Below are 42192 nucleotides of genomic sequence, written 5' to 3' on the forward strand. Positions count from 1 at the left end.
CGACGAGTCGCGGCCGGGGTCCTCAGTGCAGGGCACGCACGAGCTCTGCTCGGGCTCACCGATGGTGCGGAGATCGAGAGACTGGCTCAGCGCATCGTCTCCGAAGGATTGTCGGTCCGTGCGACCGAGGAGCTCGTCATGATGTCCGACGGCGTGGACAAGGCGGCCAAGACACGGAAGGCGCCCCGTGCCGGAGCTCGGACGGAAGCGATGGACGAACTTGCGACCCGCCTCTCCGACCGCTTCGAGACACGCGTGAAGGTGGCCCTAGGAAAGAACAAGGGGCGGATGACGATCGAGTTCTCGGACGTGGGTGACTTGAACCGCATCCTCGGAGTGCTGTCTCCCGGTGACCCGGGGCTCCTGAGGAGCACCGACACCGAGTAGGTAGCTCCGAGGCGCGCACCGGAGCCGGTCTCGGGAGGTCGTCGTATCCACCGACTGGACTCTCCGGCAGCCAAAAGGCCCGGTTTCCGACCCCATCGGATCGGAAACCGGGCCTTCGCCGTTGCGCCGGCTGACTTCCCGTCAGGCGGAGCCGCTGGACGCGAGGACGCTCTCGATCTCCTCGGTCAGCGCGCGCTTGGGGCGAGCCCCCACGATCGACTTCACCACCTTGCCGCCCTGGTACACGTTCAGCGTCGGGATGGAGACGACGTTGTAGGCCATCGCCGTGGCCTGGTTCTCGTCGGTGTCGAGCTTCGCGATCTTGATCTTCCCGTCGTACTCCTCGGAAAGCTCCTCCAGGATCGGCGCGACCATACGACACGGTCCGCACCACGTGGCCCAGAAGTCCACGAGGACAGGGACGTCGGACTCGAGGACCTCGTTCTTGAAGGTGTCGTCGGTGACCTTGACGGTGCTCATGGTCTTCTCCTCAGGTGGTCGGGTCTTGCGGTTCGGAAGTGGTTCAGGGGACTGGAACGGCGACGTCGTTCAGCGTGTCGAGGTACGCCTGCGCGTCCAGTGCGGCCGCACAGCCGGAGCCGGCCGCCGTGATCGCCTGCCGATAGGTGTGGTCGACGGCGTCGCCGCTCGCGAACACGCCGGAGACGTTCGTAAGGGTGGAACGCCCCTCCACGACGACGTAGCCGTTCTCGTCGAGCTCGATCTGCCCCTTGACCAGGTCGGTCCGCGGCTCGTGGCCGATTGCGACGAACAGGCCGGTGGCGTCCAGTTCGCGCAGCTCCCCGCTGACGGTGTCACGGAGGGTGATCGACTCGACCTTGTCCTCACCGGTGATTCCGACGACTTCGCTGTTCCATGCGAACTCGATCTTCGGATCGTTGAGGGCACGATCGGCCATGATCTTCGAGGCGCGCAGTTCGTCTCGCCGGTGCACCACGGTGACCTTCGACGCGAAGCGGGTGAGGAAGGTGGCTTCTTCCATCGCCGAGTCCCCTCCGCCGACGACGACGATGTGCTGGTCGCGGAAGAAGAAGCCGTCGCAGGTGGCGCACCAGGAAACACCCCGCCCAGACAGCCGCTTCTCGTCGGGGAGGCCGAGCTCACGGTATGCCGAGCCGGTCGCCAGGATCACCGCGCGTGCCCGGTACACGTCACCGAGGCCCGTGGTCAGCACCTTGACCTCGCCCGACAGTTCGGCCTGTTCGACGTCGTCCCAGATCACCTGAGCGCCGAAGCGCTCGGCCTGCGCACGCATCTTGTCCATGAGGTCCGGGCCCATGACCGCTTCGGGGAAGCCGGGGAAGTTCTCGACCTCGGTGGTGTTCATGAGTGCGCCGCCGGCCGTCACGGAGCCGGCGAGCACGACGGGCGTGAGGCCCGCGCGCGCGGCATAGACGGCGGCGGTGTACCCGGCAGGGCCGGACCCGATGATCACCACGTCGTGGATGGTCTGCTCTTCGGTCAACGTCTTCTCCTCGAGTCTCGCCCGGATCAACACAGATGGGGCTTCCAGTGTTCCAGCCGGCGGCGGGTTGCGGGCTTCTGGGCGCGTGAAGCGCGGCACACCCACTATATCGAAATCTGTCAATACAGACAGCCCTGCGGCGATGAGGCCGGAGTGCCGGCGAACTGCCCGGGCCCCTTCGGCGACTGCGCGCACGACGAAGGGCCGCCCTGAACAAGGACGGCCCTTCGCGGCGGAATGTGACAGGTCAGCTCAGCGTGACCTCGTTCAACTCGACCCGGTACTTGAGGTCAGGAAGGTCGGGCAGAGGCGTCGACTCGGGAAGCGACGTGAACCAGACGACGAACGAGTCGCCCACGACCGGCTCGTCAAGAGTGAAGGTCGTGTTCGACGAGACCGGGCCCTCGGCCACGACCTGGCCGCCCGCCGGATCATCTGCCGTGGTCGCGCGAATCTGGACGTTCCCACCTTCGCTGTTCGTGGACAGCTCGATGGTCGAGACCTCCGCGGCCTCCTGAAGAGTGAGGGCGATGCCACTCCCGCTCTTGAATCCGCCGAAGTCCGGGGACGCAAAGGTACGGGTGTACCAGAACGTCGTGGGGTCGCCGTCGGACACCAGCGCTGCCGTCTCCGGGTAATCGGCATCCTCTCCGGTCACCGGCGCACCGCCCGTGGCGACCAGCGTGGAACCGGTGATGACCGGACGCGCTTCCGTCTCGGGTGCCTCGGACTCCTCGCCCTCACCCGCCGTCTCGCCTCCACTCTGGCCTTGGTCCTCTTCGCCCGTACCCTCAGCGGTCTCGGTCCCGTCCGCGCCGACCACCGGCGTGGTGTCGGACGGCGCGAGGAACGACATGACGGCCCAGACCAGCCCTGCGATCACCGCGACACCGACCACCCCGAGCACGATCGGCGTCGGGTTCACGCCGCCGCGCTTCGGTGCAGGCTGTGTCTGGAAGCCCTGGTTCTGGTCGTAGTACTGCCTTTCGTACCCGGGCGGCGGAGCCGAGTACGCCTGCTGGTGGGCGTCATCGGCTTGCGGCGCGAACTGCTGGTCGTAACCCTGCTGCGGTGCGAACTGCTGGGGGGCGTACTGCGGAGGCTGCTGGTACCCCGTCTGCGGAACTGTCTGTTGCCGAGGCTGGAAACCCGGGGGAGGCGGGGGCACCGGAGCGTGTGACGGCGGATATCCCTGGGGAACTCCCTCGGGCGGGACGGATGACATTGCTGAGGCCTCCTCGGCTCGGGCGATCCGGCCGGTCACGACCGGCCTCCGGACCGGCGGCGCCGGAGGCGCCTGCCGCTCGGTTGATTCAGGTACTTGCTGGACGAACGCGGGCAGCGACGCCAGCACCGACACGTCCCCCCACGGGGTGAGTGCCGTGACGACGTCGTCCGGTGTCCCGGGGGCCTCCGCGTCCGCGGAGGGACCGAACGCTCTACGGAGCAGGGCGTCGATCGTCGGGTCGACATGGGGAACGAGCGTTGACAGCGGTACCACGGCGCCGTCGTCGTCCCGTCGTGCGGGGAGCGGGATCACGGTGTCCTTCGTGATCCAGTCCGCTTCGAGTTCGATACCGGGCCAGCGTGCCGTCATCGCATAGTAGAGCAGCGCGAGAGCGCCCCGCGCGTCCCCGGTTGCCGGCGCCCGGTTGAGGGTTTCTCCACTGGCCAGACCACCATCCAGGCCCAGGCCCGTCACCACGACCCGATCCCGCTCGATGCGGATCGCCTCAGGCCGCAGCACGGTGTGGTGGACGCCCCGCGCGCCGGCGAAGGCGAGCGCGGACGCTACCTCTCCGGCGATCGCGCGAGCGTGCTGCTCGTCGACCAGTCCACGGGAGACGATCGTCGTGAGCGTCTCTCCTCGATAGGGCTCTGTCACCACGTACGAGCCGGCCTCGCCCGTCCCGGCGTCCAGCACGCGGCTGATGCGCGACTCCGTCACGAGAGCGGCACGGCGAGCCGCGTCGAGGGCATCGGCCGCCCAAGGCCCGCTCAGGAGGTGCAGCCGCACCTCGCGACCCAGAACCTGGTCGTACGCCTCCCAGGCGACGGCGGCCGCGAGGTCGGTCCGGAGCTCCGAGCCCAGGCGGTAGCGGTCGACGAGAACGTCGCCGGGTCCGGGCGTGCCCACTCGTGCCTCCCTCGCTGCTCGGACGGCCGTCGTCGACCGCAGGATCGTTGCCCGCCATGCTACGCGGCCATGCCCATAATCCGTCGATCCGGCAAGATTCGTCCACAGCCTGTGCACGATGACGTAGGGCCCGCCACCGGGCGGCGGACGGTCAGCGACCGAGCCGGCGGCGAAGGGGCACGAGGAGGGTGTCCAGCTCCCGCACCCGGAAGAGCCTCAGGAGCGCGACATAGACCACCACCATGGCGAGGCCGCAGACCGCACTGATCCACAAGCCGCTGAGGAACGTGCCTCCGACGCCGCTCTCGAAGCGGATGGCCTCGAAACCGCCGATCCACTGGTACACGGACCAGCCCGCGCCGGCGGCGAGAAGGCCGGACACGAGCGCCGAGGAGTGCAGCAGCAGGACGCGGCGGCCGTCCATACGGCCCTCCAGCATCTTGCGCAGGCCGCGCGTACGGAGGATGCAGGTCACCCAGTTGGCCAGGGCGAACGAAGCGCCGGCGGCGGTCACCCAGTTCTCGCGCGGCAGCCAGACCTGAGCCGCGACCAGGCCGAGCACCAGCGCGACGGTGGCGGGGACGGTGATCCAGAAGACGCCCCGGCCGTCCTCGTAGGCGAAATAGACCCACTTCATGAGGACCATCGCGCCCAGCGGGATCAGTCCGAGCGACAGTGCCACGAGGACGGGCGCGATCGCTCCCGTGCCCTCCGATCCGGCGGTGGGCACGATCAGCGCTGTCAGGGGCGCGGCGAGCACGCTGAACACCGCGGTGGCGAAGACCGTGAAGACCCCGACCGTGCGCAGCCCGAGGGAGAGGTCCGAGCGCACCTTGTCCGTCTCGCCGTTGGCGGCTGCCCTGCTCAGCCCGGTGAACAAGGCCGTCGCGATGGACACGGTCACGAGCGAGTGAGGAAGCAGATAGATCATCAGCGCCTGGGTGTAGGCGGCGTTACCGGCGGTCGCGGTCGCGAGCTCGCCCGCCACCGCGTTCTGGGCACCACTCTGGGACGCGACGCGCGTCAGGTACAGGACCCCCAGCTGCTCGAGCACCACGGCAGCGAAGGTCCAGCCCACGACCGATCCGGCGGACCGCAGCCCGATCCCGCGGAACCCGAGACGGAACCGCCAGACGAACCCCGAGCGCATCAGCGGTACGAGCAGCACCAGCGCCTGCGACGCGATACCGAGGGTGGCCGTTCCCGCGAGCAGCATGGTGCGGGGTGTGTCCCACGAGTCCAGCTCGTTGATGCCGCCGTCCGGCGCGCTGCCGTAGATGATCCAGAACAGCCCGAAGCCGATGACCGAGATGATGTTGTTCGCGACGGGCGCCCACATGTACGGGCCGAACTGCTCACGCGCGTTCAGCACCTGCCCGAGCAGGGTGTACAGCCCGTAGAAGAACAGCTGAGGGATGCACCAGAACGCGAAGATCGTGCCCAGCGCGAGCTGCTCCTCGGTCCAGCCGTCCGTGTAGAGCCACACGATGATCGACGATGCCCCGGTGAGCACCGCCGTCAGCGCGAGGATGCCCACTCCTGAGAGGGTGAGCAGCTTGTCGAGGCGCTCCTGGGCGTTCCGGGCCTGGAACGCCCGGACGATCTGGGGCACCAGGATGGCGTTCAGCATGCCGCCCGCGAGGATCGCGAACAGGACGTTGGGCAGCTTGTTCGCGACGTCGAAGGCATCGGCGACCAGGCCGGTGCTGCCGATGATCGCGACCATCAACATGTTGCGGACGAGCCCGCCCAGGCGGGACACCGCTGTTCCGGCAGCCATGACCAGCGAGCTACGTCCCAGCCCGCGACTGCCGGTGGCCTGTGAGGTCATCTGGGGTCTCTCCCGTCCGTCCGGGGTTGTCCCCGGGGTCTATTCCGTCCGCTGCGCAGCGTTCGCCGTCGTCGGCGCGGCCGGCTCCGTGGATCTGGCCGCGGCTTCGAACTCACCGGTCGCCGCCTCGACGTCCTCGACCGTGGCCCGGTTCGGGGAACGCCCGCGCCGTACGGTACGCCAGATTCCTGCCAGGAACAGCAGCCCGACCAGCCCGGCGGCGACCCAGGTGCCGACTTCCTCCCATCCCGCGCGAACCCGTACCTCGAAGGAGGTGTCCGAGCCGAGCTGCACACCCGACGGCGCGAGGAGTTCGGCCGTCACCGTGACGTCGCCGGACCCGATCGCCTCGACAGGAATCGGCAGGTCCATCTCCTTGCCCGAGGGAACCGTCCCGCTCACGGGATGCGCCACCGTGAGACGAGGATTGTCGGGTCGGAGAACGACCGTCACGGTCACCGCGGTGTCGAGCCCGTTGCGCACCCGGATCGGCAGGTTGCCGCGATCGGAGATCAAGTTGATCCCCTCACGCGGGATGACCGCGACAGCCTGCCGCAGGGTCTCGGCGTAGCCGATGCCCTCGTCGACCGCCGCGCGTCGCTGCTCGGGATCGGCGCGGGAGGCCACCGACAACGGGGCGACCAACCGCCACAGCGAATTGCGGCGAAGCTCGTCCGGGTCGTCCGCGATGGAGGAGAAGTCGATCATCATCGTGCGGCTCTTGTCGATGCGAGCCACCTCACGGGCGTCGAGCTCGCGTTCGGCGGGGGCGTCGTACTCCAGCGGCGTGCGATCCACCGAGGACGCCCCGGAGCCGACGAGCTGGTCGAGCGGAGCGACCTTCACCCAGTCGGCGGCCGCCAGCCCGGCGAGAATCGTGCCGACGGAGTCCGCGTCCGGGTACCACGACCGGTCGAGCGCGATCAGGGCGTGCGGAAGGTCCGCCGGCGTCTGGGCGACGATCGCCGAGGTCTCGGCGAGCAGGCGCTGGGCTGCTGCGGCGCCGGTCCGTTCCGGGGTTGTGGGTCCACGCGTGCCGTCCCCGCCGGAGTCGTCGATGTCCGCGGACTCCGCCGCCCGGAGCGCCGGCGCGAGGTCCGTTCCCCTGGTGAAGACGTTGCTGAGCACCTTGTCCGCGACAACCGTCCGCGCGGTCCCGTCCTTGAGGCCCAGGTCCGCGCGACTGTCCGCGACACCGGGCGTCGTCGGGGCGAAGGTGCCGCCGGCGAGCACCACGTTCGGCCGGTCCGCATAGGCAGCGGCGGCGACCGTGACGCGATCCGCGACCCCGCCGGCCGGCCACGCGAGTCCCTCACCCCACGACTTCGGGACCTTCCACCCGTCGATCACCGGCGTGTTGAGGAAACCGCGCATGCGCCCCCTCGAAACCTCGGCATGGGCGAGCGCCGCGACGTCGGGGTCCCAGGCAGGAAGCGCGAACGTGCTGGTCGATCGAGTGGCGTCGAGGAACTCGGAGCCCCAGAGTCGTAGCTCGTCGTCCTCGGCGGACCGGGCGAGGCCCATCACGTTCGGATCCACGGCCAGCGAGACCTTGCCTGTTCGCGCCACGTCGAGCATCTGGTCGAGGCGCCCCTCGTCGGCGGCTTCCTGCGCCAGCCGGAGCTGGGCACCCTGGAGGTCCGCGGGATCGACGACGCCGGTGGTCACCGGGGCCGCGATGGTGAGCCGCATGGGCGCCTGTCCCGCCCGCGCCACGCCGTCGTCGTACATGAGGAATGTACGCAGCACGCCCACCCGGCCGGACGGGTCACGCACCTCGACCGACATCTCACGCGGGCCCCAGCCCTGCAGCGTGTAGGTGGCGATCGGGAGGCGGAGCTCGAGGCTGGTGGACTGCCCCGGGCCGAGCCGACCCAGATCCCGGGTGTCCGGTCCGCTTGCCGCCACCCTGTCCATGAGCGACAGGGACTCCCACGCGGAGAGCGTCGACCGTTGCGTGAGCGCGACGGCGTTGACGGCAAGCCGGGCGGTGAGACCGTCGAGGGCACGATCGGTCGTGTTCGTGAACCGGACGGCGACCGTCACCTCGTCGCCCGGACCTGCCACGGTGGGGGAGACGGACCGCAGGTCCACGGTGACCGGAGCGGCGTCCTCGCTCTCACGATGGCTGACGACGGCGGGCGTCCCACCTCGGGAAGCCGGTGCGGCGCGCTCCGTCGAAGCCACCGGAGTACCGGCGGCGGAACCGGCCGCCGAACTGGCGCCGATGCTGCCCGAGGCGGCGCCCGTGGGCAGGAGCCCACCCAGGAGCGTGAGGCTTGCGGTCAGAATTCCTGCGGTGGTGCGGGCGCGACGCCGTCGGGCACCGTGATGCTGCGTCATGGGTGGTCTGGTGTCTCCAAATGGGACCTGCCGGACCGCAGCGCCGCGAGCAGTTCGGGCGATGAACCCACGCGCTCGGCGGCGACGGCGGCCAGCCGCTGCTCGTTCGGGTAGGAAAGCTTGGCGGGAAGGTCGTGCAGGCCGACCCAGACGACGTCTTCCGCCTCGCCGTCAGGGTCGTTCTCCACGGTGAGCGAGCCACCGTCCGCGCGCAGCAGGAAGTGGTGCACCACCTTGTGCACCCGGCGGTCCTCCCCGGTGAACCAGTAGTCGATGACGCCGAGGTCGACCTGGATCGAGCCGTGGATGCCGGTCTCCTCGCGGATCTCGCGGATCGCCGCTTCCTCCGGGGTCTCGAGGCCCTCGAGGTGTCCCTTCGGCAGACACCATTCGATCCGTCCGCTCCGGTTGCGGCGTAGGAGGACGGCGGCGTCGAAACCTGTGGGCGTGGATGGGAATCCGGGGGTCGGGCGGAGAACGAGCCCGCCGGCCGAGGTCTCGTCCACCACGGGGAGGTGCGCGGCCGCCGCCGCGGGCGCCGTTGCGACACGTGATGGATCCACCCGCAGCGGCGCTCCACCCGGAGGCGTGGGCACGTCGGGACGACCGATGGGTCGGTCGCCGGCCGGCGCTGGGGTGGACATGCCCCAACACTACCGACTGCGCGGACCGTTACCGATCACACGCACCGAGCGGCGACGCCTCCGCATTCCCGCGGGAGACGTGCCGACGCGCCGGGTCTGGGAGAATCGGTGATCGTGTCAACCCCTTCTGGTGCCAAGCCCGAGCTGGAACTCCTGCGCCGTGCACTCGGCGTGCTGACCGAGATGGCTCCGGCAGCGACCGATCTCGGGGAGGTCTTCCGCGCCGCGGGACACGAGCTCGCCCTGGTCGGTGGGCCGGTGCGGGACGCGTTCCTCGGGCGCGCGAGCAACGACCTCGACTTCGCGACCTCGGCGATGCCCGACGAGACGCAGCGACTCCTCGCGGCCTGGGGAGACGCGCACTGGGACATCGGTAAGGAGTTCGGCACGATCGGCGCGCGCAAGGGCGACGTCGTCGTCGAGGTCACCACGTACCGCACCGACAGGTACGATCCCGAATCGCGCAAACCACTCGTCGAGTTCGGTTCGTCTCTCGACGGTGATCTCTCACGACGGGACTTCACCGTCAACGCGATGGCGGTGCGGCTGCCGGAGCTGACGTTCGTCGATCCGTACGACGGTCTCACCGACCTCGCGCGGAAGGTGCTCCGCACGCCGATCGCGCCGGAGCGATCGTTCGACGACGACCCGCTGCGGATGATGCGCGCGGCGCGGTTCGCGGCGCAGCTGTCGTTTCACGTGGAACATGGCACGCTCGCGGCGCTGGTCGCGATGGCCGCGCGGATCGAGATCGTCTCCGCCGAGCGGGTGCAGGCGGAGCTGAGCAAGTTGGTCACGGCGCCGAACCCGCGCGCCGGGCTCGAGGTGCTTGTTGACACCGGCCTCGCCGACCACGTGCTACCCGAACTGCCGGCGCTGCAGCTCGAGATCGACGAGCATCATCGCCACAAGGACGTGTACGAGCACTCACTGATCGTGCTGGATCAGGCGATCGCGCAGGAGACCGGGCCGGACGGGCCGGTACCGGCACCGGACCTCGTGCTCCGGCTCGCCGCGCTGCTGCATGACGTGGGCAAGCCCGCGACCCGGAGGTTCGAACCGGGCGGGGGAGTGTCGTTCCACCACCACGAGGTGGTGGGCGCCAAGATGGTGTCGAAGCGACTGCGGGCCCTGAAGTACGAGAAGCAGGTGGTCAAGGACGTCGCGCGCCTCGTGGAACTGCACCTGCGGTTCCACGGCTACGGGGACGGGGAGTGGACGGACTCGGCGGTGCGTCGGTACGTGACCGACGCCGGCCCACTGCTGGAACGCCTGCACAGGCTCACCCGTGCCGACTGCACCACGCGAAACCGTCGTAAGGCGAAGCGGCTGTCCGACGCATACACACACCTCGAGAAGCGCATCCACGCGCTCCGTCAGCAGGAGGAGATCGACGCGATCCGGCCCGATCTCGACGGGAACCAGATCATGGAGATCCTCGGGATCGGTCCCGGCCGCGAGGTCGGGCAGGCGTACAAGCACCTGCTGGGGCTGCGGATGGAGCGAGGGCCGCTCGGTGAGGACACCGCCACCGAGGAACTCAGGAAGTGGTGGGCCGACCGGGACGCCTGATTCCCTCGGCGGGGCCGTCGCCACGCTACCCGGCGGGCGTGGAGCGCGCGGGTCGAGACATGCGTGGGTCAGACGTGCGTGGGATCGAAGAGCGCGCTGACCGACTCGCCGGAGTGGATGCGGCGCACTGCCTCGGCGAAGGCCGACGCGACACTGATGACCGTCAGCTTGTCGTGAGCGACGAGCTCGGTGGACGGAACCGTGTCCGTGGTGACGATCTCGACGACGTCCCGGTCGGCCGCGATCCGATAGAGCGAGTCTCCGGCGAAGATGCCGTGCGTGCACGCGATACGCACCGAGCGGGCACCGTGCTCACGGAGCAGGTCGAGGAGTGCGGAAATGGTGGTGCCTCCCGCGACCTCGTCGTCGAGCACGATGATGTCGCGGCCGCCCACGTCGCCGATCAGCGAGGTGATCTCGACGCGGTTGTCGTTGAAGCGCTCCTTCGCCGCCGCCGCGACCGGCACGCCGAGCATCTTCGCGAACGCGCTCGCCGGCTTCGCGTTGCCGAGATCCGGTGAGACGACGGTCGTCTTCGACAGGTCGTTCGACGAGAAGTGCGAGGCGAGCTCTCGCAGCGCGTTGAGCTGATCGGTGGGGACACGGAAGAACGCGTGTACCTGCGGCGCGTGCAGCGTCATGGTGAGGATGCGCCCGGCGCCCGCCGTCTCCAGCAGATCGGCGACGAGCCGGCCACCGATGGAGATGCGCGGCGCGTCCTTCTTGTCGGACCGTGCGTAGGCGAAGTGCGGCATGACCGCCGTGATGCGCTGCGCCGAGGCTCCCTTCGCGGCGTCGATCATCAGCAGCAGCTCCATCAGGTTCTCCTGGGTCGGAGTGATGATGGGCTGCACGAGATAGACGTCTCGCTCGCGGCAGTTCTCCATGAGCTGCGCCTGGAGGCAGTCGTTGGCGAAGCGGCTGATCTCCACAGGGCTCAAGGGCACGCCGAGGTCAGCACACATCTTCTGAGCGAAGCGCTGACCCGCGGTGCCGGCAAACACCCGAACCTCGGCCATGGGGGAAGTGTAGGCGCGACGACGATCTCCCGCCTAGCCTGCCGTGCCAGGTGCTCGAACCTCCGGTAGCAGGTGCGCGAAGAAGTGCGGCGCGGCGCCTGCGGAAGGCAGGCACCGCGCCGCACTGGTCGCGTCAGCAGGAAGGGATGGCAGACCGAGGCCACCGCCCGGAGACGGCAACTCGGTCCCTACATCAGTGAACCGGGCCGCCCTCGACCCGCTTGATGCGAGCCGCCAGGAGGATGGCCGTGGCAACGACGATGGCGCCCACCATGAATGCCAGCCGCGCCCCTCCGGTGAGCGCCTCGGCCTCGGAAGCCCCGCTTTCCTCGAGTCTGGTCGAGCGGATCGTCATGAGCGCGACGAAGAGCGCGGTACCCGCGGCACCGGCGACCTGCTGCACGGTGTTGATGGTCGCGGACCCGTGCGAGTACAGGTGCATCTCCAGATCCCCCATCGCGGAGCTGAAGAGCGGCGTGAACGTGAAGCTGAGGCCCACCATGAGCACGAACTGCGCCAGGACGACCTGCCACAGCGGTGTTCCCGTGTTGATGGTCGCGAGCAGAACCACCGCGAGAGTCACCCCTGCGAGTCCCGGGATCATGAGGGGACGCGGACCGCGCTTGTCGTACAGGCGGCCCACGACCGGGCCGAGGAGCCCCATCGCCAGACCACCCGGGAGGACGACGAACCCCGCCAGCGTGGGTGAGTAGCCCATCGCGTTCTGCAGGATCAGCGGCAGAAGGATCATGGAACCGAACATCGCGATCATGGCGATCGCCATGATCCCCACCGCGAGCCGGAAGTTCCCCGAGCGGAACGTGCGCAGATCGAGCAAGGCCGAGTCGGTGCGCTGACGGGCCAGCTGACGCCAGACGAACGCGCCCAGCGCCACCACGCCGACGCCCAGAGGCACGTAGGGGCTCATGACCGACGCCTCGTCCGCCGACTCGCCGAGCTGCGAGAGACCCCAGACGACACCGCCGAAGGCGAGCAGCGAGAGCAGGATCGACAGCGGGTCGATCGGCTGGCGCTCCTTCTCCCCGACATCACGCACCCACAGGATCCCGGCGGTCAGCGCGAGAGCGCTGACAGGTGTGACGACGGCGAACACCGCGCGCCATCCGGCGAGATCGACGACCACACCCGACATGAACGGGCCCAGGGCGGGAGCCAGAGCGATGACGAGCGTGATGTTGCCCATGACCTTGCCGCGGATCTGCGGTGGCACGATCGTCATGATCGTGGTCATGAGCAGGGGCATCATGATTCCGGTGCCCATTGCCTGCACCACCCGCGCGCTCACGAGGACCGCGAAGGTGGGCGCCAACGCGCCCAGCAGGGTTCCCGCGGTGAAGATCGACATCGCCAGCATGTAGGCGTTGCGTGTGCCGAGTCGGTTGATCAGATAACCGGTGGTCGGGATCACCACAGCCATGGTCAGCATGAATGCCGTGGTGAGCCATTGGCCGGTGGTCTCGGTGATGGTCAGATCCGTCATGATCGCGGGGAGCGCGATCGTCATCGTGGTCTCGTTGAGGATGACGGTGAAGGCGGACACCATGAGCAGTGCGATGACGCGGAAGTGCTCCGGTGTCAGCCTGATCGGGGCGTCGGCCTCGGCCGGTGCGATGTGGTCAGGTCTGTCCAAGGTCCCCACGCCCTCGGGTACAGCGGATGGACTGTCGTCGATCGTATCGGTTCGTGCACTCATGTCGGGGTCCCTCTCCGGAGCAGTGTGGGGGCCGAGACCGCGAGCACCTTTGCGCACGACCTACGCCAGTACGACGCACGTCCATGGTCGGGTATTCCCTCCCACGAAAGCGACCTGTTTATGGAGACGTCTGCCAGGAGCAGAACTCATCGGTTCCTGCGGGAGGGGGAGTCCGCGCCGTCGACGGACGGTCGCGCGATCCGGCGGCGTGGCCGGCCTGGGACGGTGCTGCCGTCAGGGGGCCGCCTGGGCCGGGTCGGCAGCCTCTTCGCCGGGATCCATCGGTTCCGGCACCTGCGCCGGCGCGGCCGTTCCCAGAGTCACGCCCTGCTGGGCCATGAACGGCTCGGGGTCCACGGCACGCGCGTTCATCCGCACCTCGAAGTGGAGATGGCAACCGGACGACGTCCCTGCACCGGCCGGGTCGACACGCGAGTCCCCGCCCATCGACGCGATCTGCTGGCCCGCCTCGACGACGTCCCCCACCGACACGATGTTCGTCCCCGTCAGAAGGTGCCCGTACGTGGTGTCCAGGCCCAGGCCGTGCTCGATCCGGATCGTGTTTCCCGTTCCCCAGCCGGTCCCTCCGGAGATCACCACCCGGCCTGCAGCAGCGGCGTACACCGGCGTACCGCAGGCTGCCGCGATGTCCTGTCCCTGGTGAAACCGCGAGGCACCCGCGATGCCGGTACTGCGGGGCCCGTAACCGGACGCCTTGACACCGACCGCCGGGTTCGCCCACCCACCGGCGCTGACCGCCGCCTGACCGATCGACCCGCTCAGGCAGGGAGCCGCGGGCGACGCACCCTGGATCGACGCGGACAACGCCTCCAGGTCCTGCTCCTCCGCCCCGCTGACGAGGCGCATCACCTGCAGCGCGCGGTCCCAGTAGCTCGCGTAGTGGTAGGGGTCGGCGTTCCGTTGTGCCTTGTGGGCGGCGATCGTCGGCTCCATCGCCTGCCAGCCCTCCACCGCGAGCAACCGGTCGTAGAAGCGCCCTGACGACGCCACCGGGTCGAGCCTCTCCTCGACCGTGCCGAACCACTTCTGCTCCTGGAACATCCCGATCGACGAGGTCAGCGTCCCGTCGGGGTTGCGGACGCCGAAGCGGTCGTCACCGTAGGTCAGATTCCGCATCCCCGATTCGCCGAGAGCCGTCATCACGGCGATCGCCTGTGCCTTCGCGGGGACGCCACGCTCTGCGCCCACCTGGAGAATCACCGTCGCGTTCTGGAGCTGCTCCGCGGTGAACCCGTTGGCGGCGCGCTGAGCCCCCTCACCCGCGGCCACCACGACCGAACCGGTCATCCCGCAACCGGCGGCGCCGCCCATGCTCTGCTGCCCCCCGACCATCCCCGCCACCAGGACCACCATGCCGACCAGCGCGGCCGGCAGCGCGAGGGTCGCGACCCCCAGGACGGCGAGCACGAGCAACGCCCGCTTCGTGTGGTCGTCCTTCCTCGGGTCACGTCCCCTGGCGGTCGCTCGCCGCGCCGCCCTGCCCAGTGCCTTCGCCGCGATCCTGCCGCCCTGCCTCGCCAGCTGCGACCCGCTCACGACGGCGGCCTGATCTGCTCGGCCAGCCAGGGTGAGGCGCCGTCGGCCCGGACGAGCATGACGGTGTAGTCCCCGACATCGGTCGGGACCGTGACCTCGGTGAGAAGCGTCGAGGACTCGTCGACGACCGACGCGGGGCCGGTCACCTGACGCACCGGGACGTTCCGCGGGTCGACGTCCTCGTAGACGACTCGCGCCTGCGGCGTGAGAAGCGGTGACAGCTTCTTCCACCACGCGGCGGTGGGCTGGTCGACGTCGGAGAACGCCGTCACAGCGGCGGACGCGGCGGCGCGAGCTGCAGCCCGGACGCCGTCGTCCCAGGTTGCCGCGACCTGCTCCGCCGGCTTGCTCTCGCTGTCGAACTCCGGCTCCTCGACGACCTCGAGCGCGGGGTCACCGGGATCGACCTCGTCGGTCACCGTGTCGGGTGCCGCGCCGGTGTCGTCGGTCGTCGTCCCGTCGTCGCGGGCAGGGCCGTCCTGCCCGGCGGCGGATCCGGCCTGGACCGCGCCGTTCCCACCGGGACCGTCCTCCCTGGGCCAGCCGATCCATGCCGCCACCACGAGAACGACGACGGTCGCCACGACGATGATCACGCGGCGCATCAGCGGCCCAGATCTCTCAGATCACGCGAGCTCGGGTAGGACACGACACCGGGCGGAGCTGACCGAGCCTGCCGCGCACCGCGCCCGCCCAGTCGCCGCTCGAGATCTGCCCGGCGCTGGTAGTAGTTGGACATGGCACGCGCGCCGCCGCGGACCGCGCTGCTCACCTTCCTGGCACGCCGGACGAAGCCGAGCGCACGTGACCCGCCGACCGCGGCGGCGGACGAGCCCCCGGTCGCGGCGGCCGCGCCCATCTGCAGGCCGGTGCGCGTCACCGCACGCGACGCGTTCGCCATGCGGTCCCGCAGTTTCTCGGACTCGGTACGTGGTGGCGTCTGGTCCGTGCGCTTGTCGTGCGCGTTGGCGTCGGAACCAGGTTCCTGTGCGCCGACGACGGCCGGCACCTGGTCGCGATCCTGCTCGCGCAGGGTGTTCGCGGCCTCCGACCATTCGCCCGCGGCGCGACCGCCCGTCGGTGCGGGCTCGCGGGCGTCGTCCCCGCCGGCGGGTGCGTCGTCGCCGCCCCGGGTCGCCGAGGCCCCGGCGGCTGCCCCCGCCGCGGCTCCTGCCGCCGCAGCACCGGCTCCCTTGGCGGTCAGGTCCATTCCCGCGGGACCTGCCGCGGCGGGCGCTGCGCCGTCAGCCCCCGCGGCCCCGGACCCGCCGCTCGAACCCGCGGCATCGGAGCCGGCCGCCGGGGCGGGACCGAGGCCGACGCCGGCCCAGTCCTTCGCCTTGTTGTAGCGCTCGGTCCACTTGGCGTGATTGGCCCAGGGCATCGCCTGTGGCTCACCCACTTGTGAGGGCACGCCCGCTGCGGCGAGCTTGTCCGCGAGGTTCCTCAGCCCGGCGCGCACGCTCGTACCCATGAGCACGTAGAACACCGCACCCGCCACGACAAGGGTGTTGAACAGGTACAGCCGGACCAGGAACGGCATGCCGTCGGTGGCGTCGTAGAAGCCGAGAAGCATCTGCATCCATGCGACGAGGAACATCGTCGCCATCGCCACGAGGATGCACCCCAGCCCGATGCTCGCAAACGTCCGGAACAACTGCGCCCGGGTACCGCTCGACACCACACCGACCGGCAGCTGCCACAGCAGCTTGATCGCGGACCAGCCCAGCAGGACGACGGCGAAGAGCGTTCCCCCCACGATCACCACGCTCAGGAGCAGGAACACGAATCCGGTGCTCAACAGGCTCAGGGTGGAGACCACCTTCGGGGCGTCGATCTGCTTCGCGGCCTCGGCGTAGCTGTCGTCGCAGTCACCGATGCGTTCGACCGCGTCGTCCGTCCCGACCGCGTCGGTGTAGGTGCCTTCGCAGCGGGTGTCGTCGATCATCGAGCCGTAGTTGATGATCTGGTGCGGTGTCCGGATGAGGGTGTCGACGAGCTGGCCCTTGAGACCGTCCCGGATCACGGTGGCGTCGCGCTCGAAGGAGGCGCCCTCGGTCGCGAACCCGGTGGCGATGTCCATACCGGCGTCGCGAGACTGCATGATGATGCCGCTCTCGCTCCCGATGGTGCCCATCGGGTTCGCGAGGAAGCCGGTCGCGAGGGCCGCGATGACGCAACCGATGATCAACTCCATGAAGCCGCCTGCGTACCGGCCCTTGAGCAGCCAGAACCCCACCACGAACGCCAGAATGATGAGGGTCAGGCTGAGCAGCCCGATCTGCGAGATCATCGACTGCACGATGAGACTCAGACCGGCCAGCGGCGACAGCACGTAGCCCAGCCAGTCCATGCCGAGCACCCAGTCGAGCACCCAGATCTGGACGGCGACGATGTCGCGGTACCACGACCAGAACATGCCGGCGAGGGTGGAGAAAATCTCGGAGTCCACGTTCATCGGATTCCATGCGGATCCGGTGTCCCACTGCAGGACGAAGCGATCGGTGGAGACGCCGCTCGTGTCCTCGAGCCGGAGGCCGGCGATACCGGCCGATCCGGCGTCGTCGGCCTCCTCGGCGGCGCGAAGGGCGGAACCGACGCCGCCCGTCGTGGGCGGGCCGAACCCGTGGAGGGCGGCAGCGGGCGCAAGAGTCATGAGTGGATCACCGACCCGGTGGAACTGGTGGGTGTCGTCTTGACGGTCGCGGCGCGGTTCGCCACGAGCGGCGCCATCACCTTGGCGCGGCCGTAGCGTGCCTGGAAGTCGCGCACGAGGCACTCACCCCGGCGCTCCTCGGGCACGCCGACCGCCGCGTCCATGACAGGGGCGGTGCCCTCGGTGACCAACTTGACCAGCTGAGGGTCCACCGGGGCGTCAGAGGGAAGCCCGTGCAACCACCGCAGGCCGCGGCGCGCGAGGTTCTCGTCGCGATGGCGGAGCAGCACCCGGAACGGGATGAGGCCCCGCACCACCTCGTTGCCGAAGTCCTCCTCGGCGTCGTGGCTGCCCAGCAGCAGGGCCGCCTTGTGCTTGCGCCCGTCGCGGATGAACATCCCGATCTCCTCGGCAGCCTCCGGGGACGACATCGTCTTGTGCGCCTCGTCCGCGGCGAAGATGTCGAGCCGCGTGCGGTCCTTGAAGCAGCGGTGCCGGGCGAGCGCCGCGATCAGAGCGAACACGGCGCGTCCGAAGACCTTCTCCGCCTTCAGCTCCGCGAACAGGTGGCTGTGCTCCATGTCCGCCTTGGAGGGCAGCTGCAGGCGATTGGTGTGCATCACGATGGCGGGGGAGTCGAGATCGATGGCGGGCAGGCGGTCGTCGAAGACCGCCCTCCCGAAGTCGAGTTCGGAGAAGATCCGCATCTCGTCGGCCAGCGTCCGCGCACCTGCGAGATCGCACTCGCTCTCGAGGTGCCGCGCGAGCGAGCCGAGCGAACTGATCCGGTGACGTTCCATGTAGCTCGGCTGCAGCACCTTCGACAGCAGGACGTTCTGCTCGGACTTGGTCTGCACGCTGAGCAGGACGGTGAGGAACGAACGCGTGACCCGGGGCGCGGTCGCCGAGGGCAGACAGCGCAGGGGGTCGATGGACAGGGTGGCGTCGTCCGCGATCTCCACGACCTGCGACCCGGCGACCTCCGAGACGGCGACCCCCCATTCACCCATGTCCGTGTGGTCCACGGCGATCAGGGTGGCTCCCCGGTCGATGTTGTCGAGCGCCACCGTCTTGAGCCCGACGGACTTGCCGCTGCCGAGCTCGCCGACGAACCCCATCGCCAGGGCGACATCCAACTTGTCCGAGGCGTCGCCCAGATTGACGAAGACAGGGTTCGGCCGTGAGGCGCCGTTGCTGATCTCCAGCGCGAACAATGAGCCGGAACTGTCGCCGAGATCCGTGGTCGCGAACGGAACCGCCGCCGCGAACGAGCGCGCGGTGGTGATCTGCGAGTACTCGCGCACGGCGCGCGGTGTGGGCATCCCGGGCAGGGTGGCGTCGAACAGGGCCGGCTGCACGGTGGGATCGTTGCGGAGCTTGAACTGCATGGCCGCGAAGTACTTGGTCAGGTCGCGGGCGTCGTCGAGCACCTGCTCCGGGTCCGGGCCCGAGACGGTGAACATGGTGGTGGCGTCGACCTCGACCTCGAGTTCGTCGGCATCCATCACCGCCTGGTACTCACCGAGCGCGCGGGCCGTGCTGTCCAGCGACGAACCGGCGCGTTCCTCCTCGGACCGCTGGTCGAACTGGTCGTTCAGCGTCCGGACGGCGCGCCGGTTGCGGCCCGTCACCTCCTCGCGGGACCGCACGGTCATCCGGATCGCCCAGTCGCACGGAACGCTCGACTCGTCCACGCGCCCGATCCACTCGCAGCCCGGGTACACGATGCCGCCGGACGGCGTGTCGCTCACCACCAATGTCGACTGGTACGACGCACGGCCCGCGTTCTCCGGATCGATGACCTTGATGTACGGGCGCTTGAGAATCTGCATGGGGCTCAGCCGCTTGCCGGCATCCGTCTGACCGGCAGGATCGATCAGCGCCCCGGGCAGCACCGAGGCCCCCGTCAGGTGCAGCTCCGCGTCCAGCGACCCGTGCACCGGCACGTCCATGTCCAGCCCCAGGCCGCGCTGCATGGCATGACCGAACATCCACGCCATCTCCGCCACCGACGCCGGCCGCGGATCGAACGCGGACGGCATCTCCTTGCGGAGGATCTCCGCCTGTGCCGCGCGCTCCCCGATCGCGTGCCGGGACGGCACCGCGCGCGGCAGCATCAGCTGGTCCTTCAGCGCGGACCAGCTCGCCTGCAGCGGCTCGAGAACCGCCTTGGCACCTGGATTCGGCAACGGCGCGGCGATCCAGTAGACCCGCCGACCGATCTCGATGTGCTCCAGGAAGTCGAGCGTCGCGTTGCACTCCGCGGCCCAGGCGTCGTGCTCCGCCACGTCCACGCCGTCGACCATCGCCTCCACCACGGAGACCGGGTCGGTCGACGCGACCAGCCCCAGGTGCAGCGACTCCCCACGTAGCGCGCGGTAGAGCGCGGTGTGGTGCCGCCGTGCGGCGTGCTTCTTGTCGTCCGGTTGGTAGGCGTAAGGAATGGGCGAGACCCGCCAGATGGCCCACACGGTCCCGGAGCGGGTCCACATGAGACCGTCGGTCAGGGCGGAGATGTGGCTGAGCATCAGCCGTCCTTCCTGCGGAGCTTGCCGGCGAGGAGCTCGCCGACGCCGGTCAGCGACGCGGTGTCCCGGTCGTCACCATGCACGAGGTCGGTCGGGGTGAGCGGTGGCAGCGGCATCTCACCGGTGCCGGTGGCGACCTCACGCCGGTCGACATCGTCCACCGGCACCAGGTCCGCGCCTGTCCAGCCCCGAGTGCGGGCAAGCATCGCCGCACGGTCACCCTCGGGCAGCAGCACCATGACCCGGTGGTTGATCGTGCGCGGCCGTGGGACGGCAAGGCGTCCACCCGACAGCCGCCCCGGGCTCGTGGTGAGGTTCAGTGCGTCCATCAACCAGGTGGCGGGATTCCGGCCCGTGCTGGGGATCTTGCCGGTGGCCCACACCGTGCCGACCACGATTCCCGCCGCGAGGAGAACGTTCATGAACCCACCGAGATGAGCCCACAAGGGTGCGGTCTTCCACAGCGCGAACCCCACCAGGGCACCCGCGCCGATCTGCGTGATCGTGTAGGGACCGCCCCAGATCCGTCCCCCGCTCGGCATCTTCCCCACCAGCATGGGGATACGCCGAGCCCGGGTGTAGAACTTCGCGGTCTCCAGCTCCGGTTCGTCCACCACGTCCGTCCCCCTCCTGCGCGAGTTCTACCTAGACCGTCGTCGTACTGACGACCGCCGGCATGCTGAACTCGTCGTCCGTCAGCTCCTTCGTGACGTTGATACCACCGTTGACCAGCCAGAGGACGATGCCACCAACGATCGCCGACATGAGGATCGCCGCGATCGACATCTTCGTCTTCACCGCGGTGATGACGACCATGAGGATGACGATCACAAAGGTGACGGACTCGATCGCGACCTTGACCTCCTCGGACTTGACGGTGATCAGGTCGAGGAAGCCCTCCGCACGAACCGTCTGGGCGCTCGCGGCCAGTTCGGGGGCAGCGGTCATGAGCTCTGTGAACATGGTTCCCTCTCCTCTTACTCGGTACCGGACTCGCCGGAACCGGCGACCGGGGTCTCGGTGCGAACGGCCTGGTCCAGGCCGGAAACCTCCCAGCGGCCATCCCGCGCGACGAGCGTCAGGACGTACTGGGCGGTGGTCTTCTCGCCGTCGGGGCGGGTCAGTTCGGCCGTGACGAGGGCGTGCGTGCCCTCGCCGTCGGACGGATCGTCGGAGATCTCGTGCGACCCGCCGATCGACATCACCGACACGGCGGTGTACGGGGGCGGAGTCACCGGCTGGATCGCCGTGCCGGGCCGCAGATAACGGGTGATCTCGCCCTCGCCCGCCACCAGTGCCCCGAGGAACGCGGCGACCGACTCCCCGGCGTCCGACGTGATGGCGATCGTGCGGGGATAGTCGAGTCCTGGGGCGTCGGCCGTCGACGGCCCCGGTACGGGAGCCGGTAGTGCGAGCGCGGCCACCGCGAGTGGCTCGTCCTCGTCCGCCGGTCGCTGCACCGTGACGGGAACCTGGAAGTATCGCCGCACCCACACCAGGACGGGCTCGGGGTTGTCGCCGCCCTCCGCCGAACGCTCTCCGCCGCCGGAGGAGTCGGCCTCGCCCGACTCGTCGTCGGCGACCGGGACGGCCGTACCGGGGGCCGGTTCCGCGACGTCCACGCCGACCGTGACCATCCAGGTCGTGCCACCGGGGGCCGGGTCACCCGCGGTCACGGCCGCCACCGAGCTGTCGCGGATCGTCAGCCCTGTCGCCGGCAGGGTGCCCACCGAAGCCTCGGTCAACGAGGCCACCAGGGCCTGATCGTCCCGATCCGCTCGTAGCCACGTCTCCGTCAGTTCCACGGCGCGCTCGGCGGCGGCCGCGGCGGCGGTCTGATCCGCGCCGGACGTGCCCGAGACAACGGGGGCGGAGTCCGGGCGGAGCGCCGTCCACACGAGCGCGACAGGGCCGGCGGCCAGCGCCAGCACGAGCAGGGCGGTCCATGCCTTCGAGGCGAGCGCGGGTCCTTGCGACCACTCCACCACCTGTGGCGGCGCGGTGGCCCCGGACGGCGGTACCTCGTCAGCACCTGAGGTGATCGGGCCGTTCACCTGCCATGGATTGCCCGACGGCGATGTGCCCGTGTCCTCCACGGCGCGCTGGGGATGCGCCGGGAGGGCCGAAGGGGAGGCCGCGCGCTTCTTGCCTCGCCGCCCGGTCAGGAGCGAACTCATCGCGTGCGCACCTCGTCGGGCAGACCGTTCGAGAGGTCCCGGGACAGCCGGGCCCGGGCGGCCCGGGCGCTGCGGGTACGCGGGTTCTCCAGGGCGTCGGCGATCCTGTGAGCCGTGTCGTCGTTGCCGAGCGGGTCCTGCTTGAGGGCGGCCACCAAGGCGTCGATGACCGGCTTGACCTCCCCGCGGACGGCGTGCACCTCGGCCGTGTCACGCAGGAGCTCCAGGGTCACGTCGTCGTGGTGGAGCTCGGGGGCGGGTTCTTTGCTCATCTCGCTTCTCCCAGTCACCGGTGCGGGTTCGTGCTCTTCGTGCTGTGGGTTCGTCACCTCGAACAAATGGGTCACCAGGTGTTCGTGTGACCAGGAGATTGCCGATCAAGAGGCAAATGTGACCCAGATCACACCAAGTGTAAATCTGCGGGCAACAGTAGCGGGCAACAGTCCTCCGCTGCACTGGGCGACAGGCGCTGACCAGCGCTCCGGCACCGCGCCGCCCGGACAACCGAGGAGTCACGTCCATGCCAGGCATGTCTTCAGCTGCCTCCGGCACGCTCATGACCGAGCTCGATCACGACTGGGCCGATCTCGTCGCGACCCGATCTTTCGCCGAAGAGATCGACCGCTTCAGCCGGCGCTTCCCGCAACTCTCCGGACTGGCCGACGGCCGCGCCGTGCGGTTCACCTCTGACGAGGCCGACCGGGTGCTGCACGCACTCCTGGTCGAGCATGCCGAGGGCAGCTTCGCCGCAGGTCGGGCCGTGCTGCAGTGCATGCTGCCCGCGGTGCGTTCCATCGTGCGGCGTTCCCGCCGCCACTACAGCGACGTGCAGGACCTCGAGCAGGAGGCGGCCGCGGCGATGTGGGACGCGATCTGCCACTACGACCTCGCCCGTGCCGACAAGGTCGCGATGCGGTTGCAGGGCCACACGCTCACCCGGGTGGTGGGAGACCAGGCCCCGTTCGCGCGGGGTACGCGAGCGAGCCGGGCACCACAGGTCGAGGAGATCCCCACCGACGTGACGGTGCTGCCCCACCTCGAACGCCCGGAGCCGGAGGAGCAAGGTCCTGCAGCGGTATATTCGCTGGCCAGCGCGTCGCTCGGGCCCACGGGCGAGGTGCTCGACGTGATCGCGTGGGGCATCGACGCCCGCGTTATCACAAGAGAAGAAGCGTCTCTCCTCGCGCGGGTCTACGCTCCAGATCCAGAGTTGCCCGAGTACGCCGAACTCGGCGCCGGGAGAGGTACATACCAGAAGCGGGTTGCCGACGAGCTCGGCATCTCGCACGCCACACTTCGTCAGCGCGCGAGCCGAGCGGTTCGCCGACTGGCCGAAGCCGTCCGCACCGGGGGTCTGTCTGGGGGATCACCGGACGGGCGGAAGGACGAGGGCCGTGGAACGGCATCGGGAGAACCACTGGGGGGTGCGTGACTCTCGGGGGTTTCCACACCAGCCCCGTCCCTTGGCATGGGGGGTCGTCCGCCTCCAGTCGGCGGCCCCCCATGTCGTGTCATATCGGGCCTCACCGGACCCGGACCTCGCAGCGTCGGGCCCGATGGCCCGGGTGAAGTTCTCGCCGGCCATGTTTGCCCAGGTCAGCGTAGTTGCGCGGTTTACTCGACGTCCAAGGCTTCTCCACAGCATGTGAACCGTGGTTGACCTTCCCTTGCCCGGAGTGATCCGGCTACCGTTCAACCTGCCGGGTTCGCCCGCGTGCATCAGGATTGCCTGCGGGAGTACATGACCGGGAGGGGACGGCAAGTTGAGTAGTGACACGAGCGTCGGTGCGAGACGCACCGGTCCTGGCGGGACCGCGACCCCGGCCACGACCGCTCAGGAAGCGCGCGTCGCAGGCCCCAGGTCTCCCGCGCCGGCGAAACCCACCCGCGCCCGCCGCAGGCCGGCCGTCATCGCGCTCGGCCTGGCTCTGGTCGCTCTGGGCATTCTCGCCTCCGTCTACCTGACCACCACGCTCGGCCGGACGCACAAGGTGCTCGCGGTCACGTCCGAGGTCGCGCGCGGCGACAGGATCAGCTCGAGCAACGTCACCACGGTCGACCTGCCGATGGGTCCCACGGCGCTGAAGCCGGTCGACGCGAGCCTGTTCGACGAGGTCGTCGATCAGGTGGCGACCGTCGACCTGCCCGCGGGATCCCTGCTCACCGAGAAGAGCTACGCGACCGCCCTGGAGCCCGGCGAGGGCAGGTCCATCGTGGGCATCGCCCTGAACCCGAACCAGATGCCCGCCGGAACGACGTTGACCTCCGGGGACCAGGTGCGGATCATCGAGACGCCGGTGAGCGGTGGTGACGCGCCCATCGAGGAGCCCTTCGCGATCCCGGCCACCATCGTCACTCTGACGGACGCGACCGTCGGTGAGCAGAAGGTGGTCGACGTCGAGGTGGCGCGCGGTCAGGCAGCCGCGCTCGCTGCCCGCGCCGCGACCGGGCGGGTGGCTCTCGTCCTCGACGCGGCACAGACCGGCGACGACGCCTCGACCGGAGAGAGCAGCCCGACGAGCCAGAGTTCCCCTGCGGGCGGGACCGCCCCGAGCGGAGGCGCCGGCGCCTCCGGGGCGGCGAACAGCGAGGCTCCGACCGACGGGAACGGGTGATCCCGTGGCCCTCGTCGCACTCGCGAACGCGAAGGGCTCGCCGGGAACGACCACGAGCGCGCTCGTGCTCGCGATCTCGTGGCCCCGGCCGGTCCTGCTCGTGGAAGCAGATCTCGACGGCGCGTCGATCCTCGCCGGGTACTTCCGGGGACAGCTCGCCCACGATCGCGGCCTGAGCCAGCTCGCCATCGCGCACAGCCACGGCGAGCTCGAGACCTCCCTGTGGGACCAGACGCTCGCGCTCGTCCAGAACAACCCGGACAAGAAGCTGCTGCCCGGCATCGTGTCCCCGCACCAGGCGCCGTCGGTCGCGAACCTCTGGGGGGCGCTCGCGAACCAGCTCGTGGCGCTGGAGCGCGGTGGCATGGACGTGCTCGTCGATCTCGGACGCCTGGGCCCGGCCGGACGCGACGATCGTGAGCCGCTGCTACGCCTCGCCGACCAGGTGGTGCTGACCACGGGCTCTCGCCTGCCCGATATCGCGGTCACTCGTGAACTCGTCAGGTCTCGCACGTCGGTGATCGAGGCTGCGGCCCGTGACCTGACGAATCTCGCGGCTCTCACGATCGGGCCGGGACGCCCGTACGACGCCAAGGAGATCGCCAGGACGCTCGGTCTCGGGTCGGTCGGATCGATCGCATGGGATCCGGTGAACGCCGAGGTGCTGTCGGTCGGTTCGCCGACGGGCCGCAAGTGGGGGTCGTCGCCCCTGGTCCGGAGTGCCGGCCCGGTGATCACGGCGATCCAGGAACGCACCGCTGCTCGCCGCGAGCGCTTCTCCACCAGTGCTCCTGCGCGTGGGGTTCCGACGGGCAACGGTGCGATCGGGGGTACGGGGCGATGAACGGGAGGCGCGAGGACCTGGAAAAGCTGCCGATCTTCGGCGGCGACAGGGCCCGGCGGGCCCGGTCGCCGGAGTCCGATCGCCGGCCGCCGGCAGGTTCCACGGAGTCCGAGCACGACGACGTGCGGCCGCCACGGGCCGCGTCGTCCCCGCCCGCCGGTCTGAGCGGAGCGGTCGGCGCGGTGGCCGCGGGACGTCGGCCGGCACCGCCCTCCCGGCCGGCCGACGTGCAACCAGGAGACCGTCGTCCCACCGCCGGGCCCTGGACGGGGGCGACCATTCGACCGGTACCGCAACCGGGCACCAGGTCAACGGCATCGCGGCGTCCGCACGGCCCGGGCGACGAGTCCGCCCGGTCGTCCGCGAGCCCGGCGGCGCCGACCCGGCCGGACGTCTCGCCCGCCGCCGAACTCCCGGCGTCCGTCACCGGGAGCGGAGCCGACGTGTGGGTCGCCGGTGGGCGCCAGGTACGGACGCTGGAGGCCTCGAACCCGGGGGGAGTGCGGGACTCCGAGTTCTGGCGGCAGGTCAACAGCCTGCGAGGGGAGGTCTCGTCGCGCCTCACCAACGCCCTGGCGGCTCGCGAGCTCGACGAGGAGGAGCGCGAGGCCCTCGGCCAGGAGCTCATCCAGCAGGTGGTCCGGGACCACAACGATGCGATGCTCTCGGGCGGACAGCGGCCGTGGACGGCGGAGTACCAGGTCGAGATCACTCGCGCGCTGTTCGACGCGTTGTTCCGGCTCGGCCGCCTGCAGCCGCTGATCGACACGCCGGATGTGGAGAACATCGAGATCACGGGCACACAGCCCGTGCTGATGCTGATGGGTGACGGCCGGCGTGTCTACACGGAGCCCATCGCCGACTCGGACGCCGAGCTGATCGACTTCCTGCAGTTCCTGGCCGCACGGGATCCGGCGAACGAACGCTCGTTCACCCGTGCCAACCCGTTCCTCAACCTGGATCTGCCGGGACGTGTACGACTGGCGGCGGTGGGCTGGGTCGTGCCGGCACCGCGTGTCACGATCCGTCTTCAGCGCCTGCAGTCCGTGGACCTCGGGGTGCTCCGCGGTACCGGCACCGTGGACGCCGTCCTCGAGCAGTTCCTCACCGCGGCGGTGCGCGCGCGCAAGTCGATCGTCGTCTCGGGTCAAGGGCAGGGCTCGGGCAAGACGACCCTCCTGCGCGCGCTGTGCGCGAGCCTCTCGCCGTGGGAGTCGGTCGCCACCATCGAGACCGACTACGAGCTCTACCTGCACCTCGAACCGGAGAAGCACCGCCGCGTCGTCGCGCTCCGCACGCGTGAGGGCTCGGGGGAGATGAACACCGCGGGCCGTCGGGTCGGGGAGATCGACACGAACATCAACGTGTACGAGTCCCTGCGTCACAACATCTCCCGCGTCATCGTCGGCGAGGTCCGTGGGCCGGAGATCGTCTCGATGTTCCAGGCCATGCAGATGGGTAACGGCTCGCTGTCCACCGTGCACGCGGACGGCGCCCGTGACGTCGTCGAACGCCTCGTGGGCATGGCGGTGCAGGACAGCACCCTCAGCGAGACCTACGCATACCGGCAGGTGGCCCAGTCGATCGATCTCATCGTGTTCCTGCGGGTCGACATCGATCCGGCGACCGGGCTCCGTACCCGTTACGTCTCGGAGGTCATCGAGGTCACCCGGGGCGAGGCAGGGAACCCGGTCGCCGTGACCGACGTGTTCCGCCCGGGACCTGACGGACGTGCGGTCCCCGCACACACGCCGTCGTTCCTGGCCGATCTGGAGACGGTCGGCTTCGACCCGAACCTGCTCAACTTCCACGACGGTCTCTGGGGGGTCACACCGTGATGGACCACGCGGAACGGCGGCAGAGGGGAGACGGCCGATGACAACGTTTCTCGCGGTCGTGGCCGGTCTCGCGGTCGGCGTCGGGGCCTGGCTCGTCGTCGTCGGCCTGCTGAGACGGGAGGTGGTTCCGCGACCGCCGTCGTCCACGGGGAAGCCGTTCGAAGGGTTGCTTCGTCTGATCGGACTCGACGAGGGCGGGCCGCTGTACGCGCAGCGTCGAACGGTGCTCGTCAGCGCAGGTTCCGGGTTCGTCGTCGGGATCTTCACCGGATGGTGGTCACTGACCGTGATCGTGCCGGTCATGGTGGTCGGCCTCCCGGCACTGTTCCGCACCACGACGCAGTCCAGCGAGGTCGAGAAGCTCATCGACCTGACCGCATGGGTGCGCTCGCTGATCGGTGTGCTGAGTGGTGGCGCCGTCGGACTGGAGCAGGGCATCGCGGCGACGCTGTCGTCGGCCGCACCGTCGGTGCGGCCCGCGCTGGCCCGCCTGGTCGCGCGCCTGGAGGCGCGGCAGCCGATCAAGCCCGCGCTCTACCGATGGGCCGACGAGATGGACGACTACTCGGCCGACATGATCGCCTCGGCGCTGATCCTCGAGTCCGACAACCGCACGGGTGCGGTGGCTCCCGCGCTCAAGCAGCTCGCGGAGTCCCTGTCGGCGCAGGCGCGCGCCCGCCGCGAGATCGAGACGGAGCGGGCGACCGGCCGCGCCACGGTCCGTTGGGTGACGGTGGTGACGCTCGTCGTGCTCGGTGGTACCGCGATGACGGGATACCTGGACGGGTACGACTCCGCCGTCGGACAGATCGTCGCGGTCGCGTTGTTCTCGGCGTACTGCGGCTGTCTGCTGTGGATGCGGCGCATCTCCATGGGCCAGCCGATCCCGCGCTTCCTCCCGCACGAAGGAGGCGCATGATGTTCCTCGGCGGTATCTGGCCGGCCGCTGTCGCCGGCGCCGTGGCCGGTCTCGGGCTCTGGCTCGTGATCCGTGCGCTCGTGCCGACGCAGCCGGGGTTGCAGTCGGCACTCGACCGCCTGAGCGGCGAGGACAAACTCGCGTCGATCGAGCTGTCGGACGACGGCGGCTCCGGCTCGAGCCGCACTGAACAGGTGACCCAGCAGTTCGGGGCATGGGCGCAGCGCCGGCTGCCGTTGCCGTTGCTGACGCGCGCGGGGCCGAGCGCGGCCGACCTGGATCTCATCGGGAAGACGGCGACCGAGCACTACGGGGCCAAGGCGCTCGGGGCGGTGGTCGTCCTGGTCGGTGTGCCGTTCATCGGGCTGATGGCGAGCATGCTGAACCTCGGGCTGCCGGTCGGCCTGCCGTTCGGGGCGGCACTCGTCCTGGCGACCGGTGCGTGGTTCCTCCCGGACCTGGAGGCGCGCGGCAAGGCGCGCAAGGCTCGGCAGGAGTTCACCCGGGCGGTGTCGACCTATCTGGAACTGCTGGCGATCGAGCGGATCTCCGGGGCGGGAGCCACACAGGCGACGTTCGCGGCGGCACAGGTCGCCGAGTCCTGGCCGTTCCGCCGGATCGCCGAGGCGCTGGAACGTGGGCGCTGGGAGGGTGAGCCGCCGTGGACCGCGCTGCGGGAACTGGGAAGGGAGGTCGAGGTCGACGCCCTGGGTGAGGTCGCGTCCATCGTCGAACTGGCCGGCACGCAGGGCTCGGCCATCCGCGATCAGCTGCAGTCCAAGGCCGCGGCCATGCGTGACGCACAGCTCGACGTCGAGCAGCAGATCGCTCACGACGCGACCGTCCGGATGACCGTGCCGGGCACGCTGACGGTGTTCGTCTACTTCATCATGCTGATCTTCCCGATCGGCGTGACCATGTTCGAGCAACTTCCATGACGGACGCCGTCGCGTGGGTATGACGCCGAAGGCGAACAGCAGGCGGCAGATCGTGCACGGGACTTCACAGCCGCGGAATTTCCGCGAAGACTCGTGTCGCACGTGTCACACGAACCCGATCTTGCCCATTTGTTGATTTCGAGAGCACCCCAGGAGTAGCCATGTCCACTGAACTGCACCAGGCGGGCCGACGAGTCGGCGCGGCGGCGTCGGGCGTTGTCGTCCGGGCGCATCTGCGCGCGAACGAAGCGCGCGGGCTGATGAGCCGGGCTTCGGTGCGGCTCGCGGAGCGACGGTCCGAGCTGCGCACCCGTCTCGCCGCACGTCGCCAGGGCCTGCCCGAGGAGGCGGGCCTCGAGTCGATCGAGGTCGTCGTGCTGTCCGTGGTCGGGCTCGGGATCGCGGTCGGTCTGGGCATCGCGATCCAGGGACTCGTCGAGCGCTACATGGCACGGCTGGAGGAGGGCGGTCCGTGACAGATGGGCGCACGTTCCGACTGACGCGTCACCGTGTCCCAGCCGATTCACCGGCGGCTGGGGAGCGCGGCGTCGCCTCCATCCAGACGGTGATCACCTACCCCGTGGTGCTGCTGCTCGTTTTCGGCATGGTTCAGGGCGTGATCTACTTCCACGCGCAGAACGTGGCGCGTTCCGTCGCCAACGGAGCGGTGCAGGCGGCCCGTCTCGAAACAGGTACGGTCGCCGACGGCTACGCGGAGGCGGCCGCGCGGCTCGACCGGGGGCGTGATGTGTTCGCGTCCGTGGACGTCGTGGTGGAACGTGGTGAGGAGGTCGCCACGGCGACCGTGGTGGGCCTCGCCCCGTCACTGGTTCCCGGCTTCCGAGGACTCCGCGTGGAGCAGACCGCCACCGGGCCCGTCGAGCGCTTCACCCCGGCGGTGAACCCATGAGGTCGAGCGGTGCGTCCCGGCCCGGGCCGGTCCTGCGAAGCGTTCCGCGGGTGCGGGGTGCGACCGCCGAGCGCGGCAACGTGGCCATCAACACCGCCGTCGTCTTTCCGATGGTCCTGCTCATCGCCTTGCTCCTGCTGATGGCCGGGCGGATGGTGCTGGCACAGGGAGCCGTCCAGTCCGCGGCGAACGAGGCGGCACGGTCGGCCTCGATCAGCCGCACCGCCGCGGCCGCGCACGTCTCGGCGTCCCAGACCGCGCTCAGCACGCTGAACAACTCGGGCATCTCCTGCTCCTCCACGACGGTCTCGCCCGGTCTCGATGCCTTCACCCTGCCTCTCGGCACGGTGGGTGAGGTCCAGGTCGAGGTGTCGTGTGTCGTCCCGCTCTCGGATCTCGGGCTCCCCGGTGCCCCGGGCGCCCGCGAGATGCGTGCGACCGGAACCTCGGTGCTCGACGCCTACCGGGGAAGGGGCTGACATGAGGACACCAACCCTCCACCGTCGCCAGGCCCTCTCGAGCGACGCGCCGCAGCGGGGTGAGGTCAACATCCTCGTCGCGGGGCTCATCCCCGCACTGATCATCGCCATCGGCCTGGTCGTCGACGGCGGTGGACGGCTCCAGGCGGCCGACCACGCCCAGTACGCCGCGGAGCAGGCAGCGCGTGCCGGCGCCCAGGAGCAGGACATCTCCGAGGCGCAGTACGGCCGGCCACCCACGCTCGACGAGGCCGCCGCCATCGCCGCCGCCGAGTCCCATCTCGCGGCGGCCGGTGTCTCCGGCCAGGTCGATCACGTCCAGGGCGCGTCCATCGCCGTTCGTGCCACCGTCACCTACGAAACGAAGTTCCTTGCCCTGATCGGCATCCGCTCACTCACCGCGGAGGGATCCGCGGAAGCCAGAGCCGTGCGCGGTATCACCCAGGAGGGATCCTGATGAGCACCACGACTGAACGCAAGGCAGCGGCAACTCCGTCCGGAACACCCGGCGGCACGTCCCCGCAAGGGCCCGCTCCCGGCGCAGGTGGCCTGGCCGGTCGCGTCGTCCGCGGGGTGCTGTCCGTGGCCCTGCTGCTGGTGCTCGTGGTCGGTATCCCGATCGGGCTGTGGACGTTCGGCGTACCGCTGCTCGGCGGGGAGTTGTCGTGGGACAGGTTCATCTCCGTGATGTCCGCCCCGGACGTCAGCGGCGAGGTCACGCTCAGCCTGGTGACGGTGGTGGGCTGGCTCGGATGGGCGACCTTCGCCGTGGCCGTGCTGGTGGAGTTCGTCGCGGTGATCCGCGGGGTGAAGGCTCCGCGCCTGCGTGGCCTGGGGCTGCAGCAGAGGCTCGCTTCGGTGCTGGTCGGCGCGGTGGTGGCGTTGGTGCTCGCCACGCCGGCCGGGGGCGAGGCGGTGGCGAGCTCGCAGGTGATCGATCCGGTCGACGGACAGTCCTCGGACCCGGTCGCGAGCAGTGTGCTCGAGTCGGTGCCAGGCGGGGTGGCGACACCCGGTACCGCCTCCGGGGAAATGCCCGTGGCGAGCCCGGACCGCCAGGGCAGCCTTCCCGAGGCCGGGCAGAGCTCCTCGGCGATCAAGGTCACCAAGACCCGGGCCGAGACGAAGGCGGAGAGCGCGCGGACGTCGTCGGACGCCCATCCCAAGACCTACACGGTGCAGCCGGGCGACTCCCTCTGGCGTATCGCGCAGGAGACGCTGGGCGACGGCACGCGGTTCAAGGAGATCGCCCACCTCAACTACGGGACACAGCAGGACGACGGGCGCGCGCTCGACGGATCCCACTGGGTCCGGCCCGGCTGGGTACTGACACTGCCGGACGACGCCTCGGGGCCGTCCGTGCACCAGGTCGCCGACGTGTCGCAGGCCTCCGAGACGGTGGCGATCTCCGAGGTGAGGCCTGCTGGGTCCAGTGAGGTGACCGTGGAACGGGGCGACACCCTCTGGGAGATCGCCGAGGAGGAGCTCGGCGACGGGACAAGGTACCCCGACCTGTACGAGGCATCCCGCTCGACGACTCAGCCCGATGGCCGAAAGCTCACCGACCCGGACCTGATCTACCCGGGCTGGCGGGTCACGGTCCCGGGTACCGACGAGGCGGAGAAGCCGGTGCCGGACGTCGAACCGGCACCCGGACACGACACCGAGGAATCGACGGCAGACTCCGGCGAGAGCGCGGACGAGCAGGAGTCCGGCGGGAGCAGTGGCGAGGCGAGCGCTCCGGGAGGCGACGCGGCCGACAGCGAAAGCGCGGACGACCCGGCCGAGTCCGCGGCTTCCGACGACAGCACCCCGCAGGGCGAGGCGTCCGAGGACGCCGCCTCCGGAGAAGCTGCCACGGACGACGGCGACGGCGAGCGGATGGCCGAACGGGTCGAGGAGCCCGTGGACGACGTCACCGCCGGCGACCCGGCCCCGTCGGACGAGGTCCCTGCCGACCAACCGGCCGACTCGGCCGCTCAGGAAGCCGGCGACGATGCCACGGCCGGCGAGGACGTCACCGAACCGCTCCCACGCGGCGCACTGCGTGGCGAGAAGGACACCACCCCGGCGGTGAACGATCGGCCAGGCGCGGACGACGACGGCTCTTCGGCCTCGAACACCGAGACCGCCACCGAGAACGAGGCGCCAGCGCTCGACGAAGTCGATGAGTCGGATACCGAGACACCTGAGATCGAGGAGTCCGCACCCGCCACGGAGAAAACTGCCGGCGAGGACACCCCCTCGGACGACGACACCTCCGTCGCAGCCGTTCCTCCAGGTGGCGCAGCCGCGAACACCTCGAGCCCGGACAGCGACGAGGGACCCGGCGAAGGCCGGGACGGGCCCGAGCCCCCCGGCGCGACGACCGGCGACTCCACCGACGTGCCCGGGTACCAGAAGGTCACGCCCGACGACCTGGCGGTCGAACCGCACCTCGAACCCGGTGCCGGGACATCCCCTGACATCGCGGAGTCCGCACCTGCGCTCGCCGACGGTCAAGGCTCGGTCAGCGTCGCCGCGCCCGATTCCTCTGCCGCGGCGTCCGCCGCCGCTCAACCCGAACCGGCCATCAGCGCTGCGCTGGTCGACGCCAGCCTCTCCGACGAACTCCTCGAAGCCTTTGACGTCCGCACCACGGCAGGAGTGGGCGGGCTCCTCGCCGCCGGAATCCTGACCCTGCTCGCCGCGCGCCGTGACCGTGCGCGCCGTCGGCGCAGGCCCGGCCAGCGGATCTCGCTCCCGACGCCCGGATCACCCTCGGCGGAACTCGAGACCGATTTGCGCGCCGTAGCCGACAAGCTCGGACGCGAACAGGTCGACATCGCACTGCGAACTCTCGCCGGCTGGCACCGCGAGAGAGGCCTCGCGCTCCCTGGCGTCCGCGTCGCGCGACTCAAGTCCGGCGAGTTCATCGAGCTCTACCTCGACCGGGCGGCCGAACTGCCGCCCCCGTGGGTCAGCACCACCGACCGTTACGTCTGGCAGCTCCCGGCGGGCGAGAACCCGGCCGTGGCAAGCGATAAGGCGACCCCGGACCTCATGGAGTCGCCCTACCCGTCACTCGTCACCCTGGGGCACGACGACGAGAACGCCCATCTGATGGTCGATCTCGAGAACGTGGGCTGCCTGGACATTCGCGGTAGTGACGCCGGTGCGCAGGCGACCCTCGCGGCGCTCGCCGTGGAGCTGGCGACGTCCCTGTGGGCGGACGACCTCCAGGTCACCGTGGTCGGGGCCCTCAGCGACCTGCCCGGCGTCGTCGACACCGGCCGGATCCGGCACGTTCCATCGGTGGCGGGCATCGTGCGGGAGCTCGAGGCGCGTGCGGCGGACGTCGACCGCACGCTCGCCCAGGTCGGGGCGGCAGACCTGTCCGATGCCCGCGGCCGTGGCCTCGCCATGGACGCGTGGACGCCGGAGATCCTGCTGGTCGGGGAGTCCCTCGCAGCCGCGGAGCGTACGCGGCTGGAAGGTTTGGTCGAGCGCGTCCCGGGTGTCGGCATCGCGGCGGTGACGTCGTGTGCCGAGATCGGCGAGTGGATGCTCGACCTGAGCGGTGAGCTGACGGGTGGCGACAAGTCGCGCGGCGTTCTGGTGCCCGCCTACATCGCCGTGCGCCCGCAGCAGCTCGATGCCGAGACCTACGTTCAGGCGCTGGAGCTGCTCGGTGACCCGGAGCCGGTCGCCGGCCCGGCCTGGGCGCGCAACCTTGCTCCGGGGGAGCCGGAGCTGGTCGAGCCGGAGGCGTTGCCGGACTACGACGAGATGGCCCGGACGGGCGCAGACGTGGACGCGGAAGCTGTTGCAGAGGATGTCGTGGAGGCTCCGGTGGGGGAGAAGGTTGCGGTCGAGGTCGGTGTAGGAACCGGAGGGGGTGCGGTCGTGCGGCCCGCGTCAGGTTCGGCCAGGTCCGTCCCGATGGATCTGGCCGGAGACGCGAATGCTTCCGACGTCGCGGCAGCACCGGTGACGCCTGTCGCTCCGGCCGGACCGGTAGTCCCGTTGCAGGAGGGACCGGACGGCTGGAACGACGACGCGAACCCTTGGACGAGGACACTCGGCGAGGACGAGGCCCCGGTCGATGACAACGGGACCCTTGACACCCCGCCCGCCACGGCCGTCGTCGTGCACGATGATCTGGAGGCCCCGGAGGCGCCACACCCTGCGCGAACGCCGGTGGTGCGAGTGCTCGGGACCGTGGAGCTGGCCGGGTGTGCCGGGACGGACCTGCCGGCCAGTCACCAGCGGCAGGCCATGGAACTCGTGGCATTCCTGGCGTTCAATCCCGGAGCTCGCGGATCGGACATCTCGCGCGCATTGTGGCCTTCGCGTGACCCCAACCTCGCGACACGGCGCAGCGCGGTGTCCCGAGCGCGACGCTGGCTCGGCACGGACGCCTACGGCTTCGAGTACCTGCCGCGGTACTGGTCCACGGACGACGGATCCCAGGTGGATCAGGAGAAGGCCGGCTATCGGCTGCGTGGTGTGACGACCGACTGGGACCTGTTCTGCGAGCTGGTTGGACCGGACCTGACGGCGACACCCCTCGACGACCTGCGGCGCGCGCTCGAACTGGTGCGCGGCGTGCCTTTCCAGGACACGCCACCCCGCAAGTACGTGTGGGCCGAGGTGCTGATGCAGGAGATGGCCGCCGGCGTGGTGGACGTGGCGCACGAGGTGTCTCGTCGGGCACTCGCCGAGGGAGACCTGGGTCTCGCGCGCGAGGCGTCACGCGTGGGGCGGATCGCCGACCCGGCTGACGAACGCTCATGGCGGAACTCGATCCGTACGGAATACGCGAGCGGCCGGATGGACGCAGCCGGTCGCTTGATCGACCGGCTTCGTGATCACCTCGAGCAGCTCGACATGGAGCCCGAGCCGGAGACGGAAGAACTGATCAGTGAGATCGATGCGGCGGGCAAGAACCACTGAGCCGACGGGGTGCCCTACTCGCAAGGGTGGCCGTTCGGCCGGGGAGCTCTCCCCATCGTGCTCATGTGCCGTCCGTGTCACACTCCCTGAACCGGGTCCGTAGTCGGCGGCCCGGGTCCCGGCGCGGAGGCGAACGATGAAGAAGCTGCTCGGCAGGCTGACGGCGGTGGCCGGCGTGACCGCGATGATCACCGCGGGAGTGGTCGCCGCACCGCAGGACAAGGTGCCGACTCTGGCGACCGCATCGGCGATCGCCTGTCAGAGCGGCGGCGACAACTGGGCGTCACCCACCTACACGAACACGTTCACGGGGCGGGTCGACGGCGACCACTACCTGACCAACTACGTACCGCAGGCGATTGCCACCTGGCACAACTGGAACGGTGGTACGCAGGACCTTCTCCTCGTCACGATGTACCGCAAGAACGGCGGCAACAGCCTCGTGTACGCGATGACGTCGGGTGGCAAGGTCGTCGGCGGCTTCAAGATCAAGGAGACTCACGCCGGGGGCATGGCGATCCGGGGCAACTACATCTACATCACGGACGCGGACAACACGAAGGTCCGGCGCTACTCGAAGGCCTCCGTCCGGAACGCCGTGGCGCAGCGGAGAACCGGTGCGGCCAACATGCCGTACGTGGCCTACTACGGCACACTGCAGAGCCTCGGCTATGCCGCGAGTTTCATGTACGCGTACAACGGCAAGCTGTACGCCGGGAAGTTCAACTCATCCTCGCGTGACTGGATGTACCGGTACGACTTCGGTACCGACGGCAGGCTCTCGCGTGACACCTCGTGGGCGCGCAGGCAGGTCCCGCTCAAGACCCAAGGGCTCGTGGTCCGGAAGCACCGCTACTTCTTCTCGACGTCCTGGGGCCGGGGCAATCGTTCCAACGTCTATGTCACCACGAGGGACTACACGACCAACTTCGAGAGCCAGGCCCGGTCGCGTTGCTTCCAGGCCCCGCCCATGGCCGAGGGCATGGCGGTCTACGGCGGGAAGGTCCACCTGCTGTTCGAAAGTGGTGCGTCGAAGTACGACGGCAGCAAGTGGCGGACGAAGAAGGTGCACGTGGGCTCCGCGTCGAGACTTGCCGGTCTGGTGTGACCGCAGCGCTCAGGATCGCAGGACACGAAGGCGGTGGCGGGAGCCGTCACGGATCGACCACGGAGAGCTCCGTTCCCGTGAGATGCCAGGTGCGCCCGTCGTGGACGGCGACGTAGAAGACGTCATGCCCGGCTGGCAGGCCGGCGGTGTCGAGGTCTGCTGTTCGCCTGCCGATCTCGTCAGGCTCGCTGAGGTCTGCCGAGACAGATCGGCCTGTGACTGGATTCACCGGAATCAACCCCGCGTGGATCCCGCCGCCGCGAACGGTCGCCGTCACGACGTCGCCCCGTTGCACCCGGCCACCACTCAGGCTGACGTCGTACGGGTGCCCAGGTGCGTCCGCAGCGGGGAGCACCTCGAATGCGGCCCATGCGACCGCATCCGCTTCGGGATCCGTCGAAGCCACCACTTCCACCGTGTACATACCCGGCTCCATGTGCGGCGGGGCGGCGAGCCACTGCGAGTCACTCCCGTCGACAGCGGTACTCGTCCACGTCCCCATATCGCGCCCGCCGGACCCGCGCACCTTCCAGATCACCGCACCGCGTGTCGGCAGGTTGTGGACCGAGATCCGTGTGATGCGCTCCTGGTGCACCTTCGCGACACCGTCGCGGAAGTGGAGGTATGGGCCAGACGGCGGTGGTGAGACCGTCGTTCCGTCGGTGAACCAGCCATCACCAGTGTTGAGGAAGATCACTCGCTCGCCTCCGTCGAGATCACCGGGGCTGATCGGAATGCTCGAGTGCCCGTCGTGGTCGGCATGGAAGCGAGCGACGTGCGACAGCCTCGAGATTCCGCCGTGGCCGAGTGCGAGCTGCGCGGGCGACCCGGAGGGCAGGCCCGACACGTGGACCGCCGATGTCCCGCCGGGTTTCCGCTCCGTGGTGAGTTCCACCGAGAGCGGCGGTGCCTCGTCTGCTGGGAGGACATGGATCGTGGCAGTTGCGACGCTGCCGGTGTCGTCGTCGGTGATCGTCAGGGTATGGGCACCGGGAGCGACGGTCGGCGCCGGAGTGAGTTGGCGGTATGCGGTGCCGTCATCGTCGGCACGGCCGCTGTCGGTCGAGGCGACGCCGTCGTTCGCGTCCAGCAGCTGCCATGTGAGCTTTCCGCGTGGTGTGAAACCGGAAGCTACGATCCCGATGGTGCGGTTCTGGTGGACGCTCGTGGAATCAAGGTGCGTGACCGGAGAGGCGCCGCTGGGCACCGCAGCGCCCGGGGTCGTGAGGGCAAGTCCCGCCGTCGTGAAGAAGGCGCTGACAAGGCCCGCGGACAGGCGACGAGTCCACGAGGGCACGGAACGTATCGCAGTGCGCAAGACATACTCCCATCGGTGGGTAGCCACTGCTGGGTGTGGCCGGGCAGGGGAGCACGTGAGACGACTCAAACACGACTGGCCGTTGTGGGCATCCGGGAGGCCGACGGCGGCGGGCCGTGGCGGGACGACACGGTCCCTGACCGGCCCGCTCGCCGTAGGCCTACCTGGTATGCACCGACGTACTCGCTCCGGTGGACAAGCCGTCCATGTGCCCGTTCATGCCGACTGCATCTCGAACCCATGGCCGCCGACGACCCTCCGGTCGACGAGGCACTCCGTCAGCCGACGGCGCGGCTCGTGCTCGATGGCGTGAGCGAGGGTAGCCGGCGACCAACCGTGTTTGACCGCCTTGGCGGCGTACCGGTCCCTGCCCTCGCGGGTGTCGAGCCGATCGAGCAGCACGGTGATGTGCTCCCACGGCAGTAGACCGATTGCTCCCCGCGCGATGGCGTCGGAGTCGGGCCAGGCCTCGGCGAACTGCCGCATGTGCAGGACGTCGGCCGGCGTCCAGCCCTTGGCTGTGAAGTCCCGGTGCACGTCTTCGGAGATCCGCTCGGCCGCCTTGGTGCCCCAGCCGAACTTGCCGTCGTGTTCGATCAGTTCCTTCCCGGTGCGCCAGTAGACCAGCAGGAGCTCGACGTTCGCTGCTTGAGCAGCTCGCAGCCGGCCCTCGCGCAGCCGGTTGCGGAGTGTCTCGTAGAACTCCGTGTACCCGACGGGTTCCACGGCGGCGGGGTGGGTGGTCGTCATCGTCATGCGGTAATCGTCATAGCAATCTAGCCCGGTCGCATCTTGGGTGCCGATCTGCAACTATCGCTGTGGATAACTGTGAGATGATGCTTTTCCGTGAGCTGGCGGCTCCACCTTGGTGCGGCACGTCCGCTCTTGGCGAGATGTTGTGAAGTATCACGCCTTACCTATTGCCTGGCATCGACCTCCTACTGGACCCTGTACAAGGTGTCCGGTGGCGCGTTCGCGTCAGACACGGACACTAGGTCTAGAAACGCCGACAAGTCCCCCGATCCCAGCCGGAGGCCTCAGGATGTCGAACAGCTTCAGTGCGCCGCTGCGCGTAGGCGCGGTGGCGCTGGGCTTGGTCGCGTTGGTTGCGGTTGGCCTGGTTGTCGCGTACGGCCCTGGCGAGGGCCGATGGATCCAGGGGGCACTCGGCGCCAGCCCGACGAGGTCCGCCTCCCCGGAGCCGTCCCCCTCGGTCACGCCCACGGCGGCGGATACCGAGGAGCCATCGCCTGCGGGCTCACCGTCGCCGAGCACCGCCGCGCAGATCAAGGCAAAGAACATTGCGGATGCCAAGGCGTCGCTTGTCGAGTACTACGCAATACAGGCGAAGGTGGCCAATAATGGTTATCAGAAGTGGGAGCGGGATCTGGGCCCGTTCTGGGGGACGCAGCGTGCCTGGCAAGCTATGACATCAGTCTATGAGCAAAGTAGGCAGGACGGAATTTACACAGAAGGCGCCGCTGCGGTGATAAGTATGCAGGCTAGAGGGTATACGCCTGCTAAAGCAGGATTTGAGGAAGTCATAGTCGACGCTTGCGTCGATTTTTCTACGGTTAAAACGTTCGATGGTGAAGGCAATCTTATTCCTCGGGATGCTTCGGTGCCGAGCCGTTATGTCCTCACCTACAAGATGCGTAATCAAGGTGGCAAAGGTCGCGAATGGGCATTGATCTCAGAAGCGCGCAATCAGGAGCGAGCATGCTAGCCAGGGTCGTCGCTACGGTCTTTGTCGCGGTGCTAGTTGCCGTCGGATCGGAGCTACCTGCAGTTGCGGACCCACCACCAGGCTGTCATGAGGTGACGCTTCCGGACGGGACGGTAAGAGTGGTTTGTGATAGGCCGGGTGATCCTGGTGGCGGCAGAGACCCTGGCGATCCGGGGGGAGGTGCGGAAGGGCGAACCTGTGAGTTCGAAAACCGCCAGATTCCTTGCTCTTCGGAGTACGGGTCGTGGAATGGTCGGTGTTATGTTCGAGTTGCTGCCGATCAGCCGCCGAAGAGCGAGCCGGTTTGGGAAGGTAATGAATCGGGTGTCATCATTGAATGCACCCCATACGAGTGTGCTGTAGACGGTGTCAATTGCGAGCGGACGACTTACGAGTGGGCTCCGAACCCTCCAGATACCCCTCAGATTTCGCCTGAGCAGCTGGCTCAACGCGCAGTCGCAGCCATGAACCTCGCCACGGGGAGCATCGGAAGCACTCCGCCACCCGCGACTGGCAACGATGCGATGGGACAGCTCGGTCTGCCGATCTGGTTGTGGGTTTCGAACCCCGCGGAAAACACGACGGGCCCAATTACGCGGACGGCGGCTGACGGAGGCTTGTCAGTGCGCGCCACCGGCACACTCTCTCGCACGGAGTGGGTGATCAGTCGCAATGGGCAGGCGCTAGCGACCGTCACCTGCCGCGGCGCGGATGCTGCTGGCACGCCATATGACGGGCGCGACTCAAAGCTTCCGAGTCCTACGTGCGGGTTCCCGGCGAGCTTCAACGCCTACCCAGGGAACCTCACGCTGACAGCCACGGCCTACTGGACTGTGACATGGCAGGGCGGTGACCAGAACGGCACGATCGACGTCACTTCACAACCGAGAAGCACCGCGATCCGGATCGGTGAGACGCAGACGATCCTGGACTGATCTCGAGACTTGCGCGGTGAAGCAAGCAGCCCACGGCCTCGGAAGCAAGGGGGAATGCCGAGGCCGTGGGCTACGTGAACAACCTAGCGCCTTCGAGGGCGTCGAGGTAAATCGCAGCCAGCATTGGTCAGAACGCGTAAACGGGGACTCATGCGGGACGCCAAGCCCGATGGCCTCGCGATGCCGTCGTATGGCCCGCTGAGGAGCGATGCCTGTGGTCACCCGGGGTATGGGCGACCGCCCTGCGCCTCTATCGGTTAGGACCTGTTTCGGAAGTGGCTAGCGGTGGCTGATCCAGTCCAGGACGTGTGTGGTGATGGTGGTGTGGTCGGCCTCGGTGGTGGTGGCCTGTTCGCCGGTGGCGGCGTCGCGGTGTTCGATCTCGTAGCCGCCGAATGCTCCGGGGCGGGTGTGGACCGAGATCGACCAGTCGACATCCTCGTCCTCGGGATAGATCACGAAGAACGTGTTGTCGCCTGTGTTCAGGTCGGCGAGCATGTGCAGGATCTCGACGTGTCCGGGGTCCTCGACGTAGCCGCCGTCCTCGGTGTCGGCGTAGCAGGCCGGCCGGTTGGATAGCCAGGACGGGAGTGAGTCGTTCACACAGGTCAGGATGCCAGTGGTTGGCCTGCCCGGACTACGGCGTCGATCCAGTCGTCGATCGCGGCGACCTTCACGGTTGCCTCGTAGCGGACCTGGAGCTTGTCGAACCTCGTGGCCACTGCCCGGTGGCGTTTGAGGCGGTTGAACATGCACTCCACTGCGTGGCGCTTCTTGTAGTCGGCGTAGTCGACCTTCGGCGGACGCCCGCCGGCCGAGCCCTTCTTCAGCCGGTTGGCCTGGTGGTCCTTCTTCTCCGGGATCGTCGCGCGGATCCCACGACGACGCAGCAGCCGGCGGTTGCCCGCCGAGGCATACGCCTTGTCCCCACGCACCCGGTCCGGACGAGTCCGCGGACGACCGATCCCGCCGGGCCGGGCGACCCTGATCGTGTCCAGCACTGGCCCAAACTGCGGGCTGTCGCCCCGCTGCCCGCCGGTCACGATCATCCCCATGAGCTTCTGCCCCTGCTCACAGGCGGCATGCAGCTTCGTGGTCCACCCGCCCCGCGATCGGCCCAGCCCGTGATCGGCAGGCTCGGCCCCAGGCGACTCCTTCTGCGCTGCAGGGTCCCGCCGGGCACCGGCGGCGTGTTGATGCGCCCGGGCGATCGTGGAGTCGATCGACACCTCCCAGCAGACCTGCCCGCAGGCGTCGGCCAGCGTCCGTAACGCGTCCAGCACCCGGTCCCACACGCCCTCGCGCTGGTAGCGGCGAAACACTCGGTACAGGCTCGACCACGGCCCATACCGTTCGGGCACGTCCCGCCACGGACACCCCGCCCGGACCCGGTGCCGGATCCCGTCGACCTGCCGACGCAGGTTCCGCGCCGGTCGCCCGCACGACGCCACAGGCAGCAGCGGCTCAACCACCGCCCACGCCTCATCGCTCAGATCATGCCGCCCCGCCGCATCCACCACGGACCCGCAGCATGCCGAACCCGCAGGTCACACACCACTTCCGAAACAGGGCCTAG

Annotated in this window: 35 protein-coding genes (1 of these 35 cut by a window edge); 15 read left to right on the top strand and 20 right to left on the bottom strand. The window is 69.3% G+C overall.

The window, feature by feature from the left end; genetic code table 11:
- Positions 1-387, top strand: partial view of a ParB/RepB/Spo0J family partition protein gene (locus J0911_RS04325; RefSeq protein WP_207274230.1) — the 3' portion only. 876 nt of this gene lie to the left of the window's left edge; the window shows 387 of its 1263 coding nt (coding positions 877-1263); its start codon lies beyond the left edge, outside the window; it ends in the stop codon at positions 385-387.
- 141 nt (positions 388-528) lie between these two features.
- Here J0911_RS04325 and trxA read toward each other — a convergent pair whose 3' ends face one another.
- The 6 genes from trxA to J0911_RS04355 all read right to left on the bottom strand — a co-directional run bounded on the left by trxA (position 529) and on the right by J0911_RS04355 (position 8828).
- Complete coding sequence (trxA, locus tag J0911_RS04330) at positions 529-867, bottom strand: thioredoxin (RefSeq protein ID WP_207274231.1); 339 nt, start codon at positions 865-867, stop codon at positions 529-531.
- Between the two features lie 43 nt (positions 868-910).
- Positions 911-1873 (bottom strand): thioredoxin-disulfide reductase, encoded by a 963-nt coding sequence (gene trxB, locus J0911_RS04335; protein ID WP_207274232.1) that lies wholly within the window; start codon positions 1871-1873, stop codon positions 911-913.
- A gap of 247 nt (positions 1874-2120) precedes the next feature.
- A complete protein-coding gene (locus tag J0911_RS04340) occupies positions 2121-4010 on the bottom strand; it encodes a protein kinase family protein (protein WP_207274233.1) in 1890 nt (629 codons plus the stop codon).
- Between the two features lie 151 nt (positions 4011-4161).
- On the bottom strand, positions 4162-5790 hold the full coding sequence (gene murJ, locus J0911_RS04345) for a murein biosynthesis integral membrane protein MurJ (RefSeq protein WP_242636275.1): 1629 nt from the start codon (positions 5788-5790) through the stop codon (positions 4162-4164).
- A gap of 90 nt (positions 5791-5880) precedes the next feature.
- Positions 5881-8184: a DUF6049 family protein gene (locus J0911_RS04350; RefSeq protein ID WP_207274235.1), complete on the bottom strand. Its 2304-nt coding sequence runs from the start codon at positions 8182-8184 to the stop codon at positions 5881-5883.
- Complete coding sequence (locus J0911_RS04355; RefSeq protein ID WP_207274236.1) at positions 8181-8828, bottom strand: NUDIX hydrolase; 648 nt, start codon at positions 8826-8828, stop codon at positions 8181-8183. The genes J0911_RS04350 and J0911_RS04355 overlap by 4 nt, the downstream gene beginning before the upstream one ends.
- 108 nt (positions 8829-8936) lie before the next feature.
- Between J0911_RS04355 and J0911_RS04360 the strand changes: the two genes are divergently transcribed.
- Positions 8937-10400: a CCA tRNA nucleotidyltransferase gene (locus tag J0911_RS04360; protein ID WP_372434825.1), complete on the top strand. Its 1464-nt coding sequence runs from the start codon at positions 8937-8939 to the stop codon at positions 10398-10400.
- 68 nt (positions 10401-10468) lie between these two features.
- On the opposite strand, the gene J0911_RS04365 is transcribed toward J0911_RS04360, so the two are convergent.
- From J0911_RS04365 to J0911_RS04410, 10 genes are all read right to left on the bottom strand, one after another.
- The gene (locus J0911_RS04365; protein ID WP_207274237.1) at positions 10469-11419 is read right to left on the bottom strand and encodes a ribose-phosphate diphosphokinase; all 951 of its coding nucleotides are present in this window, start codon (positions 11417-11419) and stop codon (positions 10469-10471) included.
- A 193-nt stretch (positions 11420-11612) separates the two neighbouring features.
- On the bottom strand, positions 11613-13079 hold the full coding sequence (locus J0911_RS04370) for an MDR family MFS transporter (RefSeq protein ID WP_372434826.1): 1467 nt from the start codon (positions 13077-13079) through the stop codon (positions 11613-11615).
- A gap of 288 nt (positions 13080-13367) precedes the next feature.
- Positions 13368-14690: a M23 family metallopeptidase gene (locus tag J0911_RS20980; RefSeq protein ID WP_207274239.1), complete on the bottom strand. Its 1323-nt coding sequence runs from the start codon at positions 14688-14690 to the stop codon at positions 13368-13370.
- Positions 14687-15286: a hypothetical protein gene (locus J0911_RS04380; protein WP_207274240.1), complete on the bottom strand. Its 600-nt coding sequence runs from the start codon at positions 15284-15286 to the stop codon at positions 14687-14689. Before J0911_RS04380 ends, J0911_RS20980 begins: the two co-directional genes overlap by 4 nt.
- An 8-nt stretch (positions 15287-15294) precedes the next feature.
- Complete coding sequence (locus J0911_RS04385) at positions 15295-17346, bottom strand: hypothetical protein (protein ID WP_207274241.1); 2052 nt, start codon at positions 17344-17346, stop codon at positions 15295-15297.
- Complete coding sequence (locus J0911_RS04390; protein ID WP_207274242.1) at positions 17343-19874, bottom strand: ATP-binding protein; 2532 nt, start codon at positions 19872-19874, stop codon at positions 17343-17345. The genes J0911_RS04385 and J0911_RS04390 overlap by 4 nt, the downstream gene beginning before the upstream one ends.
- On the bottom strand, positions 19874-20491 hold the full coding sequence (locus J0911_RS04395; protein WP_207274243.1) for a hypothetical protein: 618 nt from the start codon (positions 20489-20491) through the stop codon (positions 19874-19876). Before J0911_RS04395 ends, J0911_RS04390 begins: the two co-directional genes overlap by 1 nt.
- A gap of 28 nt (positions 20492-20519) precedes the next feature.
- Complete coding sequence (locus J0911_RS04400) at positions 20520-20837, bottom strand: hypothetical protein (RefSeq protein ID WP_207274244.1); 318 nt, start codon at positions 20835-20837, stop codon at positions 20520-20522.
- Between the two features lie 14 nt (positions 20838-20851).
- Positions 20852-22051 (bottom strand): conjugal transfer protein, encoded by a 1200-nt coding sequence (locus J0911_RS04405; protein ID WP_207274245.1) that lies wholly within the window; start codon positions 22049-22051, stop codon positions 20852-20854.
- Entirely contained in the window at positions 22048-22323 is a 276-nt protein-coding gene (locus tag J0911_RS04410) for a hypothetical protein (protein WP_207274246.1), read from the bottom strand. The genes J0911_RS04405 and J0911_RS04410 overlap by 4 nt, the downstream gene beginning before the upstream one ends.
- A 257-nt stretch (positions 22324-22580) precedes the next feature.
- Between J0911_RS04410 and J0911_RS04415 the strand changes: the two genes are divergently transcribed.
- From J0911_RS04415 to J0911_RS04470, 12 genes are all read left to right on the top strand, one after another.
- Positions 22581-23483 carry a sigma factor gene (locus tag J0911_RS04415; protein ID WP_207274247.1) on the top strand — a complete coding sequence of 301 codons (903 nt, stop codon included), beginning with the start codon at positions 22581-22583 and terminating at the stop codon, positions 23481-23483.
- Between the two features lie 331 nt (positions 23484-23814).
- Positions 23815-24666 carry an SAF domain-containing protein gene (locus tag J0911_RS04420; RefSeq protein ID WP_207274248.1) on the top strand — a complete coding sequence of 284 codons (852 nt, stop codon included), beginning with the start codon at positions 23815-23817 and terminating at the stop codon, positions 24664-24666.
- A gap of 4 nt (positions 24667-24670) precedes the next feature.
- Positions 24671-25510, top strand: coding sequence for a CpaE/TadZ family protein (locus J0911_RS04425; RefSeq protein WP_207274249.1), 840 nt, complete (start codon positions 24671-24673; stop codon positions 25508-25510).
- Positions 25511-25953: 443 nt separating this feature from the next.
- Positions 25954-27348: a TadA family conjugal transfer-associated ATPase gene (locus J0911_RS04430; protein ID WP_207274250.1), complete on the top strand. Its 1395-nt coding sequence runs from the start codon at positions 25954-25956 to the stop codon at positions 27346-27348.
- A gap of 37 nt (positions 27349-27385) precedes the next feature.
- Positions 27386-28267, top strand: a complete 882-nt coding sequence (locus J0911_RS04435; RefSeq protein ID WP_207274251.1) for a type II secretion system F family protein — start codon at positions 27386-27388, stop codon at positions 28265-28267.
- The gene (locus J0911_RS04440; protein ID WP_207274252.1) at positions 28264-29205 is read left to right on the top strand and encodes a type II secretion system F family protein; all 942 of its coding nucleotides are present in this window, start codon (positions 28264-28266) and stop codon (positions 29203-29205) included. Before J0911_RS04435 ends, J0911_RS04440 begins: the two co-directional genes overlap by 4 nt.
- Positions 29206-29366: 161 nt before the next feature.
- Positions 29367-29681: a hypothetical protein gene (locus J0911_RS04445; protein WP_207274253.1), complete on the top strand. Its 315-nt coding sequence runs from the start codon at positions 29367-29369 to the stop codon at positions 29679-29681.
- A complete protein-coding gene (locus J0911_RS04450; protein WP_307864909.1) occupies positions 29678-30115 on the top strand; it encodes a TadE family protein in 438 nt (145 codons plus the stop codon). Before J0911_RS04445 ends, J0911_RS04450 begins: the two co-directional genes overlap by 4 nt.
- Positions 30112-30594 carry a TadE/TadG family type IV pilus assembly protein gene (locus J0911_RS04455; protein ID WP_207274255.1) on the top strand — a complete coding sequence of 161 codons (483 nt, stop codon included), beginning with the start codon at positions 30112-30114 and terminating at the stop codon, positions 30592-30594. The genes J0911_RS04450 and J0911_RS04455 overlap by 4 nt, the downstream gene beginning before the upstream one ends.
- A 1-nt stretch (position 30595) precedes the next feature.
- Positions 30596-31051: a pilus assembly protein TadG-related protein gene (locus J0911_RS04460; protein ID WP_207274256.1), complete on the top strand. Its 456-nt coding sequence runs from the start codon at positions 30596-30598 to the stop codon at positions 31049-31051.
- Positions 31051-35529 (top strand): LysM peptidoglycan-binding domain-containing protein, encoded by a 4479-nt coding sequence (locus J0911_RS04465; protein ID WP_207274257.1) that lies wholly within the window; start codon positions 31051-31053, stop codon positions 35527-35529. The genes J0911_RS04460 and J0911_RS04465 overlap by 1 nt, the downstream gene beginning before the upstream one ends.
- Before the next feature lie 136 nt (positions 35530-35665).
- Positions 35666-36637, top strand: a complete 972-nt coding sequence (locus J0911_RS04470) for a hypothetical protein (protein WP_207274258.1) — start codon at positions 35666-35668, stop codon at positions 36635-36637.
- 46 nt (positions 36638-36683) lie between these two features.
- On the opposite strand, the gene J0911_RS04475 is transcribed toward J0911_RS04470, so the two are convergent.
- Positions 36684-37934 (bottom strand): hypothetical protein, encoded by a 1251-nt coding sequence (locus J0911_RS04475; RefSeq protein ID WP_207274259.1) that lies wholly within the window; start codon positions 37932-37934, stop codon positions 36684-36686.
- Positions 37935-38171: 237 nt separating this feature from the next.
- A complete protein-coding gene (locus tag J0911_RS04480) occupies positions 38172-38711 on the bottom strand; it encodes a DUF1016 N-terminal domain-containing protein (protein WP_207274260.1) in 540 nt (179 codons plus the stop codon).
- A gap of 286 nt (positions 38712-38997) precedes the next feature.
- Here J0911_RS04480 and J0911_RS04485 point away from each other — a divergent pair, with 286 nt between their 5' ends.
- Positions 38998-39681, top strand: a complete 684-nt coding sequence (locus J0911_RS04485; RefSeq protein ID WP_207274261.1) for a hypothetical protein — start codon at positions 38998-39000, stop codon at positions 39679-39681.
- Between the two features lie 1214 nt (positions 39682-40895).
- Here J0911_RS04485 and J0911_RS04490 read toward each other — a convergent pair.
- Both J0911_RS04490 and J0911_RS04495 read right to left on the bottom strand, forming a co-directional pair.
- Positions 40896-41219, bottom strand: coding sequence for a hypothetical protein (locus J0911_RS04490; protein ID WP_207274113.1), 324 nt, complete (start codon positions 41217-41219; stop codon positions 40896-40898).
- A gap of 5 nt (positions 41220-41224) precedes the next feature.
- Positions 41225-42133, bottom strand: a complete 909-nt coding sequence (locus tag J0911_RS04495; RefSeq protein WP_307864893.1) for an IS5 family transposase — start codon at positions 42131-42133, stop codon at positions 41225-41227.
- Positions 42134-42192 lie beyond the last annotated feature (59 nt).

The organism is Myceligenerans salitolerans (assembly GCF_017349295.1).
Taxonomy (GTDB): Bacteria; Actinomycetota; Actinomycetes; order Actinomycetales; family Cellulomonadaceae; genus Myceligenerans; species Myceligenerans salitolerans.

What these genes read in the sequence shown, in the direction of transcription:
- trxA (WP_207274231.1), bottom strand. Translation starts at nt 867, where the DNA reads ATGAGCACCGTCAAGGTCACCGACGACACCTTCAAGAACGAGGTCCTC.
- murJ (WP_242636275.1), bottom strand. Translation starts at nt 5,790, where the DNA reads ATGGCTGCCGGAACAGCGGTGTCCCGCCTGGGCGGGCTCGTCCGCAAC.
- J0911_RS04350 (WP_207274235.1), bottom strand. Translation starts at nt 8,184, where the DNA reads ATGACGCAGCATCACGGTGCCCGACGGCGTCGCGCCCGCACCACCGCA.
- J0911_RS04355 (WP_207274236.1), bottom strand. Translation starts at nt 8,828, where the DNA reads ATGTCCACCCCAGCGCCGGCCGGCGACCGACCCATCGGTCGTCCCGAC.
- J0911_RS04365 (WP_207274237.1), bottom strand. Translation starts at nt 11,419, where the DNA reads ATGGCCGAGGTTCGGGTGTTTGCCGGCACCGCGGGTCAGCGCTTCGCT.
- J0911_RS04385 (WP_207274241.1), bottom strand. Translation starts at nt 17,346, where the DNA reads ATGACTCTTGCGCCCGCTGCCGCCCTCCACGGGTTCGGCCCGCCCACG.
- J0911_RS04390 (WP_207274242.1), bottom strand. Translation starts at nt 19,874, where the DNA reads ATGCTCAGCCACATCTCCGCCCTGACCGACGGTCTCATGTGGACCCGC.
- J0911_RS04400 (WP_207274244.1), bottom strand. Translation starts at nt 20,837, where the DNA reads ATGTTCACAGAGCTCATGACCGCTGCCCCCGAACTGGCCGCGAGCGCC.
- J0911_RS04405 (WP_207274245.1), bottom strand. Translation starts at nt 22,051, where the DNA reads ATGAGTTCGCTCCTGACCGGGCGGCGAGGCAAGAAGCGCGCGGCCTCC.
- J0911_RS04410 (WP_207274246.1), bottom strand. Translation starts at nt 22,323, where the DNA reads ATGAGCAAAGAACCCGCCCCCGAGCTCCACCACGACGACGTGACCCTG.
- J0911_RS04415 (WP_207274247.1), top strand. Translation starts at nt 22,581, where the DNA reads ATGTCTTCAGCTGCCTCCGGCACGCTCATGACCGAGCTCGATCACGAC.
- J0911_RS04435 (WP_207274251.1), top strand. Translation starts at nt 27,386, where the DNA reads ATGACAACGTTTCTCGCGGTCGTGGCCGGTCTCGCGGTCGGCGTCGGG.
- J0911_RS04440 (WP_207274252.1), top strand. Translation starts at nt 28,264, where the DNA reads ATGATGTTCCTCGGCGGTATCTGGCCGGCCGCTGTCGCCGGCGCCGTG.
- J0911_RS04445 (WP_207274253.1), top strand. Translation starts at nt 29,367, where the DNA reads ATGTCCACTGAACTGCACCAGGCGGGCCGACGAGTCGGCGCGGCGGCG.
- J0911_RS04455 (WP_207274255.1), top strand. Translation starts at nt 30,112, where the DNA reads ATGAGGTCGAGCGGTGCGTCCCGGCCCGGGCCGGTCCTGCGAAGCGTT.
- J0911_RS04460 (WP_207274256.1), top strand. Translation starts at nt 30,596, where the DNA reads ATGAGGACACCAACCCTCCACCGTCGCCAGGCCCTCTCGAGCGACGCG.
- J0911_RS04465 (WP_207274257.1), top strand. Translation starts at nt 31,051, where the DNA reads ATGAGCACCACGACTGAACGCAAGGCAGCGGCAACTCCGTCCGGAACA.
- J0911_RS04470 (WP_207274258.1), top strand. Translation starts at nt 35,666, where the DNA reads ATGAAGAAGCTGCTCGGCAGGCTGACGGCGGTGGCCGGCGTGACCGCG.
- J0911_RS04480 (WP_207274260.1), bottom strand. Translation starts at nt 38,711, where the DNA reads ATGACGATGACGACCACCCACCCCGCCGCCGTGGAACCCGTCGGGTAC.
- J0911_RS04485 (WP_207274261.1), top strand. Translation starts at nt 38,998, where the DNA reads ATGTCGAACAGCTTCAGTGCGCCGCTGCGCGTAGGCGCGGTGGCGCTG.